The organism is Sphingomonas abaci, from assembly GCF_014199625.1.
Taxonomy (GTDB): domain Bacteria; phylum Pseudomonadota; class Alphaproteobacteria; order Sphingomonadales; family Sphingomonadaceae; genus Sphingomonas; species Sphingomonas abaci.
This window is the reverse complement of the sequence record NZ_JACHNY010000001.1, coordinates 339,997-394,709: the sequence shown is the minus strand read 5'-3', so window position 1 is coordinate 394,709 and position 54,713 is coordinate 339,997. Positions and strand designations below refer to the sequence as shown.

Annotated in this window: 57 protein-coding genes and 1 riboswitch (2 of these 58 only partly in view); of the genes, 37 read left to right on the top strand and 20 right to left on the bottom strand. The window is 69.2% G+C overall.

Translation table 11 applies throughout. The features are described 5' to 3' along the window. The 3 genes in view from GGQ96_RS01760 to infA are tightly spaced (at most 38 nt apart) and all read right to left on the bottom strand, a layout consistent with a single transcriptional unit that may run on beyond the window. On the bottom strand, positions 1 to 95 hold the 5' end (the start) of the coding sequence (locus tag GGQ96_RS01760) for a ribonuclease (RefSeq protein ID WP_184110942.1). Its footprint begins 865 nt before the window's first position; 95 of the gene's 960 nt are visible here — the first part of the coding sequence; the start codon lies at positions 93 to 95; its stop codon lies off the left edge, out of view. After that, on the bottom strand, positions 88 to 693 hold the full coding sequence (locus tag GGQ96_RS01755) for a Maf family protein (RefSeq protein WP_184110940.1): 606 nt from the start codon (positions 691 to 693) through the stop codon (positions 88 to 90). Before GGQ96_RS01755 ends, GGQ96_RS01760 begins: the two co-directional genes overlap by 8 nt. Before the next feature lie 38 nt (positions 694 to 731). After that, entirely contained in the window at positions 732 to 977 is a 246-nt protein-coding gene (gene infA / locus GGQ96_RS01750) for a translation initiation factor IF-1 (RefSeq protein WP_055844981.1), read from the bottom strand. A 218-nt stretch (positions 978 to 1,195) separates the two neighbouring features. Here infA and GGQ96_RS01745 point away from each other — a divergent pair, with 218 nt between their 5' ends. The 4 genes from GGQ96_RS01745 (at position 1,196) to treS (ending at position 7,319) form a co-directional block, all read left to right on the top strand. Further along, positions 1,196 to 1,567, top strand: a complete 372-nt coding sequence (locus GGQ96_RS01745; RefSeq protein ID WP_246360004.1) for a DUF4440 domain-containing protein — start codon at positions 1,196 to 1,198, stop codon at positions 1,565 to 1,567. Between the two features lie 161 nt (positions 1,568 to 1,728). After that, the gene (locus GGQ96_RS01740; RefSeq protein ID WP_184110938.1) at positions 1,729 to 2,076 is read left to right on the top strand and encodes a DUF2934 domain-containing protein; all 348 of its coding nucleotides are present in this window, start codon (positions 1,729 to 1,731) and stop codon (positions 2,074 to 2,076) included. Between the two features lie 48 nt (positions 2,077 to 2,124). Then, positions 2,125 to 4,119 (top strand): alpha-1,4-glucan--maltose-1-phosphate maltosyltransferase, encoded by a 1,995-nt coding sequence (locus GGQ96_RS01735; protein WP_184110936.1) that lies wholly within the window; start codon positions 2,125 to 2,127, stop codon positions 4,117 to 4,119. Further along, on the top strand, positions 4,119 to 7,319 hold the full coding sequence (treS, locus tag GGQ96_RS01730) for a maltose alpha-D-glucosyltransferase (RefSeq protein WP_221239743.1): 3,201 nt from the start codon (positions 4,119 to 4,121) through the stop codon (positions 7,317 to 7,319). Before GGQ96_RS01735 ends, treS begins: the two co-directional genes overlap by 1 nt. A 69-nt stretch (positions 7,320 to 7,388) precedes the next feature. On the opposite strand, the gene GGQ96_RS01725 is transcribed toward treS, so the two are convergent. The 3 genes from GGQ96_RS01725 to coxB form a co-directional block, all read right to left on the bottom strand. Next, entirely contained in the window at positions 7,389 to 7,634 is a 246-nt protein-coding gene (locus tag GGQ96_RS01725) for a PEP-CTERM sorting domain-containing protein (protein ID WP_184110932.1), read from the bottom strand. A gap of 228 nt (positions 7,635 to 7,862) precedes the next feature. Further along, entirely contained in the window at positions 7,863 to 9,527 is a 1,665-nt protein-coding gene (gene ctaD / locus GGQ96_RS01720; protein ID WP_184110930.1) for a cytochrome c oxidase subunit I, read from the bottom strand. 1 nt (position 9,528) lies between these two features. Next, entirely contained in the window at positions 9,529 to 10,692 is a 1,164-nt protein-coding gene (coxB, locus tag GGQ96_RS01715; protein WP_184110928.1) for a cytochrome c oxidase subunit II, read from the bottom strand. A 189-nt stretch (positions 10,693 to 10,881) separates the two neighbouring features. On the opposite strand from coxB, the gene pyrE reads away from it, so the two are divergent. Genes pyrE through GGQ96_RS01690 form a run of 5 tightly spaced genes read left to right on the top strand, consistent with a single transcriptional unit; the run spans position 10,882 to position 14,683 of the window. Beyond that, positions 10,882 to 11,466 (top strand): orotate phosphoribosyltransferase, encoded by a 585-nt coding sequence (gene pyrE / locus GGQ96_RS01710; protein ID WP_184110926.1) that lies wholly within the window; start codon positions 10,882 to 10,884, stop codon positions 11,464 to 11,466. Positions 11,467 to 11,469: 3 nt separating this feature from the next. Then, a complete protein-coding gene (locus GGQ96_RS01705) occupies positions 11,470 to 12,207 on the top strand; it encodes a pyridoxine 5'-phosphate synthase (protein ID WP_184110924.1) in 738 nt (245 codons plus the stop codon). Between the two features lie 13 nt (positions 12,208 to 12,220). After that, entirely contained in the window at positions 12,221 to 12,631 is a 411-nt protein-coding gene (acpS, locus tag GGQ96_RS01700; RefSeq protein ID WP_184110922.1) for a holo-ACP synthase, read from the top strand. Further along, positions 12,628 to 13,599, top strand: coding sequence for a signal peptidase I (lepB, locus tag GGQ96_RS01695; RefSeq protein ID WP_184110920.1), 972 nt, complete (start codon positions 12,628 to 12,630; stop codon positions 13,597 to 13,599). The genes acpS and lepB overlap by 4 nt, the downstream gene beginning before the upstream one ends. 1 nt (position 13,600) lies before the next feature. Then, positions 13,601 to 14,683 carry an AI-2E family transporter gene (locus tag GGQ96_RS01690; protein ID WP_184110918.1) on the top strand — a complete coding sequence of 361 codons (1,083 nt, stop codon included), beginning with the start codon at positions 13,601 to 13,603 and terminating at the stop codon, positions 14,681 to 14,683. A 13-nt stretch (positions 14,684 to 14,696) separates the two neighbouring features. Here the strand turns inward: GGQ96_RS01690 and ubiG are convergent, their stop codons facing one another. Continuing rightward, positions 14,697 to 15,446 carry a bifunctional 2-polyprenyl-6-hydroxyphenol methylase/3-demethylubiquinol 3-O-methyltransferase UbiG gene (gene ubiG / locus GGQ96_RS01685; protein ID WP_184110916.1) on the bottom strand — a complete coding sequence of 250 codons (750 nt, stop codon included), beginning with the start codon at positions 15,444 to 15,446 and terminating at the stop codon, positions 14,697 to 14,699. A gap of 58 nt (positions 15,447 to 15,504) precedes the next feature. Here ubiG and GGQ96_RS01680 point away from each other — a divergent pair, with 58 nt between their 5' ends. Next, on the top strand, positions 15,505 to 16,764 hold the full coding sequence (locus GGQ96_RS01680) for an aspartate kinase (RefSeq protein WP_184110914.1): 1,260 nt from the start codon (positions 15,505 to 15,507) through the stop codon (positions 16,762 to 16,764). Positions 16,765 to 16,793: 29 nt separating this feature from the next. Further along, positions 16,794 to 17,780, top strand: a complete 987-nt coding sequence (locus GGQ96_RS01675; protein ID WP_184112144.1) for an NAD(P)H-dependent flavin oxidoreductase — start codon at positions 16,794 to 16,796, stop codon at positions 17,778 to 17,780. Between the two features lie 5 nt (positions 17,781 to 17,785). Here GGQ96_RS01675 and GGQ96_RS01670 read toward each other — a convergent pair whose 3' ends face one another. Beyond that, positions 17,786 to 18,190: a VOC family protein gene (locus GGQ96_RS01670; RefSeq protein ID WP_184110912.1), complete on the bottom strand. Its 405-nt coding sequence runs from the start codon at positions 18,188 to 18,190 to the stop codon at positions 17,786 to 17,788. Positions 18,191 to 18,304: 114 nt separating this feature from the next. Here GGQ96_RS01670 and ybgC point away from each other — a divergent pair, with 114 nt between their 5' ends. The 7 genes from ybgC (at position 18,305) to GGQ96_RS01635 (ending at position 24,275) form a co-directional block, all read left to right on the top strand. Beyond that, entirely contained in the window at positions 18,305 to 18,763 is a 459-nt protein-coding gene (ybgC, locus tag GGQ96_RS01665; RefSeq protein ID WP_184110910.1) for a tol-pal system-associated acyl-CoA thioesterase, read from the top strand. Continuing rightward, the gene (gene tolQ, locus GGQ96_RS01660) at positions 18,760 to 19,452 is read left to right on the top strand and encodes a protein TolQ (RefSeq protein WP_184110908.1); all 693 of its coding nucleotides are present in this window, start codon (positions 18,760 to 18,762) and stop codon (positions 19,450 to 19,452) included. The genes ybgC and tolQ overlap by 4 nt, the downstream gene beginning before the upstream one ends. Positions 19,453 to 19,456: 4 nt before the next feature. Further along, complete coding sequence (gene tolR / locus GGQ96_RS01655) at positions 19,457 to 19,882, top strand: protein TolR (RefSeq protein WP_184110906.1); 426 nt, start codon at positions 19,457 to 19,459, stop codon at positions 19,880 to 19,882. Continuing rightward, positions 19,882 to 20,931, top strand: a complete 1,050-nt coding sequence (locus tag GGQ96_RS01650; RefSeq protein ID WP_184110904.1) for a cell envelope biogenesis protein TolA — start codon at positions 19,882 to 19,884, stop codon at positions 20,929 to 20,931. The genes tolR and GGQ96_RS01650 overlap by 1 nt, the downstream gene beginning before the upstream one ends. Before the next feature lie 2 nt (positions 20,932 to 20,933). Next, a complete protein-coding gene (tolB, locus tag GGQ96_RS01645; RefSeq protein ID WP_425506680.1) occupies positions 20,934 to 22,343 on the top strand; it encodes a Tol-Pal system beta propeller repeat protein TolB in 1,410 nt (469 codons plus the stop codon). 31 nt (positions 22,344 to 22,374) lie between these two features. Then, the gene (pal, locus tag GGQ96_RS01640) at positions 22,375 to 22,896 is read left to right on the top strand and encodes a peptidoglycan-associated lipoprotein Pal (protein ID WP_184110900.1); all 522 of its coding nucleotides are present in this window, start codon (positions 22,375 to 22,377) and stop codon (positions 22,894 to 22,896) included. Positions 22,897 to 23,240: 344 nt separating this feature from the next. Further along, positions 23,241 to 24,275 carry a patatin-like phospholipase family protein gene (locus GGQ96_RS01635; protein WP_184110898.1) on the top strand — a complete coding sequence of 345 codons (1,035 nt, stop codon included), beginning with the start codon at positions 23,241 to 23,243 and terminating at the stop codon, positions 24,273 to 24,275. Here GGQ96_RS01635 and GGQ96_RS01630 read toward each other — a convergent pair. From GGQ96_RS01630 to GGQ96_RS01620, 3 genes are read right to left on the bottom strand one after another with little or no spacing between them, the layout of a single operon-like run. Next, positions 24,260 to 25,111 (bottom strand): S1/P1 nuclease, encoded by an 852-nt coding sequence (locus GGQ96_RS01630; protein WP_343058892.1) that lies wholly within the window; start codon positions 25,109 to 25,111, stop codon positions 24,260 to 24,262. The genes GGQ96_RS01635 and GGQ96_RS01630 overlap by 16 nt on opposite strands. Continuing rightward, positions 25,108 to 26,046, bottom strand: coding sequence for an isoaspartyl peptidase/L-asparaginase family protein (locus GGQ96_RS01625; RefSeq protein ID WP_184110894.1), 939 nt, complete (start codon positions 26,044 to 26,046; stop codon positions 25,108 to 25,110). The genes GGQ96_RS01630 and GGQ96_RS01625 overlap by 4 nt, the downstream gene beginning before the upstream one ends. Before the next feature lie 12 nt (positions 26,047 to 26,058). Then, a complete protein-coding gene (locus GGQ96_RS01620; protein ID WP_343058891.1) occupies positions 26,059 to 27,228 on the bottom strand; it encodes an acyltransferase family protein in 1,170 nt (389 codons plus the stop codon). A gap of 57 nt (positions 27,229 to 27,285) precedes the next feature. On the opposite strand from GGQ96_RS01620, the gene ispG reads away from it, so the two are divergent. Together ispG and GGQ96_RS01610 are read left to right on the top strand one after the other, a co-directional pair. Then, a complete protein-coding gene (gene ispG / locus GGQ96_RS01615) occupies positions 27,286 to 28,410 on the top strand; it encodes a flavodoxin-dependent (E)-4-hydroxy-3-methylbut-2-enyl-diphosphate synthase (RefSeq protein WP_184110892.1) in 1,125 nt (374 codons plus the stop codon). A gap of 94 nt (positions 28,411 to 28,504) precedes the next feature. Continuing rightward, positions 28,505 to 29,005, top strand: coding sequence for a GAF domain-containing protein (locus GGQ96_RS01610; RefSeq protein ID WP_184110890.1), 501 nt, complete (start codon positions 28,505 to 28,507; stop codon positions 29,003 to 29,005). A 68-nt stretch (positions 29,006 to 29,073) separates the two neighbouring features. On the opposite strand, the gene gcvPB is transcribed toward GGQ96_RS01610, so the two are convergent. The 5 genes from gcvPB to GGQ96_RS01585 form a co-directional block, all read right to left on the bottom strand. After that, on the bottom strand, positions 29,074 to 30,651 hold the full coding sequence (gene gcvPB / locus GGQ96_RS01605; protein ID WP_184110888.1) for an aminomethyl-transferring glycine dehydrogenase subunit GcvPB: 1,578 nt from the start codon (positions 30,649 to 30,651) through the stop codon (positions 29,074 to 29,076). After that, positions 30,648 to 32,006, bottom strand: coding sequence for an aminomethyl-transferring glycine dehydrogenase subunit GcvPA (gene gcvPA, locus GGQ96_RS01600; protein WP_184110886.1), 1,359 nt, complete (start codon positions 32,004 to 32,006; stop codon positions 30,648 to 30,650). The genes gcvPB and gcvPA overlap by 4 nt, the downstream gene beginning before the upstream one ends. Before the next feature lie 88 nt (positions 32,007 to 32,094). Beyond that, entirely contained in the window at positions 32,095 to 32,466 is a 372-nt protein-coding gene (gene gcvH / locus GGQ96_RS01595) for a glycine cleavage system protein GcvH (RefSeq protein WP_184112134.1), read from the bottom strand. Beyond that, complete coding sequence (gene gcvT / locus GGQ96_RS01590) at positions 32,463 to 33,644, bottom strand: glycine cleavage system aminomethyltransferase GcvT (RefSeq protein WP_184110884.1); 1,182 nt, start codon at positions 33,642 to 33,644, stop codon at positions 32,463 to 32,465. Before gcvT ends, gcvH begins: the two co-directional genes overlap by 4 nt. Before the next feature lie 170 nt (positions 33,645 to 33,814). Further along, a riboswitch (glycine riboswitch) is annotated at positions 33,815 to 33,903 on the bottom strand. Between the two features lie 106 nt (positions 33,904 to 34,009). Further along, the gene (locus GGQ96_RS01585; RefSeq protein ID WP_184110882.1) at positions 34,010 to 34,684 is read right to left on the bottom strand and encodes a hypothetical protein; all 675 of its coding nucleotides are present in this window, start codon (positions 34,682 to 34,684) and stop codon (positions 34,010 to 34,012) included. A gap of 69 nt (positions 34,685 to 34,753) precedes the next feature. Between GGQ96_RS01585 and ispH the strand changes: the two genes are divergently transcribed. Genes ispH through rnhA form a run of 3 tightly spaced genes read left to right on the top strand, consistent with a single transcriptional unit; the run spans position 34,754 to position 37,161 of the window. Then, positions 34,754 to 35,758 carry a 4-hydroxy-3-methylbut-2-enyl diphosphate reductase gene (gene ispH, locus GGQ96_RS01580; protein ID WP_184110880.1) on the top strand — a complete coding sequence of 335 codons (1,005 nt, stop codon included), beginning with the start codon at positions 34,754 to 34,756 and terminating at the stop codon, positions 35,756 to 35,758. A 9-nt stretch (positions 35,759 to 35,767) separates the two neighbouring features. Continuing rightward, positions 35,768 to 36,721 carry a homoserine kinase gene (thrB, locus tag GGQ96_RS01575; protein WP_184110878.1) on the top strand — a complete coding sequence of 318 codons (954 nt, stop codon included), beginning with the start codon at positions 35,768 to 35,770 and terminating at the stop codon, positions 36,719 to 36,721. Continuing rightward, a complete protein-coding gene (gene rnhA, locus GGQ96_RS01570; RefSeq protein ID WP_184110876.1) occupies positions 36,718 to 37,161 on the top strand; it encodes a ribonuclease HI in 444 nt (147 codons plus the stop codon). Before thrB ends, rnhA begins: the two co-directional genes overlap by 4 nt. 84 nt (positions 37,162 to 37,245) lie before the next feature. Here the strand turns inward: rnhA and GGQ96_RS01565 are convergent, their stop codons facing one another. Both GGQ96_RS01565 and GGQ96_RS01560 read right to left on the bottom strand, forming a co-directional pair. Continuing rightward, complete coding sequence (locus GGQ96_RS01565; RefSeq protein WP_184110874.1) at positions 37,246 to 38,310, bottom strand: NAD(P)/FAD-dependent oxidoreductase; 1,065 nt, start codon at positions 38,308 to 38,310, stop codon at positions 37,246 to 37,248. Further along, positions 38,307 to 39,269: an alpha/beta fold hydrolase gene (locus GGQ96_RS01560; RefSeq protein WP_343058890.1), complete on the bottom strand. Its 963-nt coding sequence runs from the start codon at positions 39,267 to 39,269 to the stop codon at positions 38,307 to 38,309. Before GGQ96_RS01560 ends, GGQ96_RS01565 begins: the two co-directional genes overlap by 4 nt. Before the next feature lie 63 nt (positions 39,270 to 39,332). Here GGQ96_RS01560 and GGQ96_RS01555 point away from each other — a divergent pair, with 63 nt between their 5' ends. The 8 genes from GGQ96_RS01555 to GGQ96_RS01520 all read left to right on the top strand — a co-directional run bounded on the left by GGQ96_RS01555 (position 39,333) and on the right by GGQ96_RS01520 (position 46,843). Then, the gene (locus GGQ96_RS01555) at positions 39,333 to 39,812 is read left to right on the top strand and encodes an A24 family peptidase (RefSeq protein ID WP_184110872.1); all 480 of its coding nucleotides are present in this window, start codon (positions 39,333 to 39,335) and stop codon (positions 39,810 to 39,812) included. Between the two features lie 55 nt (positions 39,813 to 39,867). Beyond that, positions 39,868 to 40,920 carry a Flp pilus assembly protein CpaB gene (gene cpaB, locus GGQ96_RS01550; RefSeq protein ID WP_184110870.1) on the top strand — a complete coding sequence of 351 codons (1,053 nt, stop codon included), beginning with the start codon at positions 39,868 to 39,870 and terminating at the stop codon, positions 40,918 to 40,920. Between the two features lies 1 nt (position 40,921). Further along, positions 40,922 to 42,448 (top strand): type II and III secretion system protein family protein, encoded by a 1,527-nt coding sequence (locus tag GGQ96_RS01545; RefSeq protein ID WP_184110868.1) that lies wholly within the window; start codon positions 40,922 to 40,924, stop codon positions 42,446 to 42,448. A gap of 17 nt (positions 42,449 to 42,465) precedes the next feature. Further along, a complete protein-coding gene (locus GGQ96_RS01540; protein ID WP_184110866.1) occupies positions 42,466 to 43,104 on the top strand; it encodes a CpaD family pilus assembly lipoprotein in 639 nt (212 codons plus the stop codon). Between the two features lies 1 nt (position 43,105). Then, positions 43,106 to 44,386, top strand: a complete 1,281-nt coding sequence (locus GGQ96_RS01535) for a P-loop NTPase (protein WP_184110864.1) — start codon at positions 43,106 to 43,108, stop codon at positions 44,384 to 44,386. Between the two features lie 4 nt (positions 44,387 to 44,390). Continuing rightward, positions 44,391 to 45,356, top strand: a complete 966-nt coding sequence (locus tag GGQ96_RS01530; RefSeq protein WP_184110862.1) for a type II secretion system F family protein — start codon at positions 44,391 to 44,393, stop codon at positions 45,354 to 45,356. Between the two features lie 7 nt (positions 45,357 to 45,363). Continuing rightward, on the top strand, positions 45,364 to 46,362 hold the full coding sequence (locus GGQ96_RS01525; protein WP_184110860.1) for a type II secretion system F family protein: 999 nt from the start codon (positions 45,364 to 45,366) through the stop codon (positions 46,360 to 46,362). A 64-nt stretch (positions 46,363 to 46,426) separates the two neighbouring features. Continuing rightward, complete coding sequence (locus tag GGQ96_RS01520; RefSeq protein WP_184110858.1) at positions 46,427 to 46,843, top strand: hypothetical protein; 417 nt, start codon at positions 46,427 to 46,429, stop codon at positions 46,841 to 46,843. A 6-nt stretch (positions 46,844 to 46,849) separates the two neighbouring features. Here the strand turns inward: GGQ96_RS01520 and GGQ96_RS01515 are convergent, their stop codons facing one another. Further along, positions 46,850 to 47,107, bottom strand: coding sequence for a SemiSWEET family transporter (locus tag GGQ96_RS01515; RefSeq protein ID WP_184110856.1), 258 nt, complete (start codon positions 47,105 to 47,107; stop codon positions 46,850 to 46,852). 90 nt (positions 47,108 to 47,197) lie between these two features. On the opposite strand from GGQ96_RS01515, the gene GGQ96_RS01510 reads away from it, so the two are divergent. Next, a complete protein-coding gene (locus GGQ96_RS01510; protein ID WP_184110854.1) occupies positions 47,198 to 48,289 on the top strand; it encodes an SGNH/GDSL hydrolase family protein in 1,092 nt (363 codons plus the stop codon). Between the two features lie 3 nt (positions 48,290 to 48,292). Further along, on the top strand, positions 48,293 to 48,799 hold the full coding sequence (locus tag GGQ96_RS01505; RefSeq protein WP_184110852.1) for a CcdC protein domain-containing protein: 507 nt from the start codon (positions 48,293 to 48,295) through the stop codon (positions 48,797 to 48,799). Here the strand turns inward: GGQ96_RS01505 and GGQ96_RS01500 are convergent. After that, the gene (locus GGQ96_RS01500; protein WP_343058889.1) at positions 48,786 to 49,700 is read right to left on the bottom strand and encodes a DMT family transporter; all 915 of its coding nucleotides are present in this window, start codon (positions 49,698 to 49,700) and stop codon (positions 48,786 to 48,788) included. The two genes, GGQ96_RS01505 and GGQ96_RS01500, sit on opposite strands and share 14 nt — an antisense overlap. A gap of 95 nt (positions 49,701 to 49,795) precedes the next feature. Between GGQ96_RS01500 and GGQ96_RS01495 the strand changes: the two genes are divergently transcribed. The 4 genes from GGQ96_RS01495 to GGQ96_RS01480 form a co-directional block, all read left to right on the top strand. Beyond that, positions 49,796 to 51,328: an aminoacyl--tRNA ligase-related protein gene (locus GGQ96_RS01495; protein ID WP_184110848.1), complete on the top strand. Its 1,533-nt coding sequence runs from the start codon at positions 49,796 to 49,798 to the stop codon at positions 51,326 to 51,328. A 92-nt stretch (positions 51,329 to 51,420) separates the two neighbouring features. Further along, positions 51,421 to 52,878, top strand: a complete 1,458-nt coding sequence (locus GGQ96_RS01490) for a methyl-accepting chemotaxis protein (RefSeq protein ID WP_184110846.1) — start codon at positions 51,421 to 51,423, stop codon at positions 52,876 to 52,878. A 72-nt stretch (positions 52,879 to 52,950) separates the two neighbouring features. Continuing rightward, positions 52,951 to 54,042 (top strand): potassium channel family protein, encoded by a 1,092-nt coding sequence (locus GGQ96_RS01485; RefSeq protein WP_184110845.1) that lies wholly within the window; start codon positions 52,951 to 52,953, stop codon positions 54,040 to 54,042. A 44-nt stretch (positions 54,043 to 54,086) separates the two neighbouring features. Beyond that, positions 54,087 to 54,713 carry the 5' portion of a ribonuclease R family protein gene (locus GGQ96_RS01480; RefSeq protein WP_184110843.1) on the top strand. 1,623 nt of this gene lie beyond the right edge of the window, so 627 of the gene's 2,250 nt are visible here — the first part of the coding sequence; it begins with the start codon at positions 54,087 to 54,089; its stop codon lies off the right edge, out of view.

Sequence of the window (54,713 nt, the reverse complement as noted above, 5' to 3'; positions counted from 1 at the left end):
TCCTCGGGCTCGACCAGCGCTTCCAGGATGCGGCCGTCCTCGACCAGCGCGGCGCGGGATTCGCCGATCCCGGCCTCGTGGAGCCATTCAGGCAAGCGGCAGGCCCGCGGCGCGCAGCAGCGCCCTGGTCTCGGTCAACGGGAGGCCGACGACGCCGCTATGGCTGCCATGGAGGAAGCGGATAAAGGCCTCGGCGCGGCCCTGGATGGCATAGCCACCGGCCTTGCCCATTCCTTCGCCGGTGGCGACATAGGCGTCGATCTCGGCGGGGGTGAGCGGACGAAAGGCGATGATGGTGTCGGACAGGCGGACGCGCTCGCGCCCGTCCCGGCCGATCACGCAAACCGCCGACAGGCAGTGATGCCGCCGGCCGGAGAGAAGGCGCAGCATCCGGCGCAGGTCGGTTGCATCCTCTGGCTTGCCCAGGATGCGCGGGCCGACCGCGATCGTCGTGTCGCCGGCCAGCACGATCTCGTCCGCGCCGCGGGCGACGGCGCGCGCCTTGCCCAGCGCCAGTCGCTGCGCATAATCGCGGGCGGCCTCAGCCGGCAGCGGCGTCTCGTCGATATCGGGCGCGGCCAGGCGGTCGGGCACCAGGCCCAGCCGGCCGAGCAGCTCCAGCCGGCGCGGCGAGGTGGAGGCGAGCACAAGCGTGGCGACGGGCGCGGACGCTGTTTCGAGGCGATCGGTCATGGTCGGTGGCAGCGGCGCGACGGACGCGCCACCGGCGATCAGGACGGGCCGGGGCCGCCGCGGCCGGGCATGAAGCGATAGGTGATGCGACCCTTGGTGAGGTCATAGGGAGTCAGCTCGACGAGCACCTCGTCGCCCACCAGCACGCGAATGCGATTCTTGCGCATCTTGCCGGCGGTATGCCCCAAAATCTCGTGGTCGTTCTCGAGTTGCACGCGGAACATCGCGTTGGGGAGCAATTCCACCACGCGACCGCGCATCTCGAGCAGTTCTTCCTTGGCCAAACACAAACCCTTTGTCGTGAAGATGCGTCGCCTTACCCCAACGGGCACCAAAAAGAAAGGCGCGAGGGGGCGGCGGCTCGCGCCATGCTCGGTCGGCGCATCGTCAAGATGGGATGTCGGCGGGGGATTGGCAAGCCGGCGGGTCAGGGGGGAACGATCGCGCCGGTCGCGCGCTCCTGCGGCCGGACACGAGTCCATGCGACCATTTGGGAGACGGGATGATGGACGACGCACGCATCTGGACGTTCGAGGAAAGCCTGTGGACGGCCACGCCCGAACATTATCGCGAGTCGATCGACGACGAATGCCTGATGGTCGTGCCCACGCCGCCCTTCGTGATGAGCGGCGAGGAGGCGGTCGCCGCGGTCTCCGCCACGCCGCGCTGGACCGATGTATCCTTCACCGAGCGGCGCGTCGCACGCCCGCAGGAAGGGCTGATCGTCATCGCCTATCGGGTCCGTGCGTCCAAGGATGGCGAGGATGCCTATGAGGCGCATTGCACCTCCACCTATCGGCGACGGGGGCATGAGGACTGGACCGTGATCCAGCACCAGCAGACGCCACCGCTCGCCGCCACGACCACGCGCTAAGTCGCTGATCTCGCGCAAGCATGCCGCGAGGGAGAGATTTCGCGCCATTCCCGATGCAACCGGAAGCGCGTGCCGGCGGTTTTCCGTTGAGCCGGCGCTGTCGCGTGGCATGGATGGCGCTGGCGCGAACGCCCTCGCGCCATCGTTGAAGGAGGGATCGAATGACCGACGAGCGCCATGAGAAGATCAGCCGCCGCGCCTATGAATTGTGGGAGAAGGACGGCGGCGGGCATGGCCGGCACGACGATCACTGGCACCAGGCAGCGAGCGAACATGATGCGGAGGGATCCTCTGCCGCTAACGCACTGCCGGAGGAGCCCGCCGACTCCCCGGCGTCGCCGACCCCGATGACCGAGACGCCCGTCGCCGCGCACGATCCGGAGCCGGCCGACCATCCGGTGCAGACCACCGCCGCCGAGCCGCTGGCGCCGCCGGCGGCCGTGTCCGCCAAGCCGGCGGCCCGGACGACTAAGGCGCGCAAAGCCAAGTCACCGGCCAAGCCCGCCTGATTTCCGCGGGTCGTTCCCGTCCGTTTCCCAGCATCGACCGGAGTTTGCATGGCCGACGCCCTTGTGCCTGTGTCCTCGACCGACCCAATCCTGCTGCCGCCCCCCGCCACCGCCGATCAGGCGGCGGCGATGCCGCGGCTGGTGGTCGAGTCCCTCAGTCCCAGCGTGGAGGGTGGCGACTATCCCGTCCGACGGGTGATCGGGGACGAGGTCACGGTCGAGGCGACGGTGTTCACCGACGGCCACGAACAACTAGCGGTCGAGCTGCTCTGGCGGCCGTGCGACGAGGCGGAGTGGCGGCGGGTGCCGATGACCGCGTTGCCGACCGACGTCTGGACCGCCCGCTTCACCCCTGACCGGCTCGGACGGCATGAATATGCAGTCGAGGGTTGGCTGGACGTGTTCGGCGGTTTCCGCCGCGACTATCGCAAGAAGCTGGATGCCGGAGTCGCGCAGGACGTCGATCGGCAGGAGGGGCGCAGCCTGGTCGAGGCGGCGGCGGCGCGACAGCCCGCCCTGCGCGACTGGGTGTCCCGGATCGACGGGGCGGTCGAGGGCGCGGCGGAGCTGTTGCTGTCCGACGACCTCGCGGCGGCGATGGCGGCGGCGGATACACGGCCCTTCGTCGTCCGCTCGCCCCGGCAGCTGGTCGATGCCGAGCGGATCGCGGCGCGCTTCTCCTCCTGGTATGAGCTGTTTCCGCGCTCGATCACCACCGATCCGGCCCGACACGGAACGTTCGACGATGTCATCGGCCGCCTGCCGCAGATTCGGGACATGGGGTTCGACACGCTCTACTTCCCGCCGATCCATCCGATCGGTCGCACCCATCGCAAGGGGCCGAACAACAGCCTGACGGCGGGCGAGGGTGATCCCGGCAGTCCCTATGCGATCGGCGCGGCGGAGGGCGGGCATGATGCGGTCCATCCCGAACTGGGCGGCTTCGAGGCGTTCGCCCGGCTGGTCGAGGCGGCCCGTGCACACGGTCTGGAGATCGCGCTCGACTTTGCGATCCAAGCTTCGCCCGATCATCCCTGGCTGACCGAGCATCCCGGCTGGTTCGCCTGGCGGCCCGATGGCTCGATGAAATACGCGGAAAATCCGCCCAAGAAATATCAGGACATCGTCAATGTCGACTTCTACGGACCGGACGCCGTCCCTGGCCTGTGGGCGGCGCTGCGCGACGTGGTGCTGCTTTGGGTCGAGAATGGCGTCAAGACGTTCCGCGTCGACAATCCCCACACCAAGCCACTGCCCTTTTGGGAGTGGATGATCGCCGACGTGCGCGCGCGGCATCCCGACGTCATCTTCCTGGCGGAGGCCTTTACCCGGCCGACCATGATGTACCGGCTGGCCAAGGTCGGCTTCTCGCAAAGCTATACCTATTTCACCTGGCGCGACACCAAGGCGGAGCTGGAAAGCTACATCACCGAACTGACCACCGAGGCACCGAAGGAATTCTACCGCCCGCATTTCTTCGTCAACACGCCCGACATCAATCCGGTCTATCTTCAGACTTCGGGCCGACCGGGCTTCCGCATCCGTGCGGTGCTTGCGGCGACGCTGTCGGGCCTGTTCGGCGTCTATTCGGGGTTCGAACTGTGCGAGTCCGACCCTGTCCCCGGCAAGGAAGAGTATAACGACAGCGAGAAGTATATCGTCAAACCGCGCGACTGGAACGCGCCGGGCAATATCATCCTCGACATCGCGATGCTCAACCGTCTGCGTCGTCGCTATCCGGCCTTGCAGACGCATCTGGGCACCCGCTTCTTCGTGGCGGGAAACGATCATATCATCTGGTACGGCAAGCCGGACCCGGACGGGCAGGGGATCATCTGCGTGATGGTCAATCTCGACCCGCATCAGGGCCAGGAGTGCATGTTCCAGGTGCCACTCTGGGAGCTGGGCTTGGACGATAACGGCAGCGTCGCGGTGGAGGATCTGGCGGAGGGCTATCGCTTCCGCTGGTATGGCCGGGATCAATTCATCCGGATCGAGCCCGACCAGCCGTTCCGCATCTGGCGCCTGACGAGGGATCAATGATGAGTGAAGCGCCCGACACCATGACCGATCCGCTCTGGTACAAGGACGCGGTGATCTATCAGGTCCATATCAAGTCCTTCTACGATTCGAACAATGACGGGATCGGCGACTTCAAGGGTCTGATCCAGAAGCTGGACTATATCGCCGACCTGGGCGTGACCTGTATCTGGCTGCTGCCCTTCTTCCCGTCGCCGCGCCGCGACGACGGCTATGACATCGCCGAATATCGCGACGTCTCACCCGATTACGGGACGATGGAGGATGCGCGGGCCTTCATCGCGGCGGCGCACGAGCGCGGAATCCGCGTCGTGTTCGAGCTGGTCATCAATCACACCTCCGACCAGCATCCGTGGTTCCAGGCCGCCCGCCGCGCTCCGGCGGGCAGCCCGGAGCGCAATTTCTACGTCTGGTCCGACGACAACACGCTCTATTCGGGCACCCGGATCATCTTCCTCGACACCGAGAAGTCGAACTGGACGTGGGACGAGGAGGCGGGCGCCTATTTCTGGCATCGCTTCTATTCGCACCAGCCGGACCTGAACTTCGACAATCCGGCGGTGATCGAGGAAGTGCTGTCGGTCATGCGCTTCTGGCTCGACATGGGCGTGGACGGGCTGCGGCTCGACGCCATCCCCTATCTGATCGAGCGGGACGGCACCTCGAACGAGAATCTCCAGGAGACGCACGAGGTCCTGAAGATCATCCGGCGCACGCTGGATGCCGAATATCCCGATCGGATGCTGTTGGCCGAGGCCAATATGTGGCCCGAGGACACCCAGCAATATTTCGGCGACGGCGAGCGGGGCGACGAATGCCACATGGCGTTCCACTTTCCGCTGATGCCGCGCATGTACATGGCGGTGGCGCAGGAGGATCGCTTCCCGATCACCGACATCATGCGCCAGACGCCCGATATTCCGGCCGGGTGCCAATGGGCCATCTTCCTGCGCAACCATGACGAGCTGACGCTCGAAATGGTGACCGATGCCGAGCGCGACTATCTGTGGAACACCTACGCCGCCGATCGCCGCGCGCGCATCAACCTGGGCATCCGCCGCCGTCTCGCCCCCCTGATGGAACGCGACCGGCGGCGCATCGAGCTGATGAACGCGCTGCTCCTGACCATGCCGGGCACGCCGGTGCTCTACTATGGCGACGAGATCGGGATGGGCGACAACATCCATCTCGGCGACCGCGACGGCGTGCGCACGCCGATGCAATGGTCGCCCGACCGGAATGGCGGGTTCAGCCGCTGCGATCCGCCCGACCTGACGCTGCCGGTGATCCAGGACCCGCTCTATGGCTATGAAGCGGTGAACGTCGAGGCGGCGGAGCGCGATCGCCACTCGCTGCTCAACGCGGTCAAGCGGATGCTGGCGGTGCGGCGCGAGCACCAGGCATTCGGCCGCGGGACGCAGCGGTTCCTGCGTCCGGCCAATCGGAAGATCCTGGCCTATGTGCGCGAATATGGCGACGACGCCATCCTGTGCGTGTTCAACCTCAGCCGCACCGCCCAGGCGCTGGAGCTGGAGCTGGCGGATTTCGAGGGCCGCACGCCGATCGAGATGACCGGCGGCACGCCGTTCCCGGCGATCGGCCTTGCGCCGTATGTGCTGACGCTGCCGCCCTACGGCTTCCTGTGGTTCGCGCTGTCGTCGCAGGCGGATGCGCCGTCCTGGGCGACGCCGCCCGCGCCGCTGGAGGCGGAGCGCTTCACCTTCGTGCTGCGCCCGGCGTTCGAGGATATCGCGGTCGGTTCCAATCGCTCGGTGCTGGAGGGCGATGTGCTGCCCGCCTATGTCGCGCAGCGGCGCTGGTTCGGCGCGAAGGACGAGACGATTCAAGCGGTGCGTCTCACCCGGCTCGATCCGATGCCGCAGGTCGCCGACCTGCTGCTCGCCGAGGTCGAGGTGGAGACCGATCAGGGCGCGTATCGCTACGCCCTGCCGCTCGGCATCGCCTGGGAGGGCGAGGTGCAGAGTCGCTTCGCCGCCGGTCTCGCGCTGGCGCGGGTGCGGCGCGGGCGGCAGGTCGGCCTGTTGACCGATGGCTTCGCCGTGTCCGATTTCGCGCGATCGGTGATCGCGGCGATGCAGGGCGATGTGGTCGTCGGCGAGGGCGAGGCTGCGCTGGCGTTCGCGTCCGAGGGGCTCGACCTGGCCGAGGATGCCGAGCTGGAATGGCTCACCGCCGAACAGTCGAACAGCTCGATGGTGCTGGGCCAGTCGGTGGTGCTCAAGCTGCTCCGCCGCCTGGAGGCGGGGGTCCATCCCGATGCGGAGATGGTGCGCTATCTGGTCGCCGGCGGCTATGAGGCGGTGCCGCCGGTGCTGGGCGAGGTGCGGCGCGTCGGCGACGGCACGCTGCTGATGCTGGCGCAGCGTTTCGTGCACAATCAGGGCGATGCCTGGAGCTGGACGCTGGCGATGCTTGAACGCCTGGCGACCGACGACAGTGCGACATTCGCCAATTACGCCAGTTTCGCGGAGACGATGGGCCGCCGGCTGGCGGAGATGCACGACGTGCTGGCGCGGCCGAGCGACGATCCGGCCTTCGCGCCCGAGCCGATGGATGCGGACGGGGCGGCGCATCTGGCGGCGGACGTGCGGGGCGACGTCGAGCGGGCGCTGACGCAGATCGCGGCGGCCGGCCTGACCGGCGAGGCGGCCGAGTGGCTCGCCGCAAACGGCGATGCGGTGGCAACGCGGATCGAGTCGGTCGCGGCCGGTGCGGTCGGGGCGCTGCGGACCCGCATCCATGGCGACCTGCATCTGGGGCAGGTGCTGGTGACCGGCGGCGATGTGATGATCATCGACTTCGAGGGGCAGCCGGCGAAGCCGCTCGCCGAACGGCGCGCGAAGGATCTGGCGCTGCGCGATGTCGCCGGCATCCTGCGCTCATTCGACTATGCGACCGCCGTTGCCGACCGGTCCCGGCCGCCGGGGCCGGATACCGAGGCGCTGCGCGCGGAACGGCGCTATGTCCGGTTCTGCCATGATGCGCGCAGCGTCTTCCTCGACGCCTATCGTGCGGCGCGGGACGTGGCGGTGGACCCGGCGCTGCTCGACTTGTTGCTGGTGGCGAAAGCCGCCTATGAGGTCGGCTACGAGGCGGCGAACCGGCCCGACTGGATCGAGGTGCCGGTCGATGGCCTGTATCGCGCGGCGCGCCGGCTGATCGGGACCCAGAACGACGGATGACGGCCGGGGGGCGGGTCGGTCGACAAACGACCGGGCTGCCCCCGCCACGTCTGCCGGTCTAGCGGCGTATCAGGCGGGGACCGAGCGGACGCTGCGGCGGTTGCGCCGGGTGACGACGGTCAGCCCCACGCCGACCAGCATGATCAACGCGGTCGAGCTTTCGGGCGCGAGCGTCGCCAGTTGCGGCCTGGCGCTGGCGCCGGCTTGGTTCGGATTGGCCGGGCCAGCCGTGTGCGCAGCATGGCTGGGATTGGCATGGACCCCGGCGGCAATGGTCAAAAGGGCCGCGCCGATCGTCAGGCGAAAATGGGTCATCGAGCATACTCCGTCGCTGGGCTTCGTTTCGCGCTCAAAGTGGTCCAAGTGCGTCCTTAACCTCGATATCTCCAGTTTGTTGCAGTGCGGCGAAGATTGCCACTGGTGATTGTGCAACTGCGAATGCAACTTGGTCAATCGCCGAAGGGGTCGGACCGTCAGGTCGAAAAAAACGCCCCGGAGTGTCCTCCGGGGCGGTCATGATGCCGATGCTGTCGGATCGGGGGATCAGTCGATGCGCGGCAGCGTCTCGAACTGGTGATAGGGCGGCGGGCTGGACAAGGTCCATTCCAGCGTCGTCGCGCCTTCGCCCCAGGGATTGTCGGGTGCCTTGGGCCCGGCCAGCAAGGAGTAGACCAGGTTGATGAAGAAGATCACCATGCCCGCCGCCATGATCATATAGCCGATCGACGCCACCGTGTTCCAATGCGCGAAGGCGTCCGGATAATCCGGATAGCGGCGCGGCATCCCCTGCAGGCCCAGGAAGTGCATCGGGAAGAACATCACGTTCACGCCGATGAAGAAGACGATGAAGTGGAGCTGGCCGAGGAACTCGTTGTACATCCGCCCCGACATTTTCGGGAACCAGTAATAGAACCCGGCGAACAACGAGAAGACGGCGCCGAGCGACAGCACGTAGTGGAAATGGGCGACGACATAATAGGTGTCCTGCATATAGTCGTCGATGCCGCCGTTGGCGAGCACCACGCCGGTCACGCCGCCCACCGTGAACATGAAGATGAAGCCGATCGCCCAGGTCATCGGCGTCGGAAAGCGCATCGAGCCGCCCCACATCGTCGCGATCCAGGAAAAGATCTTGATGCCGGTGGGCACCGCGATCACCATGGTCGCGGCGGTGAAGTACATCTTGGTGTTCACGCTGAGGCCGGTGGTGAACATGTGGTGCGCCCACACCACGAAGCCGACGATGCCGATTGCGACCATGGCATAGGCCATGCCGAGATAGCCGAACACCGGCTTGCGGCTGAAGGTGGCGATGATCTGGCTGACGATGCCGAAGCCGGGCAGGATCATGATGTACACTTCGGGATGGCCGAAGAACCAGAAGAGATGCTGGTAGAGGATCGGGTCGCCGCCGCCCGCCGGGTCGAAGAAGGTCGTGCCGAAATTGCGGTCGGTCAGCAACATGGTGATCGCGGCCGCCAGCACCGGCAGCGACAGCAGCAGCAGGAAGGCGGTGACCAGCACCGACCAGACGAACAGCGGCATCTTGTGCAGCGTCATGCCGGGCGCGCGCATGTTGAAGATGGTGGTGATGAAGTTGATCGCCCCCAAGATCGACGACGCGCCCGCCAGATGGAGCGCCAGGATCGCCATGTCGGTCGACGGTCCCGGCTCGCCATAGGTGGAGAGCGGCGCATAGAGCGTCCAGCCATTGCCCGCGCCGCCGAAGAAGGGCGAGGCGAGCAGCAGGATGAAGGCCGGCACGATCAGCCAGAAGCTGATATTGTTCATGCGCGGAAAGGCCATGTCGGGCGCGCCGATCATGACCGGCACGAACCAGTTGCCGAACCCGCCGATCATCGCCGGCATGACCATGAAGAACACCATGATCAGACCGTGCGCGGTGATCATCACGTTCCACAGATGGAGCGATTCGTCGAATGACGCCTCTCCGCCATGCAGCAGCGATGCCCAGCCCTGAAGATACTGGATGCCGGGATGGGCCAGCTCGGCGCGCATCAGGCCGGACACCGCGCCGCCGATGATCCCCGCGACGATCGCGAAGATCAGGTAGAGCGTGCCGATGTCCTTGTGGTTGGTGGACATGAACCAGCGGGCGAAGAAGCCCGGCTTGTGATCGGCATCGTGATGATGGGCATGGTCGCCATGCGTCTGGAACGCCGAGGGATGGAGGGCGGTGTCGGTCATCTTACTGTCCAGCGTTGCCGGCGGCGGAGGGATTGCCCGACGCGCCTTGAGTGGTGGCGGGAGCGGCGGTGGTGGCGTTCTCGACCGGGCCGGTGGCGTTGGCGGTCGCCGCGCCTTCTTCGGCCTTGGCGGCGGAGCCGTCCGCGCCCGGCTGCGGGATCACCTTGTCGGATGCGGCGCCCGGTGTCGGCATGGTGCCGCCCTTGGCGCGGATCCAGGCCGCGAACTGCGCCGGGGTCACTGCCTCGACCGCGATCGGCATATAGGCGTGGCGCGCGCCGCACAGTTCGGAGCACTGCCCGAAATAGAGGCCCGGCTTCTCGATGGTGAAGCTGGTCTCGTTCAGCCGGCCCGGCACCGCGTCCAGCTTGATCCAGAAGGCGGGGACCGCCCAGCTGTGGATCACGTCGTTGGCGGTGGTGATCAGGCGGATCGGCACGCCGACCGGCAGCACCACGCGATTGTCGGTGGCGAGCAGGCGCGGCCCGTCGCGGTCGGTGCGCGCCCGCTCGCCCGCGCCGACCTGGTTCTTTTCCTTCAGCATGTTGGCGGTGATCTCGATGCCGCCATGGTCGGGATATTGATAGCTCCAATACCATTGGTTGCCGATCGCCTTCAGCGTCACCGCGCCCGCCGGGGCCGGCCTGAACTGCGCCTGCAGCAGGCCGATCGACGGCAGCGCGATCAGCACCAGGATCGCCACCGGCAGCAGCGTCCAGATGATCTCGATCGTGGTGTTATGGCTGGTCTTGGACGGGATCGGGTTGGCCTGAGCGCGGAAGCGGATCACGACCCAGATCAGCAGCGCCAGCACGAACAGCGAGATGACGGTGATGACCGGGAACAGGATCGAATTGTGCATCCAGTGCGCGAACTCGCCGTTGCGGGTGACCTGGGGCTGGAGACCGAACACGCCGTTCGACGGCTGGCCGATGCCGGGCCGCGCCACCGCGCCGGGGGCGCCGTCGACCGCGAGCAGCGGGCTGGTCGGCGCGGCGGGCGGAGTCGCCGCCGCCGTGGTCGGCGCGGTGTTGCTGGTCCCGGCCGGCGCGGCCGCCTGTTGCGGGATGGGCGCGGGGGCGGCGAACGCCCCGGGTCCAAGCCCCATGGCCGCGAGCGCCACGCCCGCCGCGATCGCTGTCCGCTTCAACCCGGATGTGCCCATCTTATTGTTTTTCCCCGTTCATCACGGTTTTTGGCCGTGTCGGCCAACCTCACCCATTGAACATGGCTATACGACGGGGGTCGCCGGGCCTCAACCCGCGTGACCGGCTAAATCGTTGCTGCACTGCGACGACGCGTTGCCACGCGCGCGCGGCGGTCTTATCTGCGGCACCATTCATCAGGAGCGACCATGACCGAAGACGAAGTGCTGGCCGAGTTCCGCGCGGCGGAAGCGTTGCTGGAGGGGCATTTCATCCTGTCTTCGGGCCTGCGCAGCCCGCGCTACCTGCAATGCGCGCGCGTGCTGATGGACCCGCGTCGCGGCGCTCGCCTGAGCGAGGCGCTTGCGGCGCGGATCCCGGCCGCGCTGCGGGCGCGGATCACCGCGGTCGTGTCGCCTGCGATGGGCGGCGTGATCGCGGGGCACGAGATGGCACGCGCGCTGGGCGTCGATGCCATGTTCGTCGAGCGGCCGGAGGGAACCTTCGAGCTGCGCCGCGGCTTTCGCCTGAAGCCCGGTCAGCCGGTGCTGATGATGGAGGATGTGGTGACCACCGGTCTCTCCTCGCGCGAGGCGATCGCGGCGATCGGGCGTGCGGGCGGCGAGGTCATCGCGGCCGCCTCGCTGGTCGACCGGTCGAACGGTCATGTCGACCTGGGCGTCCCCTTCTTTCCGCTGATCCGGCTCGACGTGCCCAGCTATGCCGCCGACAGCCTGCCGCCCGAGCTGGCCGCGATCCCCGCGGTCAAGCCCGGCAGCCGGGCGGCGGCTTGACCGGTGGCGCACGACCTGCGCCTGGGCGTCAACATCGATCATGTCGCCACTGTCCGCAATGCGCGCGGATCGGGCTATCCCGACCCGGTGCGCGCCGGCGTGCTGGCCGCCGAGGCAGGGGCGGACGGCATCACCGCGCACCTGCGCGAGGATCGCCGCCATATCACCGATGACGACATCGCCCGGCTTGCCGCGACGCTGACCGTCCCGCTCAATTTCGAGATGGCGGCAACCCAGGAGATGCTGGCGATCGCGCTGCGCCACCGGCCGCACGCCGCCTGCATCGTGCCTGAAAAGCGCGAGGAGCGGACGACCGAGGGCGGGATCGACGCCGCCGGACAACAGGAGCGCCTGGCCCCCTTGGTCGGACAGTTGCGCGAAGCGGGCATCCGGGTGTCGCTCTTCATCGAGCCCGATCCACGCCAGATCGCGGCGGCGATCCAGCTCGGCGCGCCGGTCGTCGAACTCCATACCGGCCGTTACGCGGAACTGCACGGGGTCGAGCCGGGCGATGGCGCGGAGGAATTGCGCCGCCTGACCGATGCCGCCGCGCTGGCCGCCAAGAACGGGATCGAGGTTCATGCCGGCCATGGCCTGACCTATGACAATGTCGGCCCGATCGCCGCGATACCGCAGGTGCGCGAGCTCAACATCGGCCATTTCCTGATCGGCGAGGCGCTGTTTACTGGCCTGGGCGAGGCGGTGCGGCGAATGCGGCGCGAGATGGACGCGGCGCGGTGATCGGACCGGCTGCATGATCATCGGCCTGGGCTCCGATCTGTGCAATATCGAGCGGATCCAGGCCTCGCTCGACCGGTTCGGCGCGCGCTTCGAGCAGCGCGTCTTCACCGAGGTCGAACTGGCCCGCGCCGCCCGCCGGCCGTTCACCCGCGCCGGCACGCTGGCCAAGCGCTTCGCCGCCAAGGAGGCCTTCTCCAAGGCGGTCGGCACCGGCTTTCGCGACGGCGTGTTCATGCGCGACATCGGTGTCGTCAACGCCGCCTCGGGCGCGCCGACGCTGGCACTGACCGGCGGCGCCAAGGCGAGGCTTGACGCCTTGACCCCGCCGGGCCACGGCGCGCGCATCCACCTGACCATGACCGACGATCATCCCTGGGCGCAGGCCCTGGTCGTGATCGAGGCTTATCCGGACGCAATCGAATGAAGGACGCGGTGTTGGACGGCAGCAACCCCCAGGGCGGTCCCCAGAGCGCCCCCCCGAGCGACGGGGTCCTCGATCCCGCCGCGCCCCCGGCCAGGCGCAAGGGCACGGACTGGTGGGCCGAGGTGAAGGGGATCTTCTGGCTGATCCTGATCGTGCTGGGCTTCCACAGCTTCATCGCCAAGCCCTTCTACATCCCGTCGGAATCGATGCTGCCCGGGCTTCAGGTCGGCGACCGGCTGGTGGTGTCGAAATTCGCCTATGGCTGGTCCTATGTGTCGCCCACCATCCCCAACCCGCTCGCGATCTTCCGCAGCGTCGTACTGCACGAGCCGGTGGATAGCTGGGGCGTGCCGATCCCCTTCATCCATGGCCGGCTGTTCGGATCGCTGCCCGATCGCGGCGACGTGGTGATCGTGACGCCGCCGGGCACGCATACTGATTACATCAAGCGCGTCGTCGGCCTGCCGGGCGACCGGTTGCAGGTGCGGGGCGGCACCCTCTTCCTGAACGGCAAGGCGGTGCAGCGCGGGCCGATCCATTACGAGGATATCCCGGTCGACACCAACAGTCCCTGTTCGCCCGCCGAATATCCCGGCGCGCTGATCACCAAGCCGGACGGCAGCGCCGTCTGCCACCTGCCGATCGTCACCGAAACGCTGCCCAATGGCCGCCGCTACGACACCGTCGAACTGGGCTGGAGTCCGGGCGACGATTACGGCCCGATCACCATTCCCGCCAACCACGTCTTCCTGATGGGCGACAATCGCGATCGGTCCGCGGACAGCCGCTATCCGTCGAGCGAGCAGGGGCTGGGCGGTCCGGTGCCGTACGAGAATATCGGCGGCCGCGCCGAGTTCATCACCTTCAGCCTGGACGGCGATTCGACGCTCAATCCGCTGACCTGGTGGGGCGCGCTGCGCAGCGGTCGCGCGGGCACCTCGCTCCATCCCGCCCAGACGGAGAAATAGCATGGCCGAGGCGCAGCCCGCCGACCCCGCAGCGCGGGAGACGTCGAGCCCGGTCGAGCTGCGCGACCCTGGCACCCGTCGCGAGGTGAAGCGCGCGGCGATCTGGCTGGGCATGGCGCTGGGCATCGCGCTCGTCGTGCTGCTGATCCAGCCGATCCTGGTGATCTTCGCGGGCATCGTCTTCGCGACCCTGCTCGACGGCGGCGTCCGGCTGCTCGGCCGGGTGTTGCCGATCGGGCGCGGCTGGCGGCTGCTGATCGTGGTACTGCTGGTGCTCGCCTTCCTGCTGGGCACCTTCTATCTGACCGGCATGCAGGTGACGCAGCAGGTGATGCAACTCCGCTCGACGCTGGAGGCGCAGGCGCTAAAGGTCACGGGCTGGCTGTCGGCGCAGGGGTTGATGCCCGGCGCGTCGGACGTCAGCGGGTTGCTGCGCCAGGCGGCGGGGTCGATCGGCCGGCTGACCAGCTGGCTGGGCACGGCCGTGGGGGCGATCACCAGCCTGTTCATGATGATGATCATCGGCCTGTTCCTGGCGATCGACCCGCAGGGCTATGGGCGCGGCCTGCAATGGCTGGCGCCGAGCGACATGCGCGCCGAGTTCGGCCGTACGCTGGAGCATATGGGCAGGACGCTGCGCAAGCTGCTCGCCGGCCGCCTGCTCGGCATGGCGTTCGAGGGCGTGATGACGGGCATCGCATTGGGGGTCGGCGGCGTGCCGATGGCGATGCTGCTCGGCATCATCGCCGGCATCCTGGCCTTCATCCCCAATATCGGGGCGATCATCACCGGCGTGCTGATGGTCGCGGTGGGGTTCAGCGCGGGTACGCACACCGGCTTTTGGGCGATCGGCACCTATCTGATCGTGCAGACCCTGGACGGCTATGTCGTGGTGCCGATGGTCGCCAAGCGCACCGTCGACCTGCCGCCGGCGCTGACGCTCGGCACGCAGATCATGGCGAGCGCCCTGTTCGGCATCTTGGGCTTGGCGTTGGCCGACCCCTTCACCGCCGTGGTCAAGGCGGGGCTGGAACGCGCCGCCGAGCGCAACGACGAAGAAGCGGGCGCGACGACCGGGGCATGACGCCCCGGCGGCCTCAGGAGTGCGTGACCGTGACCAGATAGTCGAGCGCGGTTGACGACCCCAGCGCAAAGCCGCGGGTAGGCGAGAAGACCAGGCCAGTGACGTCGCGCACCGCCAGGCCCTCGCTCGCCAGCAGGGTGGTGAGTTCGTCGGGCGTCAGGAACTTGTCCCAGTCGTGCGTCCCGCGCGGGATGGCGCCGACCGCCTCCGCCGCGTCGACCAGCGCGAAGCGGGACAGGGCGGTGCGGTTGGGGGTGGACAGGATCATCAGCCCGCCCGGCGCCAAGGCGCCCGCCAGCCCGGCGACGAAGGCGGCGGGCCGCGCGACATGTTCGATCACCTCCAGGCAGGTCACCAGGTCGAACCGCTCACCGGCCAGATGCTCGACGCTGCCCGCGCGGTAGTCGATCGTCAGACCGCCTGCCGCGGCATGGGCGGCGGCGGCGGCGATGTTCTCCGGCGCGGCATCCAGCCCGGTGACGGCGGCGCCCATCCGCGCCAGCGGCTCGCACAGCAGCCCCGCGCCGCAGCCGACATCCAGCGCGCGTTTGCCCTTGAGCGGCGCGAAGCTGGTCGCATCGCCGTCCCAATGCGAATCGATGGCTGCGCGGACATAGCCGAGCCGCACCGGATTGAGCCGGTGGAGCATCGCCGACGACCCCCGGGGGTCCCACCATTCGGCCGCCAGCTTGCCGAAATGGGCCGCTTCGGCGGGAAGGATCGAACTGCTTGCGGGTGCCGGGGCGGCGGCGTCACTTGTCATGGCCATTTTCGCTACCTATCAGGGCCGCCGCTTCCACCCAAGGAGAATGGCACCGAGCATGGCGCGTATCGTGATGAAGTTCGGCGGCACGTCGATGGCCGGGATCGAGCGCATCCGGAGCGTCGCCGCGCGCGTCAAACGCGAGGTCGATGCCGGAAACCAGGTCGCGGTCGTCGTGTCGGCCATGGCGGGCGAGACGGACCGGCTGGTTGGCTTCTGCCGCGAGGCCTCGGCGCTCTACGACCCGCGCGAATATGACGCGGTCGTCTCGTCGGGCGAGCAGGTGACCAGCGGTCTGCTCGCCATCGCGCTTCAGGCGATCGGCGTGCCCGCGCGCTCTTGGCTCGGCTGGCAGCTCCCGATCCACACCGACGACGCCCATGCCAAGGCGCGGATCGGCACGATCGACACCGCCGCGCTCGACGCCAGCCTGGCGCAGGGCGAGGTGGCGGTGATCCCGGGCTTCCAGGGCGTGTCGGCGGACAACCGCATCACCACGCTTGGCCGTGGCGGCTCCGACACCTCCGCGGTCGCGGTGGCGGCGGCGATGAAGGCGGACCGGTGCGACATCTACACCGATGTCGACGGCGTCTATACGACCGACCCGCGCATCGTGCCCCGCGCGCGCAAGCTGCACCGCGTGACGTACGAGGAAATGCTCGAACTCGCCTCGGTGGGGGCGAAGGTGCTCCAGACCCGCTCGGTGGGTCTGGCGATGAAGGAACAGGTCCGCGTCCAGGTATTGTCGTCCTTCACTGGCGACGATGCCCCGATGGCGGACACGCTGCCCGGTACGATGATCGTGGGCGAAGAGGAGATCGACGACGTGGAACGCCAGCTCATCACCGGCATCGCGCACGACAAGAACGAGGCCAAGATCACGCTGGTCGCGGTGCCGGACAAGCCCGGCGCGGTGGCCGCGATCTTCGAACCGCTGGCGGCGGCGAACATCAACGTCGACATGATCATCCAGAACATTGCGCACGACCATGGCTCGACCGACGTGACCTTCACGGTGCCCTCGGCGGACCTGGCCCGCTCGATGGAGGCGCTGAATCAGGCGCGCGGCGCGATCGGCTTCACCGACCTCAGCCACGATACGCGCGTCGCCAAGATCTCGGTGGTGGGCGTCGGCATGCGCAGCCATGCCGGCGTCGCCTCGACCATGTTCACGACCCTGGGCGCACGCGGCATCAACATCCAGGCCATCTCCACCTCGGAGATCAAGGTCAGCGTGCTGATCCACGAGGACGAGACCGAGCTCGCGGTCCGCGTGCTCCACACCGCCTATGGCCTCGACGCCGAGGTGGGGGCTTGACGATCGGGCAGGAGCGGCTCCAGCGCCGCATGGCGCGCGGCGCGGACTTCCTGGGCAGCGAGGTCGCGATCATGGCCGGAGCCATGTCGTGGGTCAGCGAGCGCAACCTGGTCGCGGCGATGTCCAATGCCGGTGGGTTCGGTGTGATCGCGTGCGGCGCGATGACCCCGGCGCTGCTCGACGCGGAGATCGCGGGGACGAAGGCGCTGACGGCCAGGCCGTTCGGCGTCAACCTGATCACCATGCATCCCGACCTGTTCGAACTGATCGCGGTGTGCGGCCGGCACGGGGTCGGCCATGTCGTGCTCGCCGGCGGCCTGCCGCCCAAGGGCGCGCTGGAGGCGATCAAGGCAACGGGCGCGAAGGTGATCTGCTTCGCGCCGGCGCTGTCGCTGGCCAAGAAGCTGATCCGTTCGGGCGTCGACGCGTTGGTGATCGAGGGGATGGAGGCGGGCGGCCATATCGGCCCCGTCTCGACCAGCGTGCTGGCGCAGGAGATGCTGCCGGTGATCGCCGATCAGGTGCCGGTGTTCGTGGCGGGCGGGATCGGGCGGGGCGAAGCGATCGCCGGCTATCTCGACATGGGCGCCGCCGGCGTCCAGCTCGGCACGCGGTTCGTCTGCGCAACCGAGTCGATCGCGCATCCCAATTTCAAGCGCGCCTTCATCCGCGCCTCGGCGCGCGACGCGGTGGCGTCGGTGCAGATCGATCCGCGGCTGCCGGTCATTCCGGTGCGCGCGCTGAAGAATGCCGGGGGCGAGCTGTTCACCGCCAAGCAGCGCGAGGTCGCCCAGTCGCTCGACGAGGGCGCGGTGGCCATGGCCGAGGCGCAGCTCCAGATCGAGCATTACTGGGCGGGGGCGCTGCGCCGCGCGGTGATCGATGGCGATGTCGAGCATGGCAGCGTCATGGCCGGCCAGTCGGTGGGCATGGTCACGCGCGAGGAGCCGCTCGCCGACATCATCGCCGAGCTGATGACCGAGGCGGCCGGCGCGCTGGAGAAGCGGGCGGCCTGACCCGCCTAACGGCAAATGGGCGATCCGATCGACCAGCGATGGCCGAACGGATCGCTCACCTGACCATAACGGTCACCCCAGAACTGGTCGCCGACCTTCATGGTCAGCGTGGCGCCCGCCGCGACGGCGCGATCGGTCCAGCGGTCGGCGTCATCGACCTGCAGGTGCAGCGTCACGCCTTGCGGGGCCGGCTCGGCATGGCCGCGCCATTCGGGAAACTCGTCCGACAGCATGATCCAGCCGCCATTGATCCGCAGCGATGCCTGCATCAGCCGCTGGCCGTCCTCGGCGACGTTGCGTTCCACGATCTCGGCGGCGAAGGCGCGCTGGTAGAAGGTCAGCGCCTCCGCGCCGCGCCGCTCGCTGATGGTGAGGAAGGGCGTGACTCCGCTGACGGGACGTTCGGCCATGGCGTCTCTCCTGTTGCCGCGTACTGATCGGCATCATGCGTAATTCGACCGCCGGCCGGCGGCAATCATGGTGCGGGGTTCCACCCGTGGAAAGGTTGCGTTAACGGCAGGGGCATGACCGGGCCGGATCAACCGATGGCGGGGCATTTCACGGGAGGCGAGCATCGCCTGCCGGTGCGCGTCTATTACGAGGATACCGACCTGTCGGGCGTGGTCTATCACGCCAATTACCTGCGCTACATGGAGCGCGCCCGGTCCGACATGCTGCGCGAAGCCGGGATCGACCAGCGCGCCGCAGTCGAGGCTGGCGAGGGGGCCTATGCGGTCGCCGACCTGCATATCCGCTATCTGGCACCTGCCCGGCTCGACGATGCCCTGATCGTGGCATCGACCTTGGTCGAGGTGACGCCGGCCCGCGTCGTCATTCATCAGACAGTCAGGCGCGACGCGGTTCTACTCGCGCAAGCGCGGGTGGTCGTGGCGTTCGTCGCGCCCACCGGCCGGCCGCGCCGCCAACCGCGCGGCTGGCTCGACATCTATACCCAGTTGCTGGCTCAAGGGGGCCCGAAATGAATCCGGTGTTCAACATGGATGCGGCGACGCTGTCGCCGGTCGCGCTGTTCCTTCAGGCCGATGTGGTCGTGAAGCTGGTGATGCTTGGCCTGCTCGCCGCCAGCATCTGGACTTGGGCGATCATCATCGCCTTTGTCGGCCGGCTGCGCCGCACCCGGCGCGAGATGGCGCGGTTCGAGCGCGATTTCTGGAAGGCGGACGATATCGACGCCTTCCACAAGGCGGAGGCCAGTCTCGACATCCCCAGCGCCCGCGTCTTCGCCGCCGGCGTGCAGGAGTGGCGGCGCTCCACCGCGCACGAGCCGATCGACCGCGACGGCACGCGCGAACGGCTGGCGACCGCGATGGGCGCGGCCTCCGCGCTGGAAATCGACAAGCTGTCTGACCGGTTGAACGTGCTGGCGACGGTCGGTTCGGTCGCACCGTTCGTCGGGCTGTTCGGCACGGTCTGGGGCATCATGCGCGCCTTCACCGGCATCGCCTCGGCGCAGAATTCGTCGCTGGCGGTGGTCGCGCCCGGCATCGCCGAGGCGCTGTTCGCGACCGCCATCGGCCTGTTCGCCGCCATCCCCGCCGTGATCGCGTACAACCGGTTCAGCCACGGCGTGAACAAGGTCGAGGCCTCGCTCCACCGCTTCGCCGACGGCTTCCACACCACGCTGTCGCGCCAGCTGGACGGGGCGCGGTGAGCCCGTGGCGATGAACCTGCCCTCCGGCCGCAAGGGCCGGCGTGCGCCGATGGCGGAGATCAACGTCACGCCGCTGGTCGACGTGATGCTGGTGCTCCTGATCATCTTCATGGTCACCGCGCCGCTGCTGACCACCGGCGTGCCGGTGAATCTGCCCGACACGCGCGCCAAGGCGCTGGACCAGGACCAGGAGCCGATCGCGGTGTCGCTGGACGCCGAGGGCCGGCTCTATGTCGGAGATGACGAGATCACTGAGGCGGCGCTGCCCGCGCGGCTCGATGCGATCCGCGCTGCCGCCAAGGGAGCCGAGCCGCCGCAGGTCTATCTGCGCGCGGACAAGGCGCTGGATTACGGCAAGGTGATGCGGGTCATGGGCGAGCTCAATCGCGCCGGCCTGAACCGCGTCGCGCTGGTGACGGTGGAAGGCTGATGGACCGCCGCGAGAAGATCGCGCTCGGGGTCGCGGTCGCGGGGCATGGCGTGCTCTTCGGCCTGCTCTCGGTCGGGTTTCTCGCCACGCCGAATCCGCTGAAGCTCAGTCACCCGCCGATCGACATCTCGCTGGTCCCCGACGTCGCGCTGGAACAGACCTCGCCGACGCCGAACCAGCCGCCTGCGCCTTCCGTCGCCCCCGACCAAGGTGCGCCGGAAGAGGCCGCCGCGCCCAAAGCGGAATCCGCGCCGGAGCCAGAGCCTGCACCGGAGCCCGCACCGCCGGAACCGGCCCCGAAGCCGGCTCCTGCGCCGAAACCCGCGCCACCCAAGCCCGCGCCCGAACCGGTGCGGGCGCCTGCGCCCAAGCCCGCGCCTGCGCCGAAGCCGGTGCCCAAACCTCAGCCCCGGCCGAAGCGCCCGACCCCGGCGGCCGAACCGGCCAAGCCGCAGCCCAAGGTGGCAGCCAAGCCCGCGCCCGCGCCCGCCAAGGCTGCTGCCAAGCCGTCGCCCGCCAAGCCCGCCGCCGCGCCCGCCAAGGCGAAGCCGGACGCCAAGCCCGCCGCCGCCAAGCCGGCTGCGACCAAAGGCGAGGGCAAGTCGGCCACCGCCACCGCGGCCAAGCCGCGCGGCTCGCGGCTCGGCGCCGATTTCCTGAAGGGCCTGAGCGACACGCCGTCGCCCGCCAAGGCCGCCGCCGCGCCCGCCGCCAAGATGGGCGCGCAGGCCGCGGCGAATATCGGATCGGCGATCAAGCGCCAGGTCCAGCCCTGCGCCAACCGCCAGGTCTCGCCCGGCCCCGGCGCGGAGCGGATCCGCGTCGCGATCAACCTGCGCCTGAACCGCGACGGCAGCCTGGCGTCGCGGCCGCGCGTCGTCGGCCATACCGGCGTCGATGACGAAAATCGCCGCTACGTCGAGCGGGTCGACGATCTGGCGATCGCGACCTTCGTCGGCTGTTCGCCTTTGCGCGATCTGCCGCCCGAGCTTTATGACGTGCCCAATGGCTGGAGCAATTTCACGCTCCGCTACAATCTGCTGGGTTGAGGATGACCATGTTCCGCAAGACACTGACGCTCGCCCTGCTGCTCGGCACCGCCGCCGCGATGGCGCAGGAGCCGGCCGCGCCGCCGCCGCAATCGACCCCGCAAGCCGCCGCGCCGGCTCAGGCGCAGCTTCCCGCCGACGACCAGGCCGGCGGCTTGATCGTCGATGTCGAGGGCGGCACGTCGCAGCCGACGCCGATCGCCATCCCGGTCATGCCGACCCCCGCCGTGGTCCAGACGCCGGCCGGCGCGACCGATACGCTCGGCCGGCAATTGTCGGACATCGTCGCCAACGACCTGCGCAATTCGGGCCTGTTCACGCCGCTGTCGCCGGGCCAGTTGCGCGCGGTCGGCTTTCCGGAGGTGACCGCGCCCGCCTTCGACTATTGGCGGGGCACGGCGGCGCAGGCGCTGGTCCAGGGCTATGTCCGCGCCAATGGCGACGGCACGCTGACGGTCGGTTGCTATCTCTACGACGTGTCGGCGCAGCGCGAGCTGGTGCGCCAGGGCTTCGTGGTGCCGCCGGCCGACTGGCGGCGCGCCGGGCACAAGTGCGCCGACACCGTCTATTCGCGCCTGACCGGCGAGAAGCCCTATTTCGACAGCCGCGTCGTCTATGTTTCGGAGACGGGGCCGAAGGGCAAGCGCATCAAACGGCTGGCGATCATGGACCAGGACGGCGCCAACCACCGCTTCCTGACCAACGGCCAGTCGATCGTGCTGACGCCGCGCTTCGCGCCGAACCAGCAGTCGATCGTCTATATGAGCTACGAGAACGACCGGCCGTCCATCTATGTCTACGACCTGGGATCGGGGCGGCCGCGCCGGGTGGTGCAGAACGCCAACCTGACCTTCGCGCCGCGCTTCTCGCCCGATGGCCGCTGGATTCTGTTCTCGATGGCGGTCGGCGGCAATACCGACATCTACCGGGTGTCGTCGCAGGGCGGCACGCCGCAGCGGCTGACCAATTCGCCCGGCATCGACACCGGCGGCAGCTATTCGCCCGACGGATCGCGCATCGTGTTCGAAAGCGACCGGTCGGGTGGGCAGCAGATCTACACGATGAACGCCGACGGTTCGAACCAGCAGCGCATCAGCTTCGGCGGCGGCCGTTATGCGACGCCGGTATGGAGCCCGCGCGGCGACCTGATCGCTTTCACCAAGCTGGCCGGCAATTTCCGCATCGGCGTGATGAGCCCATCGGGCGGCGGTGAGAAATTGCTGACCGACAGCTGGTCGGACGAGGGGCCGAGCTGGTCGCCCAATGGCCGCGTCATCACCTTCTATCGCTCCGGGCGCGGGGCGAGCGGCGCGGCGCAACTGTGGATGGTCGACCTGACCGGCGTGAACGAGCGTCGCATCCCGACCCCGCTGGGCGGCTCCGATCCCGCCTGGGGGCCGCTGCGTCCCTGAATGCCATCATGCCTTTGTAGGGAGTAATGCCATGACCAAGCTGAAGACCGCGATCCTGATCGGCACCGCCACGCTGGCGCTGGCCGGCTGCGCCAAGAAGCGTCCCGCCGTGCTGCCGCCCGCGCCGACCGAGACGCCGAGCACCGCTGGCCAGACGGGCCCCGGTGGTCCGATCGGCAGTGGCGTGGCGCCGGGCAGCGACGCGGACTTCCAGCGTTCGGTGACGTCGAACACGATCCATTTCGGGCTCGACCAATATGACATCGATCCGCAGGCGCGCGCGATCCTCGATAGCCAGGCCGAATGGCTCCAGCGCAATCCCAATGTGCGGATCACCATCGAGGGGCATTGCGACGAGCGCGGCACGCGCGAATATAATCTGGCGCTGGGCGACCGCCGCGCCAATGCCGCCAAGAACTATCTGGCCGCCAAGGGTGTTTCGCCCAGCCGGATGACGACGATCAGCTATGGCAGCGAACGCCCGATCGCGCTGGGCTCCGACGAAGCTGCCTATGCGCAGAACCGTCGCGCGGTCACGATCGTGCTGGGGTGATCGGAGGGGGAGGCCGGTCGGACGCGGCCTGCGCCTTCTCGGCTCTCATGCCGGATGATCGGCAGGCCGGGCCAGACCCACTGCACCATCCCGGCGGGGCGGGGCCTTTGCAGAAGTCGACCTTCCACCCCCGAAGCCCTCCACCCCGGCGGAAGCCGGGGTCCAGTCACGGAACGACCCGAAAGACCTGCAGCCGTTTCCTAACTAAATCCCGGCCTTCGCCGGGATGGTAAGAGAGGCTATTGCAGAGCATAGGGTCGAAGGATGCATGGGCATCGTCCCTTGGACCCGCACGGCGCCCGCGACCGTTCGAACGATCGACACCGGCCGTACGAGGATCGCCCATGCACCCTGCCACAAGGTCGTTCGCGCTGGTCCTGGGCGGCGGCAATGCGCTCGGGGCCTATCAGGCGGGCGTGTACCAGGCGCTGGATGAGGCCCGGCAGCGGCCGGACTGGATCGCCGGCACCTCGGTGGGGGCGGTCAACGGCGCGGTGATCGCCGGCAACGCCGAGGACGTCCGGGTCGCCCGCTTGCGCGACCTGTGGCAACCCTCCGCGATCAGTGACGGACTCGACTGGCCGAGCGGCGGCGAGACGCTGCGCCGCACTGCCGCCGTCGCCGCGACGATGATCGCCGGGCGCCCAGGGCTGTTCGCGCCGGTCGGGCCGCTCGGCTCCTGGTGGCGACCCGATCCGCTGGCCGCCGCGCCGGGGCTGTTCGATCAGGCCGCGATGAGCGACACGCTTGCCCGGCTCGTCGACCCGGATCGGCTGAACGGCGGCACACCGCGCTACACGGCCTGCGCCGTCGACCTGACGACCGGCGAGGATCGCTTCTTCGACAGTACCGAAGGCCGCGTCGCCATCGCGCATATCCGCGCCAGCGCCGCGCTGATGCCGACCTTTCCGCCGGTCGATGTCGACGGGCGGCTGCTGGTTGATGGCGGCGTGTCGGCGAACGTGCCGCTCGACGCGGTGCTGCGGTCGCCGGGCGACGGACCGCGCTTCTGCCTGGCGGTCGACCTGATGCCGGTCCGAGGCGGCCGCCCGCACGGACTGGGCGAGGCGGCGGGGCGGGCGCAGGACCTGATGTTCGCGGTGCAGACGCGGCGGGCGATCGATCATTGGCGGCACGTCTATGCGCATGACCCGGCCTATGCGGGGCGGTCGGTCACACTCGCGCGGCTGGCCTATCGCGACCAGGAGCGGGAGGTCGCGGGCAAGGCGATGGACTTCTCGCCCGAGACCATCCGCCAGCGCTGGGACGCCGGCCGGCGCGACGCGGCGGCGCTGCTCGACCGCCTGGCCGCCGGCGCGCTCCCGATCGGCGCGCCGGGCCTGACGGTCGTCGGCAACGAGGATCAGCCGAGCGACTGATCGAGCAGCCGGGCGAGGCGCAGGCCGCCCTTCACCACTTCCTCGCGCGCGACCGGGATCAGGCGCTCGATATCGGCCTCGCTCATCGTCATCCGCGCTGGCGTCGGGCGGCAGGGATCGCCGTGCATCGCGACCGTATAGGCCTGTTTGGCGACGCTCCAGCTCTCGCGGCTCCAGTCGGTGGTGCTGCCGCGCGCCAGGCGGGCGCGCACCGCGGGCGGATAGCGTTTGACGATGCGCGGCGGGCTGGAGATGGCGCGCTCCGCCAGCAGCCCGTCCCAGACCGAATGGAGGTTGAGGCGCGCCGGGTCATAGGCGCCATAGCTGGTCTTGGCGTCGTTGCCGCCTTTGTCGCCCTTGTCGCCGGCATGGAGCGGCTGGTGCAGGTCGCCGACGAAATGCACCAGGAAGGCAAGCGCCATCACCCGGTCATGCGCGCTCGCCTTGCGATCCGCGAGGAGGCGACGCTGGCGGTCGATCTGGGTCGAGACGCAAGCGCCGTCCTTGCAGGCCGGCTGCAGGTCGAAATCGGCGCAGATGCTGACATTCTGATAGTGCCAGCTATAGGCATAACCGAAGCGCGACTGGCCGTTCGCATCCTTCAGCGGCTTGACGCAATCGGGCCAGACGCTCGCCTCCTCGATGGTCCGCGCCGGGCATTCGGGCGTGTCGAGCCGGGCTTGCGCCGCCAGGATGCGGGTGATCGCGGCTCGGGTCTTGGGCGTCACATTGTCCCAGGCGATCGCCGCCACCGTCTGATGGCCATATTCCCAATAGGCGCTGGCCGGGCTGGCGAGCAGGGCGGCCGTCGCCAGGGCCGCGATACGCTTGATCACGCTTCGTCTCCGTAGATCGCGACCTGTCTGGCGCCGGTGGAGTCGGCGCGGCCGCGGAACATTCCGCTTGTATTGAAATGCCATAGCGCCTGTCCATCGGGGGTGGCGACGATCACGCCGCCGGTGCCGCCCATCTCCCTGACGCCGGCGAGCACGGTGCGCGTGGCGGTGGCCGCATCTTCGCCGAGCAGGCGGATGCGCGCGCCGATCTCGTGTCCGACGCTTTCGCGGATGAAGAATTCGCCCGATCCTGTGGCGGAGACGGCGCAGGCCCGGTCGTCGGCATAGGTGCCGGCCCCAATCACCGGCGAATCGCCGATCCGGCCCCAGCGCTTGCCGGTGACGCCGCCGGTCGAGGTGGCGGCGGCGACATGCCCGTCCGTGTCGCAGGCGACCGCGCCGACCGTGCCGTATTTCATGTCGACATCGAACCAGCTTTCGCCGTCGGCCTTTGCTTTCATCGCCTCCAGTTGCGCGCGGCGCGCGGGCGTGGCGAACCAGTCGCCATCCGCCTGCTCCAGACCCTGTTCGGTCGAGAAGATGTCCGCGCCGCGCCCGGCCAGGAAGACGTGCGGGCTGTGCTCCATCACCGCGCGGGCGAGCGCGACCGGGTGACGGGTCGCGCTGACCGCCGCCACCGCGCCCGCGCGCCGGTCGCGCCCGTCCATGATCGCCGCATCCAGCTCGATCGTGCCGTCATAGGTGAAGACGGCGCCGCGGCCGGCGTTGAAGCTGGGATCGTCCTCCAGCACTTCGACAGCCGCCGCCACCGCGTCGAGCGCCGACCCGCCCGTCGCCAGGATCGCACCGCCCGCATCCAGCGCACGCGCCAGCGCGGCGCGGGCGGCGGCATCATAGGCGTCGCCGATCACGTCGCGCGCCAATTGCCCGGCGCCGCCATGGATCATCAGGCTCCAGCGGGGAGGGGTGGTCATGACGGATCGATCCTAGAGCAGGGCCGGTCGCACCGGCCGGGGGTGGAGGCGAAGCCCGATCAGCGGGCGCAGCCAGCGGATGCGGCGGCCGCCATAATAGAAGGCGGCGCAACCCGCGACCGTGGCGGCGACCAGGATCGCGAACTCGGCGGCGAAGGGCAGGCCGGCCGGCATCAGCCAGAGCGCGACCAGCACGATGATCGTCTGGTGGACGAGGTAGAAGGGGAACACCGCCTCGGTCAGCGTCGCCCGCGCCGGATGATCGCGGTTGAGGAAGCGGGTGGCGAGGCCGATCAGCGCGACGATCGCGCCCCATTGCTCGGCGGCATGGGCGATGCCGTAGCGAACGTAGAGCGCCGGTCCGAACGGCCCGATCCAGCGCAGCTCGACCCCGGCGACGAAGCCATAGCCGGCCAGCGCCATCACGGCTCCGAGCGGCCACCAGCGGCGGATCGCCGCCATGGCGGCGGGCGATCCGGCCAGGCCGAAGCCGAACAGGAACGCGGGCAGGTAGCTGATGTGCGCGATGCCGTCGCCGAACAGCGCATGCGTCTCCGCCGCCATCGCGAACCAGCGGGCGTGGATGAAGGCGTACCAGGCGAAGGGCAGGAGGACGACGCCGATCCCGCCCAGCCAACGGCCGAACAGCCGGTCGAACCCGTCTTGCAGCCGGCCGAGCCGCAGGCACGCGACGACCAGCGCCAGCATCAGCGTGTAGAGCCACAGATAGGCGACGAACCACAGATGGTTCCAGCTCGGCAGATCGAGCCCGCCGATCGTGGAGAAGCGAAAATAGTCGCGCGTCCAGAAGGTCCAGTAGCCGGCCTGGTAGCCCGCCTTGCTGACCAGTTCCGCCCAGGGCTGGGGCGGCACGATCACCGCGATGCCGAAGGCCAGCGGCAACGCCAGCCGCTTGCTCCGCCCCCAGGCGAAATCGCCGGGCGATCGGCTGCGCGCGAGCAGCGCGCGGCTGGCATAGCCGGAGACCACGAACAACAGGCTCAGCCGCCAGGCATTGACCAGCAGCATCGGCACCGTGATCCAGCTTTCGGCATGGGCGGACTTCACATGATAGTTCCAGTCCGCGAACACCATCGCGATATGGTAGAGGATCAGCAGCGCGAAGGCGCCGACCCGCAGCCAGTCCATGCCATAATGTCGCGGGAATTTCGCTACAGTCACGCCTGCGCCCTACAGGCTTGTCTTTGAACCGCAACCCGCACGCTGTATATGGGGGCCATGTCCATTCGTCCCTGGCGGGATATCCACCGCCGCCACAGCCGCCAGATCATGGTCGGCGCCGTTCCCGTCGGCGGCGATGCGCCCGTCACCGTGCAGACCATGACCAACACGCCGACCAGCGATCCGGTCGCCACGATCGACCAGATCCGTCGCTGCGAAGAGGCGGGAGCGGACATCATCCGCGTCTCCTGCCCCGATGTGGAAAGCACCGCCGCGCTGCGCCAGATCACCCGCGCCGCGCGCGTGCCGATCGTCGCGGACATCCATTTCCACTACAAACGCGCGCTGGAGGCGGCGGATGCGGGCGCGGCCTGCCTTCGCATCAATCCCGGCAATATCGGCTCGTCGGAGCGGGTGGCGGAGGTGGTGCGCGCCGCCAAGGCCAATGGCTGCGCGATCCGCATCGGCGTGAACGGCGGCAGCCTGGAGAAGCACCTGCTCGAGAAATATGGCGAGCCGTGCCCCGACGCGCTGGTCGAGTCGGCGCTCGACCATATCAAGCTGCTTCAGGACCACGACTTCCACGAATATAAGGTCGCGGTGAAGGCCTCCGACCTGTTCCTGGCGGTGGCCGCCTATCAGCAACTGGCCGAACAGGTCGACTGCCCGCTGCACCTGGGGATCACCGAGGCGGGCGGCTTCGTCGGCGGCACCGTCAAGTCGGCGATCGGCATCGGCTCCCTGCTTTGGTACGGCATTGGCGACACGATCCGCGTCTCGCTTTCCGCTGAGCCGGAAGAGGAAGTGCGCGTCGGCTTCGAAATCCTGAAGGCGCTGGGAATCCGCAACCGCGGCGTCCGCGTCGTGTCCTGCCCGAGCTGCGCGCGCCAGGGCTTCGACGTGATCCGCACCGTCAGCGTGCTGGAGGAACGGCTGCAGCATATCCGCACGCCCATGTCGCTGTCGGTGCTGGGCTGCGTCGTCAACGGCCCCGGCGAGGCGCGGGAGACGGACATCGGCATCACCGGCGGCGGCAATGGCCGGCACATGGTCTATCTGTCCGGCGTCACCGACCATCATGTCCAGGACGAGGGCATGATCGATCACATCGTCGCATTGGTCGAAGCCAAGGCGGCCGAGATCGAAGCAGCGTCGGAACGGGCCGCGATCGCGGCGGAGTGATCGGCGGCCCGCGACGGGCCGCCCCATATGGACGTCACAAGACGGTGCGCACCGGCAAGAGCCGGGCGCTGAGCCGTTGATGAGAGGCAACGGAATGACGAGCGAACGACGCCGCCTTGCGGCGCTGCGCGGCTATGCGATCCTGGACAGCACGGCCGAGCCGGCTTTCGACGAATTGATCGCGCGGGTCGCGGCGACGTTCGACATGCCCTGTGCGATGCTGTCCTTCCTCGACGCGCATCGGCAGTGGCACAAGGCGCGGGTCGGGGTGGCGGAGGCGGAGATCCCGCGTGCCTTCTCCCTCTGCACCCACAGTATCCTGTCGGACACGGTGACGGTGCTGCCGGATGCGGCGGCGGATGCGCGGTTCGTAGACCATCCGATGGTGGCCGGCGAATGCGGCATCCGCTTCTACGCGGCCGCGCCGGTGCGGACGGCGGAGGGCGCGGCGATCGGCACCGTCTGCGTCTTCGATCACCAGCCGCATCCGCCGTTGTCGGGGCAGGGCCAGTTGCAGCTTGCCAGCTTTGCGCAGGAAGCGCTGGATTTGCTGGACCGCCGGCTGGCCAGGCTGGCGTTGCGGCCGGCGGCTTAGGACTTCAGTTGCCCCTGGCGGAGGGGCGGGTTGCCACCTCCCCCGGCGGGGGAGGTGTTAGAGAGCGCTCACTCCGCCGCCGCCGCCACCGGCGTCGGCTCCTTCCACACCAGGATCGGCTTGCGCGCGGCGCGCGTCTCGTCGAGCCGGGCGCGGGGAGCGAAGTGCGGCGCGGTCTTCAGCGCCTGGTCGCCCGCCTTGGCCCGCTCCGCCACCGAGCGCAGCGCGCCGATGAACTGGTCCAGCGCCGCCTTCGATTCGGTCTCGGTCGGCTCGACCAGCATCGCGCCGTGGACGACCAGCGGGAAATACATGGTCATCGGGTGGAAGCCCTCGTCGATCAACGCCTTGGCGATGTCGATCGTCGAGAAACCCTCGGCGAGGCCGGCATCGGAGAAGATCGCCTCGTGCATGCACGGGCCACTCCGGGCGAAGGGGGCGTCGAGCGTGTCCTCCAGCGAGCGCAGCACGTAATTCGCGTTGAGCACCGCATCCTCGGCGACCTGGCGCAGGCCGTCCGCGCCATGGCTGAGGATATAGGTCAGCGCGCGCGTGAACATGCCCATCTGGCCGTGGAAGGCGACCATACGGCCGAAGCTGTCGGCATGATGATCCTCGGCATTCTCCTCCTCGACCAGGCGGAAGCCGGCGTCGGTCTGCTCGACGAAGGGCAGGGGCGCGAAGGGGGTCAGCGCCTCGGAGAAGACCACCGGCCCGGACCCCGGCCCGCCGCCGCCATGCGGGGTGGAGAAGGTCTTGTGCAGGTTGATGTGCATCGCGTCGACGCCGAGATCGCCCGGCCGCACCCGGCCGACGATCGCGTTGAAGTTCGCGCCATCGCAATAGACGTATCCGCCGGCCGCATGGACCGCGTCGGAAATGGTCTTCAGGTCGCGCTCGAACAGGCCGCAGGTGTTGGGGTTGGTGATCATCACCCCCGCCACGTCCGGCCCCAGCCGGGCGATGAGCGCGGCGGTGTCGACCCGACCATCGGCGGTGGCGGGAATGTCCTCCACCGAGAAGCCGGCGAAGGCGGCGGTGGCGGGGTTGGTGCCATGCGCCGATTCGGGGACCAGGATCACCTTGCGATGGCCCTCGCCGCGCTTCTCCAGCGCCGCCTTGATCGCCAGGATGCCGCACAGCTCGCCATGCGCGCCCGCCTTGGGGCTCATCGCCACCGAGGTCATGCCGGTCAGCGTCACCAGCCAGTGCGCGAGCTGGTGGATCACCGCGAGCGCGCCCTGGACCGTGTCGACCGGCGCGAGCGGGTGGACGTCGCTGAAGCCGGGCAGCCGCGCCATCTTCTCGTTGAGGCGTGGATTATGCTTCATCGTGCACGAGCCGAGCGGGAAGAGGCCCAGGTCGATCGCGTAGTTCTGGCGGCTGAGGCGCGTATAATGGCGCACCGCCTCCGGCTCGGCGAGACCCGGCAGGCCGATCGGCGCGGAGCGGGCGAGGCCGCCCAGCCGGTCCCCTGCGGGCGCGGCCGCGACACCGGTGAAGTCGACACCGGTCGTCTCGGTATCGCCGATCTCGAAGATCAGCGCTTCCTCCAGCATCAGCGCCTTGTTGCCGGTGAAGGTCGGGGCGCCGGCGCCGCCGGCCTGCGGCGCGGTCGGGCGCCAGCCGCTCTGGTTGATGCTCATGCCAGTACCTCCTGGAGCGCGGCGGCCAGGGTTTCGACATCCTCCGCCGTGGTGGTTTCGGTGACGGCGACGACCAGGCCGTTCGCGAGGTCGCCCTCGCCCGGATAGAGGCGGCCGAGCGAGACGCCGGCCAGGATGCCGCGATCGGCCAGCGTGCGGACGACCGGGCGCGCCTCTTGGGACAGGTTCAGCGTGAATTCGTTGAAGAAACGGTCGGTGACCAGCTCGACGCCCGGCACCTGCGCCAGCCGCTCGGCCGCGGCGACCGCGCCCGCATGGTTGATCGCCGCCAGCCGGCGCAGGCCCGCTTCGCCGAGCAGCGTCATGTGGATCGAGAAGGCGAGCGCGCACAGCCCCGAATTGGTGCAGATGTTCGACGTCGCCTTTTCGCGGCGGATATGCTGCTCGCGCGTCGACAGCGTCAGCACGAAGCCGCGCCGGCCATCCGCATCGACCGTCTCGCCGCACAGGCGGCCCGGCATCTGGCGGACATATTTGTCCTTGCAGCCGAACAGCCCGACATAGGGACCACCGAACTGCAGGCCGACGCCCAGCGACTGGCCCTCACCGACGACGATGTCGGCGTCCATCTCGCCGGGCGAGCGGATCGCGCCCAACGCCACCGGCTCGGTGACGACGGCGATCAGCAGCGCCTTCTTCGCGTGGCAGGCATCGGCGAGCGGCGTCAGGTCCGCGATGCGGCCGAGAATGTCCGGATACTGGACGACCACGCAGGAGGTGTCGTCGTCGATCTTCGCGATCAGCGCGTCGAGGTCGCCCTGCGCCGACAGCACCGGCGACGCGGTGTCGAGCTGGTCGCCGGTATACTTGGCCATCGTCCTGGCGACCGAGACATAATGCGGGTGCAGCCCGCCCGACAGGATCGCCTTGCCCCGCCGGGTGATGCGGCGCGCCATGCCGATCGCCTCCCAGCAGGCGGTCGAGCCGTCATACATGGACGCGTTGGCGACGTCGGTCCCCAGCAGGCGCGCGACCTGGGTCTGGAACTCGAACAGCATCTGCAGCGTGCCCTGCGCGATCTCGGGCTGATACGGCGTATAGGCGGTCAGGAACTCGCCGCGCTGGATCAGGTGGTCGACGCTGGCGGGGACATGGTGGCGATAGGCGCCCGCGCCCAGGAAGAAGGGGACTTCGCCCGCCACCGTATTGCGGCGCGCGAGCGCGGTCATGTGCCGCTCCACCGCCAGTTCGGAGGCATGGCCGGGCAGGTCGGCGATCGGGCCGGACAGGCGCGCCTCTTCGGGCACGTCGACGAACAGGTCGTCGATGGAACTCGCGCCGATGACGGCGAGCATCGACTCGCGGTCGGTAGGGGTAAGCGGCAGGTAGCGCATGCGGTGCAACTCCCCCCCTCCCGGACCGGGAGGGGGAAGGGGGTGGGAGGGATCCGGGCGACGCGATCCGCCCGGACCCGAAACAGGATCAGAGCTTGGCGACGAACGCCTCGTAGGCGCCTTCGTCCATCAGCTCTTCCAGCTCGCTTTCGTCGGACAGGGTGATGCGGAAGAACCAGCCCTCGCCATCCGCGTCCGAATTGACCAGGTCGGGCTGGTCGGCGAGCGCGGCGTTGCCCTCCAGCACGGTGCCCGAGACGGGGGTGTAGACGTCGGAGGCGGCCTTGACCGACTCGACCACCGCCGCCTCGTCGCCCTTGGCGAGCTGACGGCCCTCAGCGGGCACGTCGACAAAGACGATGTCGCCGAGCTGGCCTTGCGCATAGTCGGTGATGCCGACGGTGCCGATCGCGCCGTCGACGTCGATCCACTCATGATCCTCGGTGAAGTAACGCATTATTGTGCTCCCTGACGAACATAGCGATGGGGGACGAAGGGCATGGCGGCGACCACCGCCTCATGGACCTTGCCGCGCTGGACCAGGCGGACGCCGGTGCCGGGCGCGGCGAGGTCGGTCGGCACATAGGCCATGGCGATCGCGCCGCCGAGCGTGGGGGCGAAGCCGCCGCTGGTGACGCGGCCGATCACCGCGCCATCGGCATCGACCACCGATGCGCCCTCGCGCACCGGCTGGCGGCCGGTGACGAGCAGGCCGACGCGCTTCACCGCCGGACCGCGCTCACGCTCGGCCAGGATGCGCGCGGCGCCGGCGAAATCGGCCGCCTCGCGGCGCTTCTTGGCGAGCGCGAAGCCGAGATCGGCCATGACCGGCGTCGTTTCGGGGTCGAGGTCGTGGCCGTAGAGCGGCAGTCCCGCCTCCAGCCGCAGCGAGTCGCGCGCGCCGAGACCGATCGGCCGGATCTCCGGCTGCTCCAGCAGCGCGTCGGCGAAGGCGGCGACCACCTCTGCCGGGACCGAGATCTCCAGACCGTCCTCGCCGGTATAGCCGGAGCGGCTGACCCAGAGCGGCGTGCCGTTCCATGCGAAGGCCCCGGCGGTCATGAACACCAGCGAATCGACGCCGGGCACCAGCCGCGCGACGGTGGCGACCGCCTTGGGCCCCTGCACCGCGAGCAGCGCCTGCTCGTCCTGCAGGTTGATGGTGATGTCGTCGGGCAGCGCTTCGAGCAGATGGCCGATGTCGTCGTACTTGGTCGCGCCGTTGACGACCATGTAGAGTTCGGTGCTGGAGGTGCCATCCTCGTCGGTGCTGGCGCGGCGCGTGATCATCAGATCGTCGAGCACGCCGCCCTCGTCGTTGAGCAGCAGCGAATAGCGCATCCGACCCACGCCCAGGCCCTGGATGTCGCCGGGCAGCACCGCCTCCAGCGCGCGGTCGACATTCTCGCCGGTCAGGACGAGCTGGCCCATATGGCTGACGTCGAACAGGCCGGCGGACTCGCGCACCCATAGATGCTCGGCCATGATGCCTTCATATTGGACGGGCATGATATAGCCGGCGAAGGGCACCATCCGGCCACCATGGGCGCGGTGCCAGGCGTCGAGCGGCAGCAGCTGCGGCTCCTCCTGGTCCTCGGGGGCGTCTTCGACGTTCAGCAGCGTTTCCGCATCGGACATTCGGCCGTTCTCCAAAAAGGGCGATACGGCGGCGCCAGGCGCCGCACGAAATTCGAACCCCCTCTGTCACGGGACCTGAGAGCTTTCGCCGCCGGCGCGTCGACGCGTCCGTTGTCGGCTTACCCCTTCGGTGGTCGCCCTGAAAGGGCAACGCTTTCCAGAGTGTCGTGCGGCCCCGCGCGGTCCTTTGTGCCTGAGAGATTCCGGGGCGGTTGCTCCTTCGGCGGCCCTGAAAGGGGCGCTCTCCCGCGCGAGGCATCGACGTTGCATTCGCTCTGGCCAGCCGCGTCGCCCCTGTCAACGGGGGATGCGCCGGCCATCACGGAACTATAGGCCCCGCCGTGCGTGCCCCGCCAGGAAGCGCCTCAGCGCGAGGCGTTGTAGCGGAGCTGCGCATCGGTGAGCTGGAAGCCGACCAGCGCCTCGAAGCTGGCGGACAGCACCGCCTTGCGCACCTCGGGCTTGGACAGCGGGTCGGTCGCGGCATCCTCGTCGCCGGCCTTGCGGCGGCGGGTCAACTGGTCGCGCACCTCCTGCGGCAGGGTGGCGGCGCTGCGGGCGATGCTGGTGGTGGCGGAACCGCTGACCTGCGCGCGCGCCTGCCCGGCGGCGAACTGCACGGTGACGCTGCCGATCCGCTTCGCCACGACCATGTTGCCGCCGCGCACGATGGCGATGAAATAGGGCAGGGTGACGGTCCGCGCCGAGTCGGTGCGGATGCGTCGCGCCTGCACGTCGAAGGTCACGGTGGTGACGACGTCATTGCCCTGGTCGTTGCAGCTGCCGCGGACGTTGGTCATCACCGCGACCGTATCGATCGCATTCTCGTCCTGGCTGGTCGGCGGATCGAACAGCGTGACGTCGCCGGTCGCGGCCGGCACGCCGACCACCGGACAGGCGGTGCGGACGGCGGTGATGCCGCCGGTGGCGTCGATTTCGCCCGTGGTCTTACAGCCGGCGAGCAAGGTCGCCGCGGCGAGGGTGGGGAGCAGGATCTTCACGGACAACGCGGCACCTCTAAGGGTCGGGGCCGCGCACATGGCGGCCGGCAATTCCGCCCAATAGGAAGCGGCTTGGACCCGCGCAAGCAATCGCGTAGAGCGCGAGCCATGCAGGCCCCCCTTTCGGAACCCGTCGCCGCTCCCGCACCGCCCCCGGTGTCGCCAAGCGAGAAGCCCGCGCTGGAATTGCTGATCGCCGCGCCGCGGGGCTTCTGCGCCGGCGTCGACCGCGCGATCCGCATCGTCGAACTGGCGATCGAGAAGCATGGCGCGCCGGTCTATGTCCGGCACGAGATCGTCCACAACAAGTTCGTGGTCGACCGGCTGCGCGCGATGGGCGCGGTGTTCGTCGAGGAACTGGACGAGGTGCCGGACGACGCGCCGGTCGTCTTCTCCGCGCATGGCGTGCCCAAGTCGGTGCCGGCGGCGGCGCAGGACCGGGGACTGGACTATCTGGACGCAACCTGCCCGCTCGTCTCCAAGGTGCATCGCCAGGCCGAGCGGCTGGTGAAGGACGGCCGCCACATCATCTTCATCGGCCATGCCGGCCATCCCGAGGTGATCGGCACCTTCGGCCAGACCCCGCCGGGCACGATGAGCCTGATCGAGACGGTCGCGGATGCCGAGGCGTTCATGCCGGCCGACCCGGCCAATCTCGCCTTCCTGACCCAGACGACCTTGTCGGTCGACGACACGGCGGCGGTGGTGGCGACGCTGCAACGGCGCTTCCCGCTGATCGCCGCGCCGCGCGGCGAGGATATCTGCTACGCCACCTCCAACCGCCAGGCGGCGGTGAAGGCGATCGCCGCGTCGTGCGACGCGATGCTGGTGATCGGCGCGCCCAATTCGTCCAACTCGGTCCGGCTGGTCGAGGTGGCGGAGCGCGAGGGGACGCCGGCGCTGCTGATCCAGCGCGCCAACGAACTGGACTGGACCTTCCTGCACGGCGTCGGCACGCTGGGCATCACCGCCGGCGCCTCCGCGCCCGAGCTGCTGGTGCGCGAGCTGGTCGACCGGCTGTCGCTCCGCTTCGACGTGACCGAGCGGGAGGTGGAGACCAACCGCGAGACGATCGCGTTCAAGCTGCCCCGCGGCCTCGACCCCGACGCCTGAGCTTCGTTCATGGCCGTCTATACCCATGTCTCCGCCGAGGCGCTCGGTGCGTTCCTCCAGCGCTACGATCACGGCGCGCTCGTCTCCGCCAAGGGGATCGCGGAAGGGGTGGAGAACAGCAATTATCTGGTCGACACCACCGACGGGCGCTTCATCCTGACCCTCTACGAGAAGCGCGTGTCGGCCGGCGACCTGCCCTTCTTCCTGGCGATGCTCGACCATCTCGCCGATCGCGGCCATCCGGTGCCGCGCGCGCTGCCCGACCGGGCGGGCGGGGCGATCCAGACGCTGGAGGGGCGGCCTGCCTGCCTGATCGAGTTCCTGTCGGGCGTGTCGCTCAGCCGTCCGACCGAGGGGCAGGCGCTGGCGGCGGCGCGGGCGCTGGGGCGGATGCACCGCGACCTCGCCGACTTCACTGGCACGCGGCTCAATGCCCTGGGCATGGCCGCGTGGCGGCCGCTGCTCGACCAATGCGGCCGTTCGCTCGATACGATCGCCAGCGGACTGTACGACCGGGTCGACCGCGCGCTGGCGCAGGTCGAGGCGGCATGGCCGCGAGGACTGGCGACCGGCGCGATCCATGCGGACCTGTTTCCCGACAATGTCCTGATGCTGGGCGAGGAGGTGACCGGGCTGATCGACTTCTACTTCGCCTGCACCGACATCCGGGCCTATGACCTGGCGGTGACGCACAGCAGTTGGGCGTTCGACGGAAAGGGCGCGCCGCTGCCGCCCGCCGTGGGCCGCGCGATCGTCGAAGGCTATCACGCCGCGCATCCATTGACCGATGCGGAGCGCGCCGCGCTGCCGGTGCTGGCGCAGGGCGCGTGCATCCGCTTCCTGCTGACCCGCGCCTGGGACTGGCTCAACACCCCGGCCGACGCGCTGGTCACGCGCAAGGACCCGCTCGCCTATCTGCGCCGGCTCGACTGGTATGAAGCCCATCCGGAGGCCTTCGCATGACGTCGGTCGAAATCGCCACGGACGGCGCCTGCAAGGGCAATCCTGGACCTGGCGGCTGGGGGGCGATCATCCGTTCGGGCGTCCATGAAAAGGAATTGTCGGGCGGCGAGCCGCTGACGACCAACAACCGCATGGAGTTGATGGCGGCGATCGAGGCGCTGAATGCGCTGACCCGGCCCTGCAAGGTCACGCTGTCGACCGACAGCCGCTATGTGATGGACGGCCTGACCAAGTGGATCAAGGGCTGGCTGCGCAACGGCTGGAAGACCGCCGACAAGAAACCGGTGAAGAACGCCGAATTGTGGCAGGCGCTGCTCAAGGCCGCCGAGCCGCATCAGATCGAATGGAAATGGGTCAAGGGCCATGCCGGCCACCCCGACAACGAACGCGCCGACACGCTGGCGAGCAACGCCGCGCTGGTCGCGGGGCGGCGGGGCTAGGCTATTCCCTCTTCCGCTGTTCCCCGGCCTTTGCCGGGGAACAGGTGTAGAGGAAAGCGCGCTTCCTTCGCCAACTCCTGCCGCTCAGCCGAACCGCCCCGGCGCATAGCGCCCCGGATCGACCCCCGGTAGCGCCGGCACCTCGTCCAGCAGCAGCGCCGCGGCCATCGCGGCGGCGGCGGGGGCGGTCTGGATGCCGAAGCCGCCCTGGCCCGCGCACCAGAAGAAACCCGCTTCCGCCATGCCATAGACGGGCAGGCGATCGGGCGCGAAGCTGCGCAGGCCCGCCCAGCGTCGCTCCACCGCCGCCACGCGCCAGCCGACCGCGGCTTCGAACCGGTCGATCGCTACCGCCACGTCAATCTCCTCGGGAACGGCGTCGCAGGGGGCGCTGGGCACCTCGTCATGCGGCGACAGCCAGACCCGCCCGCCCGGCTCGGGCTTGAAATAGAAACGGCCGGCGATGTCGGCGATCATCGGAATGCCGACCGCCGCGGGCGGATCGGTGCGCAACTGCACCATGGTGCGGCGAAAGGCGGCGATGCCGATCGGCCGCACGCCGCTGCGCACCGCCACGACGTCCGCCCAGGCGCCGGCGGCATTGACCAGCACCGCCGCGTCGAACCGGCCGGCCTCGGTCTCGATCGTCCAGCGGCCACCCTGCCGCGTCGCCGATCGCAGGCCGGCGTCGGTGACGATCGTCGCGCCCGACCGCCGCGCCCGCGCCAGCGCGTCGGCATGGATGCCCGCGACATCGATATAGGCGCAGCTCGGCTCCAGCACGCCCAGCGTCCAGTCGGGACGCAGGCCCGCCAGATGCGCGGCGGGATCGACGCGCTCCAGCGTCACCGCGCTGCCCGCGAAATCGGCCAGGAACCGCTCGATCGCGGGCGCATCCTCGGTTCGGCCGATATGGAGCGAGCCGAGCGGTTGCAGCCAGGGCGAGAGCCCGTTCCGCGAAGCGCTGGTGAGCGGCTGGATTAGCGGCCCGCCATAGGTTTCCGACCAGAAGGCGGCGGAGCGGCCGGTCGCGTGGCGGCCGGGCATGTCCTCCGCCTCCAGCAGCAGCACGCGTGCCCGGTCCCCGAGCGCGGCGGCCAGGCTGGCCCCGGCGATGCCGGCCCCGACGATCGCGATATCGTAGGTCATGGAGCGTGCGAATCGAGGAAGGCGTTGATCGCTGCAAGGGCCTTGTCGCGCACCGGCGGCACTTCGCGCAGAATTTCATGCGCTGATTCGCGGCCGAAGCGGATCAGCTCGGCGGCGGGCATCCGATTCGCGACTCGGATCGCCGCGCGCGAATCGACCAGCCGGTCGGCATCGGCCAGCACGAACTGCACCGGCGTCCGCAGCCGGTCCAGCCGGGGATCCGCGCGGAGCGCCGCCGTCTGGGCGAAGGCCTGCGCCACCCATTGCCAGCTCGGCGAGCCCAGGCAGAGATCGGGATGCGCCGCGCGCCAGGCCTGCTGCGCTTCGAAGCCACTGAGGTCGTGGGTCAGCCGCCTCTGGCGGGCTTGGGCGGCGCGCTCGCCCTCCAGCCGCCGCCACGCCGCCCGCGCCGGATCGCCGCGCCCGACCTGCCAGCGCGCCAGCATCCCGCCCGCCCAAGCGCCGACCGGCGAGCGCAGGGCCAGCATCGGCGCGACCAGCACCAGCGCGGCGGGATCGATCCGCCCCTCGACCAGCGCACGCAAGCTCAGGAAGCCGCCCATCGAATGCGCGACCAGCACATGCGGCCCGTCACCCCGTCGCCAGTCGCGCCAGAAGGCGGCGAGATCGTCGACCAGCAGCCCGAAATCCTCGACATGACCGACATCGCCCGCCGCGAGCCGCCCCGAGCCGCCCTGTCCGCGCCAGTCGAAGGCGGTGACATCCCAGCCGCGGCCGTGGAAATGGTCGAGGGTCGGGCGATATTTCTCGATCATGTCGGCACGCCCGGTCTGGAACAGCAGGCGGCCGCGTCCCGTGCCCGGCCGGTCGTAGCGTCGGTGCGGCCAGCCATCGGGCGCGGTCCAGATCGCGAGGCGGCCGGGATCGGCGGCGGCGTGGACATGCGTGTGGGCGTCGGTGGGGGCGATCGGCGGCGGTGAGTCGGGTGGGCTGGTCACCCGTGCAGTTACGGAATCCTAAACCCTTCCGTCTACAGCCCGTCAACCATGAGCGGGACGGTAATGACTGGAATGGATGGGCGTATCGGCCTGGTGATCCTGCTGGGCGCGCTGCTGCTCGCGGCGGGCATCCAGGATGCGCGGACGCGCGAGATCGCCAACCGCATCTGTATCGCCATCGCGTTGCTCGCACCGCTTTGGTGGTGGGCGAACGGTATCGCCCCCTGGCCGGGAATGGCGATCCAGCTCGCCCTGGCGGCAGCCGCGTTCCTGCTCTTCGCCCAAGCGTTCCGCTTCGGGATGATGGGCGGCGGCGACGTCAAGCTGATTGCCGCCTTGGCGCTGTGGCTGCCGCTTGATCGGTTCCTGTCGATGCTGGTCGTCATGTCGCTGGCGGGCGGCGCGGTGACGCTGGCGATGCTGGTCGAACATCGCATCAAGGGGGACCGCGACCGAGGCGGAATCGAAGTCCCCTATGGCGTCGCGATCGCGATCGCGGGGCTGCTCGCCATTCGCGAACCGATCCTTAACCATTTGAGCTGATGCTTAACCATCGAACAACCGGACGTTTTTTCGGGAAGGCGCGAGACGCAGGACCATGGATAGTCGCAAGCTGATATTGTTGGTGGGGGCGCTGGTCGTCGCCGGCATCACCGCCTTCCTGGCGCGGTCGCTGATCGCGGGCAGCGCCGCGCCGCAGGCGGCGGCGATGGGCCAGGTCGCGGCCGCGCCGGTGGTCGACGGGCCGGAGGTGCTGGTCGCCACGCGCGCGCTGCCGGTCGGCACGATCCTGGACGCCACCGCGCTGAAGTTCCAGCCCTGGCCCAAGGAGCTGGTCGACGGCGCCTATTACCTGCGCGCCAGGACCGATCTGAAGACGCTGCAGGGCACGGTGGTGCGCAACGCCATCACCGCCGGCCAGCCGGTCACGCAGGGCGCGCTGGTCAAGCCGGGCGATCGCGGTTTCCTGGCGGCGGCGCTTGGGCCGGGGATGCGCGCGGTGACGGTGCCGGTGTCGGCCCAGTCGGCGGTGGCGGGGTTCATCTTCCCTGGCGACCGGATCGACCTGATGCTGACCCAGTCGGTGCCGGGTGGCGGCGACGGTCCGCCGCTCAAGGTGTCCGAGACGATCGTACGCAACCTGCGCGTGCTCGCCACCGATCAGCGCACCGACAACAGCGTCGGCGAGGACGGCAAGACCGAGGTTCGCACCTTCTCGACCGTGACGGTCGAGGCGACGCCCAAGATCGCCGAGGGCATCGCGGTGGCGCAGACGGTGGGCGCGCTGTCGCTGTCGCTGCGCCCGCTGGCGGACACGCCGGGCGAACTGGAACAGGCGATCGCCTCCGGCTCGGTCAAGACTTCGGACGATCCACATCTGGAGAAGGCGATGCTGATGCGCCTCGCCAGCCAGCCGCAGGTCGGCGACTCGACCTTCAGCAGCGGCGCGGACATCTCGCGCTTCCAGCGGCGCAGCGTGCCCGGCAAGGCCGCGGCCGGTGAAGGGCTGGCCGGCATGGGGCCGAGTGGGGCGCCGGCGCCGGGGGCGCCGCAAGGTGGCATTTATCCGGGCGCCGCGACGGCGACAGGACCGGTGGTGCGGATCGCGCGCGGCAATGCCGTGACCGCCGTCCCGGTCGGGGGGAAGTAAGATGACGCGTTCGATCCTGTGGAAGGCCGGCGCCGCCGGCCTGGCGCTGGCGCTCGGCCTGGGCGGCGCGCCGCTCCTGGCGCAGCACGGCGCGGCCGCGTCGACCCCGGGCGGGGTGGTGCAGGTCAATACCGGGCGCGGTCGCCTGGTCACGCTGTCGCGACCGATGAGCGACCTGTTCGTCGCCGACGACTCGGTCGCCGACGTCCAGGTCCGCTCGCCCACTCAGCTCTACATCTTCGGCAAGAAGCCGGGAGAGACCACTATATCCGCCACCGCGCGCGGCGGCGGCGTGGTCTATGCCTCAACCGTCCGCGTCGGCAACAATTTCGACTCGATCGGCGCGATGCTGGCGCTGGCCATGCCGGAAGCGAAGATCGTCGCGACGCCGATGAACGGGCTGGTGCTGCTGACCGGCACGGTGCCCGCGCCGGGCGACGCGGCGGAGGCGGAGCGGCTGGTCCAGGCCTATGTCGGCGATGCCACCAAGGTGCTGTCGCGGCTGCGCAGCGCCATGCCGCTGCAGGTCAATCTGCAGGTGCGGATCGCGGAGGTGAACCGCAATTTCGTCAAGAATATCGGCAACAACATCACTAGCCGGTCGAATAACGACAGCGGCTTTAAGTTTTCGATCGGGTCTGGTCGCCAGGGCGAGATCACAACCGTCCCAGGCACGCCGACGAATACCGGTCCGGTAGACAGCGCGGGTGCACGTCCCGGTGCGACGCTGTTCAAGCTGCCGACCAACGGCACAGCGGGTAGCACGCTCAACTTCTTCGGCCATCTTCTCGGGCTGGATGTGATCAGCGCGCTCGACCTGGGCGAGACGGTGGGGCAGGTGACGACGCTCGCCAATCCGAACCTGACCGCCATTTCGGGCGAGACGGGCACGTTCCTGGCCGGCGGTGAGATCCCGATCCCGATCGCGCAAGGACTGGGCACGGTGTCGGTCGAGTTCAAGCAATATGGCGTCAGCCTGTCCTACACGCCGATTGTGCTGGCGGACGGGCGCATCTCGCTGCGCGTCCGGCCCGAAGTGTCGCAGCTCGACTATTCGAACGCGGTCACGCTCAACGGCACGCGCGTGCCCGGCATCACCACCCGGCGGACCGAGACCACGGTCGAGCTGGGGTCGGGCCAGAGCATGATGATCAGCGGCCTGCTCTCGAACATCCACAACAACAGCTACGACAAGACGCCGGGGCTGGGCGACGTGCCGATCCTGGGCGCGCTGCTGCGATCCAACCAGTTCCAGCGCAACGAGAGCGAGCTGGTGATTGTCATCACTCCCTATCTGGTGAAGCCGGTCGACACGCTGAACCAGATCGCGCTGCCGACCGACGGTTATCGCGCGCCGACCGACGTGCAGCGCGTGCTGCTCGGCGACCTGGCGGAATCGTCCAAGACGCCGCAGCGCCGGCCGGTGCCGACCAACGGCCCGACCGCGACCGTCGCCCCGACGCCGCCGCTGCTGTCGCCCGCCCGCCCCCAGGCGAGCGCCGCGCCGACCCCCGGCTCCCCCCGTTGACGCCCGGAGACGCTCCGATGACCTCGCGCCTGACCCTTGCCGCTTTGCTTCTTCCCCTGGTCGCGCTCGCCGGATGCGGCGGCACGCAGAACCGGGGCGTCGAGTCGGTCCACCAGCCGGTGGTGTCGCGCACCGACCTGCCGATCGATCTCGCGACCCTTTATGGCGACCTGCCGCCGGCCGAACGCGGCCGGCTGGCCGGCTGGCTGACCGGGTTGAAGCTGGGATATGGCGACCGGGTCTGGGTCGAGGGCGCGGAGGGCGATGCCCCCGCGATCCGGGACGCGGTGGGCGAGATCGTGGGCGGCTTCGGCCTGCTGCTCGCCGAGCGGCCGGCGATGGGCGCGCCGGTGCCGGACGGGATGGTACGCGTCGTGATCAGCCGCGCCCGCGCCAGCGTGCCGGGCTGTCCCGACTGGTCGCGCAACGGCAGCATCAACTACGACCAGCATACCTCGTCCGACTATGGTTGCGCGGTGAACGGCAATCTGGCCGCGATGATCGCCGACCCGCGCGACCTGGTCCAGGGCAAGGCCGGCAACGAACTCACCGATCCGGCCCGCGCCGCCAAGCCGGTCGCCGATTACCGCAAGGCCGCGCTGACCGGCGGCGGCGGCGCGACCGTGAAGGCGGAAAGCGCCAAGGGAGGCAATTGACATGAACGCGCCCTGGAAGCCGGCCACGATCGGCACCCGCGACCCCTTTTCCTGCTTCGTCGGCGACGAGGCCACCGCCGATCTCGTCCGCATGGTCGCGGGCGAAATGGGATGGTCGCCCGACAAGGTGTTCAACGGCGGTCTGCGCGCGGCGATCCAGTCGCTGGCGGTCAGCGCCAGTCCGCAGATCCTGCTGGTCGACCTGACCGGATCGGGCGACCCGCTGAACGACATCAACGGCCTGGCCGAAGTGTGCGAGCCGGGCACGGTGGTGATCGCGCTCGGCCAGGTGAACGACGTGCGCCTGTATCGCGGTCTGCTGTCGAGCGGCATCCACGATTATCTGCTGAAGCCGATGCATCCGGAGATGCTCCGCGACGCGCTGGCCCAAGCGCTGGCGATGCTCAACGCGCCCAAGGCCGGCGACGCCGCGGTCGAGCGACCGCATTGCGCGGTGGCGGTGATCGGCGCGCGCGGCGGCGTCGGCGCGTCGACCGTCGCAGCGTCGCTGGCGTGGCTGATGGCCGAGCAGGCGGGCCGCAGCACCGCACTGCTCGACCTGGACGTGCATTTCGGCACGGGCGCGCTCGCGCTCGACCTCGAACCCGGGCGCGGGCTGACCGACGCGATGGAGAATCCCAGCCGCATCGACGGGCTGTTCATCGAGCGGGCGATGGTGCGCGCGTCGGAGAAGCTGGCGGTGCTGTCGGCCGAGGCGCCGATCAATACGCCGCTGGTCACCGATGGCGGCGCGTTTCGCCAGTTGCAGGAGGAGATGCGCGCCGCGTTCGAGACGACGGTGGTCGACCTGCCGCGTGCGATGCTGGTCCAGCATCCCAATCTGATGGCCGACGTGCCGGTCGCGGTGATCGTCACCGAGCTGACGCTGGCGGCGGCGCGCGACACGATCCGGCTCCTGTCCTGGCTGAAGACCCATGCGCCGCAGACCCAGGTCCATCTGCTGTGCAACCGCATGATCGCGAACGGCCAGCCGGAGATCGCGCGCAAGGATTTCGAGGGCTCGGTCGAACGCAAGCTCGACCATGTCCTGCCCTATGACCAGAAGCTGGTGGCGCAGGCGGCCAAGCTGGGCAAGCCGGTCGCCGAGGTCGGCAAGGGGAGCAAGACGGTGGCGCCGCTGGGCGAGCTGATGACCGCGATCCTGGCCATGGTCGACGGCGAGGCGGCGGCGGGCCTGGGGGCCAAGCAGGCGGGCGGATCGGCATCGCTGATCGGCAAGCTGGGCGCGCTGGTCGCCAAGCGGCCGGCGAAGAAGGCCTGAGGCGATGCTGCCGCTGATCCTGATCGCCGGCGGCGCGGCCATGGTCCTGGCGATGCTGGCGCTCGCCTTTTCCGGGCCGTCGGCATCGCGCGCGCAGACGCGGCGGATCGCGGCGCTGCGCGAGCGGCACGGCCGGGCGGAGATGGCGGTCGATCCGCAGGCGCGCGGCATCGCCGCGGTGCGCGACACGCGGATGGACGTGGCGGTCGGCCGGCTGCTGCCCAACCGCGAACTGCTCGCCAAGCGGCTGGCGATGACGGGCAAGGACTGGACGGTCGGGCAATATGGGCTGGCGACCGCCGGGCTGGGCGTGGCGACGCTGATGCTGCTGATGATGAAGGGCGCCCCGCTGATGCTGACGTTGTTCGCGGCGATGGTGGTGGGCGGCGGCGTGCCGCATTTCGTCGTCGGCCGGGTGATCGGCCGGCGGGTGGCGAAGTTCACGCAACGCTTTCCCGACGCGATCGACCTGCTGGTGCGCGGCCTGCGGTCGGGCCTGCCGATCAGCGAGACGATGGGCGTGGTCGGCGCGGAGGTGGAGGGGCCGGTGGGCGAGGAGTTCCGCGCCGTGTCGGACAAGATGAAGATCGGCCGGTCGATGGACGCCGCCCTGCAGGAAACGGCGGACCGGCTCGGCACCCCCGAGTTCCAGTTCTTCGTCATCACCATCGCCATCCAGCGCGAGACTGGCGGCAACCTGGCCGAGACGCTGGCCAACCTCGCCGATGTGCTGCGCAAGCGCGGACAGATGAAGCTGAAGATCCGCGCCATGTCGTCGGAGTCCAAGGCCTCCGCCTATATCGTCGGGTCGCTGCCCTTCATCGTGTTCGGGCTGATCTGGATGATCAACAACGAATATATGAAGAACTTCTTCACCGACGAGCGGCTGATGGTGGTCGGCATGGGCGGCCTGCTGTGGATGGGGATCGGCGGCTTCATCATGGCCAAGATGGTCAGTTTCGAGATTTAAGGGGCGGATGATGGGCCAGACGGGCGGACCGACGATCCTGGGGGTCGACGTGCTGTGGGTGGCGACGATCCTGTCCGGGGTCGCCGCCTTCGCGGTGATGGTTGCGCTCTATGCCGCGACCACCGCGCGCGATCCGATGACCAAGCGGGTGAAGGCGCTGAACGACCGGCGCGAACAGCTGAAGGCGGGCATCACCGCCTCCACCAAGCGGCGCGCGCAGCTGGTCCAGCGCAACGACACCGCCGACCGGATGCGCACCATCCTGTCGTCGATGAAGGTGCTCCAGGACAGCCAGCTCAAGGCCGCGCAGATCAAGCTGCTCCAGGCGGGCATCCGCAAGAAGGAATGGGCGGTTGCGGTGATCTTCGGCCGGCTGGTGCTGCCGATCCTGATCGGCGGGTTCATGACCGTCTGGGTCTATGGCACCGACGGCTTCGCCGAATGGTCGCCGCTCAAGAAATACGCGCTGGTCGCCGTTTCGCTGATCGCCAGCTACAAGGCACCCGACATCTTCCTGAAGAACAAAATCACCAAGCGCTCGCACGCGATCCGCAAGGGGCTGCCCGACGCGCTCGACCTGCTGGTGATCTGCGCCGAGGCGGGGCTGACCGTCGATGCGGCCTTCCACCGCGTCGCGCGCGAGCTGGGCCGCGCCTATCCGGAGCTGGGCGAGGAGTTCACGCTGACCGCGATCGAGCTGGGCTTCCTGAGCGATCGGCGCCAGGCGTTCGAGAATCTGGCGATGCGCGTCGACCTGGACGCGGTGAAGGGTGTCGTCACGACGATGATCCAGACCGAGAAATACGGGACGCCGCTGGCCTCGGCGCTGCGCGTGCTGTCGGCGGAATTCCGCAACGAGCGGATGATGCGTGCCGAGGAGAAGGCGGCGCGGCTGCCGGCGATCATGACCGTGCCGCTGATCTGCTTCATCCTGCCGGTGCTCTTCGTCGTCATCCTGGGGCCGGCGGCCTGTTCGATCAAGGACTCGATGCTCGCGGGCAAGTGACCGGGGGCCTTCGCAACCCGGTGGCGCGCCGCTCGTTGTCGGCGCATCACAGGAGGGATGCGCAATGCTGTTCACCACACCCACGCAATTCGCGGTGCTCGGCCTGGTGCTGGTCGCGGGCTGGCTGCTCGGGCTCGCCAGTCATCCGGGCGGCGGCAAATGGAAACAGCGCTATGCCGCCGAGCGCGACGCCCATGCCGCGCATCGCAAGGATGTCGAGGCGCGGCTCGCCACCGCCGAGACGCGCAATGCCGAGCTGGAGCGCGAGGTCGAACGGTTGCGCACGGCCGCGCCGGTGGTGACGGAGCGCGCGCCGGCGGGGACCCGCGTGGTCGACGATGCGGTCGTCGCCGATCCGCGTCAGCGTGACCGCGTCGTGCCGGTGACGGGCCGGGCCGCCAGCGCCGCGCGACCCGCCTATCCGGTCGGCGAGCGGCGGGGCTGGTTCGACTTCGGCCCGCGTCCCGCCCGCCGCATCTGACCCAATCTACAGCGCGGTCGCCAGCGTGATAGCGCCCAGCAGGACGCCCGGCGCATTGGCGAAGACGATCGGCCAGTCGCGTTTCTCGCGCAGCAGGCCATAGGCAACCCAGAGCGAGCAGTTCACGACGGCGGCGAGCGGTTGCAGGATCGAGCCCTTCTCGCCGGCGAGATTGAGGCGGATTTGGTCGATATAGGACAGGTACATGGCCACGGCGGTCGCGGTCGCGACCCAACCCAGGATGAGGAGATGACGATCTTTCATCGCGGTAGAAAGCCTGCCGCACGCTATTGATCCGAACCTGTCCTGTCGCCAACGTGGTCGCCGGACGACGAATAGGGGGACCGGCGGGTCATGAATCGAATCCTGGGTGGCGTGGCGCTGACGGTGATGACGACGGGCGCGGCCTTGCCCGGCCCGGTCCGGATCGCGCCGGTCGCCGCCACGGAGCCGCAAGGCAAACCCGTCCCCTTGCATATCGGCGGCCGCGGGATCGTCGAGGGCGATGGGCTCCGCCGGCAATGGCCGGGCAGTTATATCGAGGCAGGCTTCGCCGATGATGGTGCCGACCTGCGCCTTGGCCCGGGCGACGTCCGCCTCCACATCCTGGTCGATGGCAAGCCGGTGGCCACGCTGGTCAAGCCCAAACCCGGCCTTTACCGCCTGACTGGTCTCGGCAAGGGCGCGCATCGCCTGCGCGTCGAGGTGGCCAGCGAAAGCCAGGCGGGGCCGACGTCGCTGGGCGGCGTCTTTGCCCGTCATCCCTTGCCGGTGCGGTCGCGTGCGCGAAGAATCGAGTTCATCGGCGACTCGCACACGGTCGGCTATGGCAACACCGCCGACGGCCAGGCCTGCACGCCGGACCAGGTCTGGGACACCACCGACACGTCGCAGGGGATCGCAGGACAAGTGAGCCGCCGCTACGATGCCGACTACCGGGTCAATGCGATCTCCGGGCGCGGCGTGGTGCGTAACTATAACGGTTTCGCCGCCGACCCGCTGCCGATCGCCTATCGCTATACGCTGTTCGACCATGATCATGGCGCCAACGATCGCGGCTGGCAGCCGCAGCTTTACGTCGTGGCGCTGGGCACCAACGACTTCTCGACGCCGCTGCACCCGGACGAGGCCTGGGCCGACCGTGCCGCGCTGCGCCGCGATTATGAAACTCGCTACGCCGCCTTTCTGCGCGACCTGCACCGGGCCAATCCGCGCGCGCACCTCTTCGTCTGGGCGACCGACAGGGCGGAGGGCGAAGTCGCTGCGGAGGCGGGCAAGGTGGTCGAGCGGCTTCGCGGCGAGGGGATCGCCAATATCGGCTTCGCGACGCTCGACGGCTTGAGCTTCAACGGGTGCAACAGCCATCCCACGGTCGCCGACGATCGGCGCATCGCCGATGCGGTCGCCGGCTATGTCGACGCGCATCCGTCGCTCTGGCGGCGCTGAGCCGTGGATCAGCCGCCCGCCACGCTGATCAGCTATGCGATCACCGGATTCATCCTCGCGATCGTCCTCGCCTTCCGCTGGCGAGGGATGCGGCGCGAGACGCTGTTGCGGCTGGAGCGGCTGTGGATGCTGCCCGCCTTCTACGCCGCGCTGGTGGCGTTCGTCCTGACGGAGCGACCGCCCTCGGGTACGGGCTGGCTCTGGTGCGGGATCGCGCTGGCGCTCGGCGCTGCGCTCGGCTGGCAGCGCGGGCGGATGATGACGATCCGCGTCGATCCCGACAGCCATGCGCTGCGCCAGACCTCGTCGCCCGCCGCGACGTTGTTCATCCTGGCCCTCATCCTGTTGCGCCAGGGCGCGCGCGATGGAGCGGTGTGGCTGCATCTCGACCTGTGGACGGTCACCGACGCGCTGATGGCGCTGGCCCTGGGGCTGATCGCGACGCAGCGGCTGGAGATGTTCCTGCGCGGCCGCCGGCTGCTGGCGGCGGCGACGCTCAGTCGGGCGTGATCGCGGCGGCGGTCCGTTCGCGGCGGCGGACATGTTCGCGCCAGACGATGTAGAGGCCGCTGAGGATGATGATCGGCGCGCCCAGAAAGGTCGTCTCGCGCGGGACCGTGCCGAACAGCCACCAGCCGAGCAGGCTCGCCCAGAGCAGCGACGTATAGTCGAACGGCACCACCAGCGACACCGCGCCGCGCCGCAGCGAGCTGGTCATGGCCAGCTGCGCGCCGCCGCCGAACAGCCCCACCATCGCCAGCCTCGTCCAAGTGCGAGCGGGCAGGGCGTGGACCTCGAGGGCGAAGACGATCCCCAGCGGCAGCAGCGACAGGACCGAAAACCACCAGACCGTGGTCTGCGCCCTTTCGGTCCGGCCGATCTGGCGCAGCAGGATGAAGACGATCGCGGTCAGGAAGGCGGCGGTCAGCCCGTACAGCCCGCCCGTCAGCGGAATGGCATGGCCGCCCGGCTGCACCACGATCAGCACGCCGGCGAAGCCCGCCGCCACCGCCGCCCAACGCTTCCACCCAGTCGGCTCGCCCAGCACCAGCGCCCCCATCACGGTCGCGAAGATCGGCGCGGTGAAGGCGATCGTCGTCGCTTCCGCTAGCGGCAGCGCGATCAGCGCGGCGAAGGTGAAGGCCATGCTGATCACGCCGACGGTTGCGCGGGTGACGTGCGCGCCCAGCCGTTGCGTGCGGATCGTGCCAAGGCCCGGCCCGGCGGCGATCACCGCGGTCACCAGCACGGCCGCGCCGAACTGGCGAAAGAACAGGATCTCGCCCAGTGCCGCGCCGCCCTGTTGCGCCAGCTTGATGCTGGCATTCATTCCGGCGAACAGCAGCACCGACAATAGGCGCAGGCCGATCGCGGGCAGCAGGGAGTCGTGATGCGAAGCGGATTGGGTCACGGGCAGGGCGGTAGCGGGCAGGCCGGCGCTTGGCGACCCCGACGCATCCACAGCGGGGGTGACGCGCGCCGGAAGCCGCGCTACCAGCCGCGACCATGAAGCACGCGCTCCCCGTCACCCGCGAGGCGGATTTCGCCGCCTGGTATCAATCCGTCATCGCCGAGGCCGACCTGGCTGAGGAATCCGGCGTGAGGGGCTGCATGGTCATCCGCCCCTGGGGCTATGGTATCTGGGAGCGCATCCAGCGCCTGCTCGACGACCGGATCAAGGCAACCGGGCACGAGAATTGCTATTTCCCGCTGTTCATCCCGCTCTCCTATTTCGAGAAGGAGGCCGAGCATGTCGACGGCTTCGCGAAGGAGATGGCGGTCGTCACCCATCACCGCCTGGTGCCGGACGGCAAGGGCGGGCTGATGCCCGACCCCGCCGCGAAGCTGGAAGAGCCGCTGGTCGTGCGCCCGACCTCGGAGACGGTGATCGGCACCGCCTTTTCGCGCTGGGTCCAGTCGTGGCGCGACCTGCCGGTCCTGATCAACCAGTGGGCGAACGTCGTCCGCTGGGAGATGCGGACGCGCATGTTCCTGCGCACCGCCGAATTCCTCTGGCAGGAGGGGCATACCGCCCATGCCAGCGCCGAGGAGGCGCGCGCGGAGACGCTGAAGATGCTGGAGGTCTACCGCGAATTCGCCGAGACTTGTCTGGCGATGCATGTCGTCACCGGCGAGAAGCCGGAGAATGAACGCTTCCCCGGCGCCGTCGCGACCTATTCGATCGAGGCGATGATGCAGGACGGCAAGGCGCTTCAGGCCGGCACCAGCCACTTCCTCGGCACCAACTTCGCCAGCGCGCAGAATATCCGCTTCCAGAACGCCAGCGGCGAGCTGGAACTGGCGAACACGACGAGCTGGGGCGTGTCGACGCGGATGATCGGCGGCGTCATCATGGTGCATGGCGATGACGACGGCCTGTGCGTGCCCCCGCGCATCGCGCCGTGGCAGGTGGTGATCGTCCCGATGCTGCGCGACCAGCCCGAGGACCAGGCGATCGTCGATTACTGCCGCGACCTGCAGAAGGAACTGGCGGCGCTGTCCGCGCTGGGCGAGCCGGTGCGCGCGCTGCTCGACCTGAAGCCCGCCAAGGCCGCGACCAAGCGCTGGGGGTGGGTGAAGAAGGGCGCGCCGATCGTGATCGAGGTCGGCGGCCGGGACGTGGCCGGCGGCAATGTCTCGGTGATCCGCCGCGACCGGCTGTACCGCGAGGACGGCAAGCTCGACAGCCGGGTCATGCCGCGGGGCGCGCTGGTCGACACGGCGGCGGCGCTCCTGGCGGAAATCCAGTCGGGGCTGCTCGCCCGCTCGACCGAGGCGCTGCGCGCGCAGATCGTGCCGCTCGACAACTGGGCGGCGGTGGAGGCGCATTTCGCCGAGGGCGTGACGAACCCCGGCTGGGTCGATGTCCGCTGGTCGCGCCCGACCGGCGCCGAGCTGGAGGCGGTGGTCGAGCGCATCAAGGCGCTGAAGCTGACGATCCGCAACGCGCCGCTGGGTCAGACCGGGTGCGACGACGGCCCCTGCGTCTTCACCGGCGCGCCGGCGGTGGAGCGGGTGCTGATCGGCCGCGCCTATTGATCGGGCGATGCGGCGGCTCTTTTGCGTAGGGCCGCCCCGCTTGGCCATGCCGGCTTCTATAATGGAGCTATTTGGTCAAACGGGGTGATAGGATGATCCAGGTTATCGGCAGGGATCGGCAGCGCGCGCTGGAATGGCACGACATGCTGCTGACCACGTGCGGCGTCGGACTGTGGGACGCGGTGTTCCCCAATGGGCAGGCACTGCATCCCGACACGATCTGGACCTGGTCGGCCGAATTCCGGAAGATGCTGGGCTTCACCGACGAACACGACTTCCCCAACGTCGTCGAATCCTGGTCCGACCGCCTCCACCCGGAGGATGCGGAGCGGGTCGCGCAGGTCTTCGCCGCGTCGGTCGACACCGGCGTTCCCTATGACGTGACCTACAAGATCAAGACGCGCGACGGCAGCTATCGCTGGGTCCGAGCGATGGGCGGCGTCGTCCGCGACCAGAACGGCCGGTCGCGCCGCTTCTGTGGATCGCTGATCGACGTCCACGTCGCCAAGACGCTGGAGGAGCAGCAGAAGCAGGCCGTCGAGCAGATCACCCGCGTTGCCGATGCGATGGCGGCCGGTGACCTGACGCTGACGCTCAACGAGGATTTCCCCGGAGGCCTGTCCGCGCTCAAAGACAGCCTGAACGGCGCGATCGCCAACATGCGCACGATGATCGGCGCGGTGTCCGAAAGCGCGCGCCTGATCAGCAACGGCTCGCACGAGATCGCCCAGGCCTCGGAGGATCTGGCGCGGCGGACCGAGACCAATGCCGCCTCGCTGGAGCAGACCGCCGCTTCGGCCCGCACCATGGACGAGCGACTGCACGCCTCCGTCGAGTCGGCCAGGCGGACGGTCGAGCGGGCGGACGAGACGATCGCCACGGTCAAGGGCGGTCGCGCGGTGGCGGACGAGGCGGTGCAGGCGATGGGCCGCGTCGCCGACAGCGCCAAGGGCATCGATTCGGTGATCGAGGGGCTCGATAAGATCGCGTTCCAGACCCGCGTGCTGGCGATGAACGCGGCGGTCGAGGCGGGGCGCGCGGGCGATGCCGGGCGCGGCTTCGCGGTGGTTGCCGACCTGGTGTCGGCGCTCGCCATGCGCTCCGAGGAGGAGGCGAAGCGCGCGCGCGAACAGCTGACCGCGACGCAGACCGACATCGCAACGGCGGTGGGCGCGGTGACAAAGGTCGATGGCGCGCTGGTCGACATCACCGACGATGTCGAACAGGTCCACACGCTGTTGGCGACGATGGCGACCGACAATCAGGCGCAGTCCGCCGCGATCACGCAGGTTTCCGCCGCGATCGCCGCGATGGACCGCTCGACCCAGCAGAATGCGGCGATGGTCGAGCAGACCTCGGCGGCCGCGCGAAACCTAGCCTCCGAGGTCGGCAACCTGTCCGAACAGTCGAGCCGCTTCCGCACCAATGGCATGTCGGCGGCGACGGCGGGGATGATGGGCCGTGTCCTGCCCGCGTCGGGCGTCCGGCCGCTGCCGCCGGCGGCGTTGCCCGCGATGGTCCGGCCGGCGGAGGAATGGAGCGAATTCTGATCCGCAGCGGCCACTGGCCCTGATCGGCGCCAAGCCCTAGTCTGGCGGGCCGATTCCCGAGCCGGAGCCGCCATGTCCCTTGCGCCCAGGCGCCCGCCACATCGCCACCATCGCCCTGCGCCCTTGCCGGGGCGATTGGCGGCGCGGGCGGCGGCGCAGGTGGCGCGGCCGCGCTTCTACCGACCGGGCAAGCTCGGGCCGGTGGCGACGCTCGCCATCCGGGGCGCGGCGGTGCTGCTGCTGATCGGCATCGCGCTCGGCGGCCACTGGCTCGACCGGGATGGCCTGCGCGACAATAGCGGTGGCCCGATCGGCTTTCTCGACATCGTCTATTTTACGGTCATCACCGTCACCACGGTCGGCTATGGCGACATCGTGCCGGTGTCGCCGTCGGCGCGGATGTTCGACACCTTCGTCGTCACGCCGATCCGCATCTTCGTGTTCCTCATCTTCCTCGGCAGCGCGTACAGCTTCATGCTGCGACAGGGATGGGAAAGGTGGCGCATGGGTCTGATCCGACGCGAGTTGAAGGGGCATGTCCTGGTCTGCGGCTATGGCCGGTCGGGCAGCGCGGCGGTGGCCGAGCTGCTGGAGCGGGGCCATGCGCCCGATGGCATCGTGGTGATCGACGAACGCGCCGACCGCCTGCGCCAGGCCGAGGAGCTGGGCATCGCCACGGTGGAGGGCGACGCGACCCACAATCACGTCCTGTCGATCGCACGCGTGGAGACGGCGCAGTCGGTGATCGTGACGCCCGGCCGCGACGATACGGCGGTGCTGATCGTGCTCAGCGTCCGCCGCCTGTCGCCGCAGGCCGGCGTGGCGGTGGCGATCGGCGAGATCGAGAACGAAGACCTAGCGCGCGATGCGGGCGCCTCGACCATCGTCAATCCGGTCAGCTTCGGGGGGCAGTTGCTGGCGCAATGCACCAATGGTCCGCACGTCGCGGATTACGTCGCCGATCTGGTCACGCGCGGTGGCTCGGTCGAGCTGCGCGAGCGGCCGGTGCGTCCCGAGGAGGTGGGGCGCGGCGTGCGCGAGCTGGTCGGCACGCACATCCTGCGCCTCTATCGGGGCGACCGCGCCTTCGGCGTCTGGGACCGGGAGGCGGAGCGCCTCCAGCCCGGCGACATGGTGATCGAGCTGATCCAGCGGGCTTCCTAACCTTCGCGGATGACGCCGGCCGCCCGCATCCCTATCTGATGGCGATGCGAAAGCCTTCCCCCGGCCTGCCCAATGCGCAGCAGGTGCTCGATTTCATCCAGTCCGCCGACATGCCCGTCGGCAAGCGCGAGATCGCCCGCGCCTTCGGCCTGACCGCCCAGCAGAAGATCGGGCTGAAGGCGTTGCTGAAGGACATGGCCGATGAAGGGCTGATCGACGGCGCGGGCGGCCGCGCCTTCCACCGCATGGGCGGGGTGCCTAAGGTCACGGTGCTGCGGGTCGCCGATGTCGACGATGGCGGCAATGTCTGGGCGGTGCCGGAGAAATGGGAGGCGGAGACGCCGGCCCCGCGCCTGCGGGTGCGCGAGCGCAAGCGCGGCGCGCTCGGCATCGGCCAGCGTATCCTGGCGCGCACCGAGGAGGCGGGGTCCGGCTGGATCGCGCATCCGATGAAGGTGCTGGCGCGCGCGTCCGAACAGGTGCTGGGCGTGCTGCGTGGCGAGGGCGACCGGCTGTGGCTGACCGGCGTGGAGAAGAAGGATCGGCGCGAATATCCGGTCTCCGACGCTGGCGGCGCGCAGCCGGGCGATCTGGTGATGTGCGAACTGGCGGGGCGGCCGCCGCGCATCACCGTGCGCGTGGTGGAGATACTGGGCGACCCGTTCGCGCCG

What these genes read in the sequence shown, in the direction of transcription:
- GGQ96_RS01740 (WP_184110938.1), top strand. Translation starts at nt 1,729, where the DNA reads ATGACCGACGAGCGCCATGAGAAGATCAGCCGCCGCGCCTATGAATTG.
- ybgC (WP_184110910.1), top strand. Translation starts at nt 18,305, where the DNA reads ATGACCGGGCCGGATCAACCGATGGCGGGGCATTTCACGGGAGGCGAG.
- GGQ96_RS01510 (WP_184110854.1), top strand. Translation starts at nt 47,198, where the DNA reads ATGAATCGAATCCTGGGTGGCGTGGCGCTGACGGTGATGACGACGGGC.
- lepB (WP_184110920.1), top strand. Translation starts at nt 12,628, where the DNA reads ATGAAGGACGCGGTGTTGGACGGCAGCAACCCCCAGGGCGGTCCCCAG.
- ispG (WP_184110892.1), top strand. Translation starts at nt 27,286, where the DNA reads ATGTCCATTCGTCCCTGGCGGGATATCCACCGCCGCCACAGCCGCCAG.
- tolB (WP_425506680.1), top strand. Translation starts at nt 20,934, where the DNA reads ATGACCATGTTCCGCAAGACACTGACGCTCGCCCTGCTGCTCGGCACC.
- ctaD (WP_184110930.1), bottom strand. Translation starts at nt 9,527, where the DNA reads ATGACCGACACCGCCCTCCATCCCTCGGCGTTCCAGACGCATGGCGAC.
- GGQ96_RS01555 (WP_184110872.1), top strand. Translation starts at nt 39,333, where the DNA reads ATGACTGGAATGGATGGGCGTATCGGCCTGGTGATCCTGCTGGGCGCG.
- GGQ96_RS01545 (WP_184110868.1), top strand. Translation starts at nt 40,922, where the DNA reads ATGACGCGTTCGATCCTGTGGAAGGCCGGCGCCGCCGGCCTGGCGCTG.
- GGQ96_RS01745 (WP_246360004.1), top strand. Translation starts at nt 1,196, where the DNA reads ATGATGGACGACGCACGCATCTGGACGTTCGAGGAAAGCCTGTGGACG.
- GGQ96_RS01735 (WP_184110936.1), top strand. Translation starts at nt 2,125, where the DNA reads ATGGCCGACGCCCTTGTGCCTGTGTCCTCGACCGACCCAATCCTGCTG.
- cpaB (WP_184110870.1), top strand. Translation starts at nt 39,868, where the DNA reads ATGGATAGTCGCAAGCTGATATTGTTGGTGGGGGCGCTGGTCGTCGCC.
- GGQ96_RS01525 (WP_184110860.1), top strand. Translation starts at nt 45,364, where the DNA reads ATGATGGGCCAGACGGGCGGACCGACGATCCTGGGGGTCGACGTGCTG.
- GGQ96_RS01675 (WP_184112144.1), top strand. Translation starts at nt 16,794, where the DNA reads ATGGCGCGCGGCGCGGACTTCCTGGGCAGCGAGGTCGCGATCATGGCC.
- GGQ96_RS01755 (WP_184110940.1), bottom strand. Translation starts at nt 693, where the DNA reads ATGACCGATCGCCTCGAAACAGCGTCCGCGCCCGTCGCCACGCTTGTG.
- GGQ96_RS01725 (WP_184110932.1), bottom strand. Translation starts at nt 7,634, where the DNA reads ATGACCCATTTTCGCCTGACGATCGGCGCGGCCCTTTTGACCATTGCC.
- pal (WP_184110900.1), top strand. Translation starts at nt 22,375, where the DNA reads ATGACCAAGCTGAAGACCGCGATCCTGATCGGCACCGCCACGCTGGCG.
- GGQ96_RS01650 (WP_184110904.1), top strand. Translation starts at nt 19,882, where the DNA reads ATGGACCGCCGCGAGAAGATCGCGCTCGGGGTCGCGGTCGCGGGGCAT.
- GGQ96_RS01530 (WP_184110862.1), top strand. Translation starts at nt 44,391, where the DNA reads ATGCTGCCGCTGATCCTGATCGCCGGCGGCGCGGCCATGGTCCTGGCG.
- pyrE (WP_184110926.1), top strand. Translation starts at nt 10,882, where the DNA reads ATGACCGAAGACGAAGTGCTGGCCGAGTTCCGCGCGGCGGAAGCGTTG.
- acpS (WP_184110922.1), top strand. Translation starts at nt 12,221, where the DNA reads ATGATCATCGGCCTGGGCTCCGATCTGTGCAATATCGAGCGGATCCAG.
- GGQ96_RS01635 (WP_184110898.1), top strand. Translation starts at nt 23,241, where the DNA reads ATGCACCCTGCCACAAGGTCGTTCGCGCTGGTCCTGGGCGGCGGCAAT.
- treS (WP_221239743.1), top strand. Translation starts at nt 4,119, where the DNA reads ATGAGTGAAGCGCCCGACACCATGACCGATCCGCTCTGGTACAAGGAC.
- GGQ96_RS01495 (WP_184110848.1), top strand. Translation starts at nt 49,796, where the DNA reads ATGAAGCACGCGCTCCCCGTCACCCGCGAGGCGGATTTCGCCGCCTGG.
- GGQ96_RS01690 (WP_184110918.1), top strand. Translation starts at nt 13,601, where the DNA reads ATGGCCGAGGCGCAGCCCGCCGACCCCGCAGCGCGGGAGACGTCGAGC.
- GGQ96_RS01540 (WP_184110866.1), top strand. Translation starts at nt 42,466, where the DNA reads ATGACCTCGCGCCTGACCCTTGCCGCTTTGCTTCTTCCCCTGGTCGCG.
- GGQ96_RS01585 (WP_184110882.1), bottom strand. Translation starts at nt 34,684, where the DNA reads ATGTGCGCGGCCCCGACCCTTAGAGGTGCCGCGTTGTCCGTGAAGATC.
- GGQ96_RS01565 (WP_184110874.1), bottom strand. Translation starts at nt 38,310, where the DNA reads ATGACCTACGATATCGCGATCGTCGGGGCCGGCATCGCCGGGGCCAGC.
- GGQ96_RS01625 (WP_184110894.1), bottom strand. Translation starts at nt 26,046, where the DNA reads ATGACCACCCCTCCCCGCTGGAGCCTGATGATCCATGGCGGCGCCGGG.
- gcvPA (WP_184110886.1), bottom strand. Translation starts at nt 32,006, where the DNA reads ATGCGCTACCTGCCGCTTACCCCTACCGACCGCGAGTCGATGCTCGCC.
- ispH (WP_184110880.1), top strand. Translation starts at nt 34,754, where the DNA reads ATGCAGGCCCCCCTTTCGGAACCCGTCGCCGCTCCCGCACCGCCCCCG.
- coxB (WP_184110928.1), bottom strand. Translation starts at nt 10,692, where the DNA reads ATGGGCACATCCGGGTTGAAGCGGACAGCGATCGCGGCGGGCGTGGCG.
- gcvT (WP_184110884.1), bottom strand. Translation starts at nt 33,644, where the DNA reads ATGTCCGATGCGGAAACGCTGCTGAACGTCGAAGACGCCCCCGAGGAC.
- GGQ96_RS01680 (WP_184110914.1), top strand. Translation starts at nt 15,505, where the DNA reads ATGGCGCGTATCGTGATGAAGTTCGGCGGCACGTCGATGGCCGGGATC.
- rnhA (WP_184110876.1), top strand. Translation starts at nt 36,718, where the DNA reads ATGACGTCGGTCGAAATCGCCACGGACGGCGCCTGCAAGGGCAATCCT.
- GGQ96_RS01520 (WP_184110858.1), top strand. Translation starts at nt 46,427, where the DNA reads ATGCTGTTCACCACACCCACGCAATTCGCGGTGCTCGGCCTGGTGCTG.
- ubiG (WP_184110916.1), bottom strand. Translation starts at nt 15,446, where the DNA reads ATGACAAGTGACGCCGCCGCCCCGGCACCCGCAAGCAGTTCGATCCTT.
- thrB (WP_184110878.1), top strand. Translation starts at nt 35,768, where the DNA reads ATGGCCGTCTATACCCATGTCTCCGCCGAGGCGCTCGGTGCGTTCCTC.
- GGQ96_RS01515 (WP_184110856.1), bottom strand. Translation starts at nt 47,107, where the DNA reads ATGAAAGATCGTCATCTCCTCATCCTGGGTTGGGTCGCGACCGCGACC.
- GGQ96_RS01535 (WP_184110864.1), top strand. Translation starts at nt 43,106, where the DNA reads ATGAACGCGCCCTGGAAGCCGGCCACGATCGGCACCCGCGACCCCTTT.
- GGQ96_RS01490 (WP_184110846.1), top strand. Translation starts at nt 51,421, where the DNA reads ATGATCCAGGTTATCGGCAGGGATCGGCAGCGCGCGCTGGAATGGCAC.
- gcvPB (WP_184110888.1), bottom strand. Translation starts at nt 30,651, where the DNA reads ATGAGCATCAACCAGAGCGGCTGGCGCCCGACCGCGCCGCAGGCCGGC.
- GGQ96_RS01610 (WP_184110890.1), top strand. Translation starts at nt 28,505, where the DNA reads ATGACGAGCGAACGACGCCGCCTTGCGGCGCTGCGCGGCTATGCGATC.
- tolQ (WP_184110908.1), top strand. Translation starts at nt 18,760, where the DNA reads ATGAATCCGGTGTTCAACATGGATGCGGCGACGCTGTCGCCGGTCGCG.
- GGQ96_RS01485 (WP_184110845.1), top strand. Translation starts at nt 52,951, where the DNA reads ATGTCCCTTGCGCCCAGGCGCCCGCCACATCGCCACCATCGCCCTGCG.
- GGQ96_RS01670 (WP_184110912.1), bottom strand. Translation starts at nt 18,190, where the DNA reads ATGGCCGAACGTCCCGTCAGCGGAGTCACGCCCTTCCTCACCATCAGC.